This is a genomic window from Actinacidiphila yeochonensis CN732, assembly GCF_000745345.1.
GTDB lineage: Bacteria > Actinomycetota > Actinomycetes > Streptomycetales > Streptomycetaceae > Actinacidiphila > Actinacidiphila yeochonensis.
Window position 1 is genome coordinate 230,687 of the sequence record NZ_JQNR01000004.1, and the last position, 57,671, is coordinate 288,357.

Sequence of the window (57,671 nt, forward strand, 5' to 3'; positions counted from 1 at the left end):
TCGATGCCGGCGAGGTCGAGGCCGAGCCGGGCGGCGAGGGACACGCACCGCTCGGCCAGTTCGTCGGGCAGGTCGAACGGGGTGAACCGGGCTCGGCCGCCGTCGAGCCGTGCGTACCGGTAGTCCACGCGGTCGGTGTCCACACGGGTGGCGAAGGCCTCGCCGGCCACCGTGTGCACCCGGAGGTCGACCCCGGGGACGTAGCGCTGGAACTGCACCGACGAAGCTCTTCTCGCCCGAGCCGGCCAGCCCGTCGACCCGCAGGGAGTCGTCCGGCTTCGTGTACTCCGGCGGGCCGTGGCCCTTGTCGATGTCGCCCTGCTCCTTGTCCTTGACGGGAGAGTGACCCCCGCCTCCTCCCGACGGCGCGTACCTCCTGGCGTAGTCGAGCCGCAGCGTCTTGTTCCGGCGTCCCGCTCGTCGCAGTTCAGTACGTACTCGGTCGTCAGGTCGGCGGAGTTCGTGGCGGCGGGGACGCGAATTCGGGGGGCCCGCGGCGTCCCTCCGAGTGCGGTTCCCCGGTGAGCGGCTCGGGCGGCGGCGACAGCGCGCGGCCCGTCCTCCTCAGGTAGGACTGCTGCTCGGCGGGAACGCAGTCGACCACTTCACCACCGGACTCGACGAACGAGTACACGGATTCGACGCCCGCATAGCGCTCGACAAGGTAGCGCCGCATTTCCTCGAAGGAATCCGGGTCGTCCACCACGGCTCCCGGGCGCGCGCGGAACTCCTCGAAGTCGGCGGTGTGCAGAGAGCCGAAGAAATCGGCGAAGGGCTGAATCGCGAGATGCACAGCCATGGACAACAGATCTTCCGGGCGATCGCGTCCGATCCTGGCGGCCCCGCCTTCCGGAGCCGGCCGAAGCGGGCTTGTCGGAATGCCTTGAGTTTCTCTTCGTACGTCGGCGAGTTTCTCTTTGTACGGCGGTCGCGTTGTACGTCGGCCGCGCGCCTTGGCTTCACTCTACTGCGAGTTGCGGGGGCGTTCATCTCGAAGCGTCGGCCGCCGCCGAACGGTGGGAGCTGCCGCGATCAATTATTCGACATTCAACTCCCTTGTGCGTGCTCCGCTTTTCGCTCGCCGTGCCCGCTGCTCCTGCCCGCTGACCCTGCCCGCCCCGGCCGCGCGGGGCTGTCGTCGCCGTCCGTCCCGGTACACCGACGGGAGTGCGGGGGTGATGTGCAGTGACGGGGCGTCAGAAGGAGTACCAGCGGACCGAGGTGTCGTCCGCCCGTAGGGAGGCCACCCGGCGGCGGAACTCCGTGCGGGCCGCCGGGTTCGCGCGGGCGTGCTGCGCCACCCAGGCGCAGCCGGCGGTCTCCCGGGCGCCGCGCAGCGCCTCGTAGCCGTCCCAGCCGGTGACGTCCCAGCCGTACGCCTCGGCGAAGGTCTCGTACTCGGAGGCGGGCACCCCGTAGCGGTCCCGGCTCAGCACCTGGACGACGAGGTCGTGCTCGCGCAGGTCGGAGGAGAACGTCTCCAGGTCCACCAGGACCGGGCCGTCCGGTCCGATGTGGATGTTGCGCGGCAGGGCGTCGCCGTGGATCGGTCCGCGCGGCAGGTGGGGCGTGAGGGAGGCCGAGGCTCGCGCGAACTCGTCCCGGCGCTGCCGCAGATAGGCGGCGTCGGCCGGGTCGACGGCCTCGCCGCCCGCCCGCAGCCACCGCTCGACGCCGCCCAGCAGGTCCCGGGGCGGCAGCCCGAAGTCCGGTTCCGGCAGCGCGTGCACCAGCTTCAGCAGCGGTGCCGCGTCCACCGTCACCGCGGGCCGCAGCGACTCCGGCAACCGCTGCCAGTAGGTGATCGGGTGCCCCTCGACCAGCCGCACCTCGGACTCCGCCGAACGCACCGCCGGCACGTCGTGCTTGGCCAGCCAGTCGGCGGTCCGCACCTCCCGGCGCGCCCGGTCCAGCAGGTGCGCGCCCCGGCCCACCTTGATCACCAGCCGCCCGGCGCCGAAGACCGCGTTCTCCCCGAAGGAGAGCAGATCCGCCTCCGGGTGGCCGGCCGCGTCCAGCACCTCCCGCGCACGCTCCTGCGTGAACACCGCGTCCGCCATACCCGCCTCTCGCCTCTCCCCGCCTCGCGGCCCACGCCCGGCGCACACCGTGTCGTACGCCGTCGGGTGCCGTCGTTTCCCGCCCTGCTCTGCCCTGCTCGCGGCGCCCGTCCGCCGCACCGCCCGTTCTCGCGCCGCCCGTTCTCGCGCGGCACGCGGTCGTGCGCCGCCCGAGCCGCGGTCGTCGTCAGGCGCCGCCCGCGCCGGCCCGCATCTGCCGCCCGTCGCGACACGCGGGCGGGCCTGTCCGTACGGGCGGCCCGAACCACCGTACGTCCGTGGCCGTCGGCCGCGATCCGCTGCCGACCCGCCGCCGTGCGCTGCCGCGTGCTGCTGTCCCGCCACCATCCTCTGTCGCCGTGGTCCGCCTTTCCACCCGCGTCGCCGCATATGCGCCCGGCACCGGATGCGCGCGCGGACTGGCCCCATAATCCCACCCGAGGGCCACGTCATCCCCCCAGCTTCCCCGGCAAACCGCCGAAACACGCCGTGAACACGCACCTTCGCGGGTGACGGCCCGCGACTCTCGCACGCGTCCTATCACGGACTGGTGCGAAGTGGTGCGCGCCGCACCGTGGCGGGCTGCGGCCGTTGAGGAGAACCCGCCATGATGAGACGTCAGTTCTGTTCCTGCTGCCGCCGGATGCTCGGGACTCGCCGGACGCTCCAGGCACGCCGGGTCCGTTGGACGCCGGGCCCGCGAACGTCGAACTTCTGGACGTCGGGTCGGGCGGGCGGTCGCGCGGGCGCCGGGGGGTCGGAGCGACGCCGCGAGGTGCCCCCGGATACAGCTGGGCGGTGCAGCCGAGTCGGCGTCCCCGAACCGTCGTCGCGGGCGGGGCGGGACCGCCGGGCCAGGGGCTGCTCGCCCGCCCTCGTACGCGGCGGGGCTGGGCGACACCGGGCCCGCCGCGCGCGGGGACGGGCGCCGGCCGCGCGCGCCGGCCGCCGACGCCTCCCGCCGGCCCCGTATCCGCTCCCGGCCGCGCGACCACCGCGCGCGGGGCGGCACGGCCAGCGTGGCGTCCTCGTGGAGCAGGCTGGTCAGCAGGTCGAGGTCGTACCGCTCGAACGCGTCGACGTAGCGGTCCAGCAGCGCCTGCCGCCCTTCGTCCAGCCCGGCGGCGGCCGCGGTCGGGGACCCCTGCCGGGTGCCGGCGGCCGCGCCGGACGCGGCCAGCGTGGCCCGGGCCCGCTGGAGCGCGCTGTTGACCGAGGGGACGGTGGTGCCCAGCAGCTTCGCCGTCTCCGCGGCCCGCCAGGCCAGCACCTCACGCAGGATCAGCACCGCCCGCTGCTTCGGCGGCAGGTGCTGGAGGGCGGCGACGAAGGCCAGGCGGATCGACTCGCGCGCGACCACCACGTCCGCCGGGTCGCCGCCCGACTCCGGCCCGCGTTCGTCCGGCAGCGGCTCCACCCGCCCGGCCCACCCGTCGTCCGCGGGGCGCCCCGGCAGGACGGCATCGGCCCCGGAGGCGGGGGAGAGGTCCATAGGACGGGCCCGGCGGCGCCCCGCGCTCAGGCTGTCCAGGCAGACGTTGGTGGCGATCCGGTAGAGCCACGAGCGCAGCGAGGAGCGGCCCTCGAAGCCCTCGGCGGCCCGCCAGGCGCGCACCATGGTCTCCTGCACGGCGTCCTCGGCCTCGAAGACCGAGCCGAGCATCCGGTGGCAATAGCCGGTCAGTTCGGTCCGATGCGCTTCGAGGTGCTGCTCGATACCCGCAGAGCCGGAGCCGGAGCCGGAGTTGGGTGCGGGGGTGGAGTCGGGTTCGGGGTCACGGGGTTTGGCGTTGGTGGCGGTGGCGGTGGCGGTGGCGGTGGCGGTGGCGGTGCCGGGGGTGCGGGTGCCGGCGCCGCCGTCGGGCTTCCGTCGTGGCCTCGGCGCGCCGGGCCGCCCGCCCGCTCCAGGTGCATGGGCGTGCATGGACTCGACGCACGCCGTTTCGCCGCTTTTGTGCATCTTCGCACTCATGGCGCCCACCGTACTCGGGGGGACTGACAGCGCCCTCGCACCAGAAGGCGCGGGGCGCTGCCGTGTCATGAGCGGGCCGTGGAGGGCCTGGCCGGGGCGGGTTCCGGCACCGGTTCCGAGCGGGCTTTCGGCGCGGGGCACGGCGCGGGCCTTCGGCGTTGAGGAGGCGAGTCCCCTGAGCCTGCCCGGTCCCGGTCCGGGTCCCCGCCTCCGTCCCCGCTCTGCGCCCGGCCCCGGCACCTGCCCCGGACCTCAGACCCGGTCCGGCACCTGCCCCGCCGGGTGCCCCGGCCGGCCCGGGCCCACGGGGCCGAGCGAGCCGTCCGCGAGGGGGTCGGCAGCCGGTGCCGGGGGCAGCATCGTGGTCTGCTCCGAGAGGTCCGGCAGCCGGCGCATCCAGTGCGGCAGGTGCCAGTTCCGCTCGCCCAGCAGGGCCATCACCGCCGGCAGCAGCACCCCGCGGATCAGCGTGGCGTCGATCAGCACCGCGAAGGCGAGCCCCATGCCCATCTGCTTCATGCTCTGCATCGACAGCGTTCCGAAGATCGCGAAGACCGCCACCATGATCACCGCCGCGCTGGTGACGACGCCCGCGGTCGTGGTGACACCCTGTTGGATCGCGGCCCGGGTGGACAGCCCCCGCATGCGGGCCTCACGGATTCGGGAGACCACGAACACGTGGTAGTCCATGCTCAGCCCGAAGAGGATCACGAAGAGGAAGAGCGGCAGCCAGGCCTCCACCGCGCCCGTTCCGGTCGCACCCACCAGCGAGGCGCCGAAGCCGTGCTGGAAGACCAGTGTCAGCACCCCGTAGGCAGCTCCCACCGACAGCAGGTTCAAGACGACCGAGGTGAGGGCGATGGCCGGCGACCGGAACGACAGCAGCATCAGCAGGAAGGCGAAGACCGTCACGAAGGCGAACACCGGTACGACGCTGGAGCTGATCTTGTGCGCGAAGTCCATGGACTCGGCTGTGTCGCCGCTGATCGGAGCGCTCAGGCCGGGGACGGCGCCCAGGGTGGCGGGCCGCACCTCGTCGCGCAGCAGCCGCAGGTCGGCCTCGGCCTTGGCGTGGTCGGAGCCGCCGGCCAGCGGCACGTCGATCCGGGCCACGTTCTGCGCGGCGTGCACCGTCACCGTCACCGGGCCCTTCGAGGCGCCGGAGGAGACCGCCCGGGCGTCGAACTCCTTGATCGCCTGGCTCACCGACGGCGACGTGATCGCGTCGGCCTTCACCACCACCTCGGCAGGCTGCGGGCCGCCCGGGAAGGCCCGGCTGATGTCCTCGTAAGCCCTGATGACCGGCAGCTTCGTGCCCAACTCCTGGTCCAGGGAGAGGTTCGCGGTGTGCATCGAGAACGCCGGGACGGCGAGGGCGGCCAGCACGCCGCCGGCCAGCACCACCGAGGCCAGCGGCCGGGCCAGCACCGGGCGCAGCACCGCCCGCCACACCCGGCTGCCCTCCTGGCGCTGCCTGGACCGGCCGGTACGGGCGGCCCGCTCGGCCCGCCGCCGGGCCCGCCGCGCGGCCAGCGGCAGCCGGCCCTTCTCGACCCGCTCGCCCAGCAGCGACAGCAGTGCCGGCAGCACGGTGACGGAGCCGAACATCGCGATGGCCACCACGATCATGGTGGAGACGCCCATCGCCTTGAAGTCGCCGATGCCGGTGAAGAGCATCGCGGCCATGGCCACGATGACGGTGATACCGGAGATCAGGATGGACCGGCCCGAGGTCGCCGAGGCGATCCGCAACGCGGTCTCCGGGTCATGGCCGGCCGCCCGCTCCTCCCGCTCCCGGCGCAGGTAGAACAGGCAGTAGTCGACACCGACGGCCAGACCCACCAGCAGCATCACGGAGTTGGCGTCGTCGCTCATCGGCACCAGCCGGCTGACCAGCGCCACCACCCCCGAGGCGGCCACGAACGCGGTCATCGCCAGCACCACCGGCAGCAGCGCGGCCACGAGGGCGCCGAACGCCACCAGCAGGATCGCCAGCGCCACCGGCACGGCGGAGAACTCCGCGGTCTTGAAGTCGCTGCCGAAGGCGTTGTCCGAGGCGTGCGCGCCACTGGCGTCGCCGAACTCCTCGATCTTCAACCCGGGGTGGGCGTCCCGCACCTTCGCCACCGCGTCCAGGACGGGGCTGACGCGGTCGCCCGCGTCGTCGGCCGCGCCGCGCATGTCGAACCGCACCAGGGCGGAGCGGTGGTCGGCCGAGACGGCGCCGCTGTCGTAGGGCGAGCGGATCGCCGTGGCCTGGCCGGTGGCGCGGACGGCGGTGACGACGTCGCCGACGGCGGAACGCACGCCCGGGTCGGTCACGGTGCCCTTCGCCGTCTGGACGAGGACCATCTCGGAGGCCGGGTCCTTCAGCCCCGCGTCGTCCAGGATGGTGGCGGCCTGCGTCACCTCTCCCGGCGTCCCCTTGGCCTCGTCGATGTCGTGCCGGCCGGCTGCCTGCCCGGCCACCACGACCAGGACGACGAAGAGCAGCCATCCACCCACGGCCGCCCAGCGGTGCCGTGCGCTCCAGCCGCCCATGGCTGCGGCGATGCCCATTCTGGTGCCGTGTGCGCGAGCGCGACTCACGGTCGGTCCCCCTTGCGGATCGTCGTGGACCCGGCCGCCTCACGCAGCCGTTCCCTGTCGTCCCCGACGCTACGGACGCCCGCCTCCCACCCCCATCCGGCCAACCGGTCACTTCCGCGCGGGCCGCCCCCACCCGTGGGGTAGGGACAACCCCACCCTCCCCGCGCGCCACCAGCACCCCCGTGACCTGCGCAAACGGCCCTGGAACGCCATGCCCGCCGACGGACCACCCGGGCGGGTGCGGGGACGACGCGGCCCGCTTGGCCTGGCCGACTGGTCCAGGCCGTGAGGACTTGGGGCCGGACACTCCATGCGCGTGCGGGACCTCAGCCGTCGACCAGCTCGATGTTGATGGCGAGCACGCCCAGGGCCTCTTTCGCGGGCGGGTAGATGGCCCGGATGTCGGCGAGCTGCTCCTCCCGCGACGCGGTCGGGTTCACGGTGGCCGCGCCTTCGCGGTCGAGCAGGGTCTCGAAGTCGGTGTATTCGCTGACCCGTTGGATCTTCACGACGCAGGTCTCGTCGGTGTCCTTGATGTGGAAGCGGATCTGGTCACCGGGCCGGAGGTCGGCGAGGTGCGGGTACTTCACACGTACCTCCGTCGTCTTACTGCCGGCCGTGACCAGCTCGAAGTATTTGCGGTACAGGTTCAGGTGGTGGACGCGGCCGGTGGTGGTGTCCGTCATGGTGCTGGAACCCTCCTTGAGCTGGTCATGAAGCGGCCGAGTTCGGAGGCCGAGCACGTCCGGAAGAAGTGCCGGGGGCCACTGAGGACCACCTCCGCCAGGCTGAGCAGGTTGTCGGTGTACTCCTTGACGCTCCCGGGTCCGTCCCGGGTGTCGAGCATCCGGAGTTCCGCCTCCGCCCGGCAAGTTGGCGTACGCGGGACGGAGGACCACCCCCGCGGGTGCGGGGACGACGTCCCGTACTTCGAAAACGCGGACGGGACCAGCGGACCACCCCCGCGGGTGCGGGGACGACCTGCGAACGCGGCCAAGCTGACGTCGGCGTGGCGGACCACCCCCGCGGGTGCGGGGACGACACCGCGCGGGACACCGCCATCGAGGCGGACAAGGGACCACCCCCGCGGGTGCGGGGACGACCGGGCGGGGGAGGCAGCCGTCAGACGCGTTCAGGGACCACCCCCGCGGGTGCGGGGACGACGACGACCTGGAGCGCGAGGACGACAGCCGAGGGGGACCACCCCCGCGGGTGCGGGGACGACCCATCTCCATGCCGCCCATCAGTCCTCCGCGCCGGATCACCCCCGCGGGTGCGGGGACGACATCACGTCCCCGGCCGTCAGGCCCAACGCGGCCGGACCACCCCCGCGGGTGCGGGGACGACCCTCCGCCGTCCCCGCCAAGGGCCTTTGCGGCCGGACCACCCCCGCGGGTGCGGGGACGACGTGAGTAAGACCCGAGGGTCAGACGTAGGGGTCGGACCACCCCCGCGGGTGCGGGGACGACACCGCGCGGGACACCGCCATCGAGGCGGACAAGGGACCACCCCCGCGGGTGCGGGGACGACCGGGCGGGGGAGGCAGCCGTCAGACGCGTTCAGGGACCACCCCCGCGGGTGCGGGGACGACGCCTGCGCGACTTCGCCGGTCTCCTCGGTCAGCGGACCACCCCCGCGGGTGCGGGGACGACCAGATCCCGAAAGCGGGACCGTAGTGCGCACACGGACCACCCCCGCGGGTGCGGGGACGACTCCATGGCCTCTGCGTGCGTGTGTGGCGAATACGGACCACCCCCGCGGGTGCGGGGACGACGGCGCGAGAGGCGATACACGGGGCACACAGAGGGGACCACCCCCGCGGGTGCGGGGACGACGGACCGGCGGTCGCGATGGCGTCGGCCGGCGCCGGACCACCCCCGCGGGTGCGGGGACGACACTTCGTGACCTGCGGTGATGTCAGCGAGGGTGCCGGTTTTCGTTTACGTGCTTCGTGGTCGGGCTTCCGCTCCGAGGGCTGTGCCGGTGGTGTGTCCGGGGCCCAACCAGGCCCAGGGCCACTGTATCCGCGTCGGCCCGGGAGTCGGGGAGCGTGGAGGATGCCCGAGCCCGTCCAGGCGCGGTCGGTCGGTCGGTTTCTCGGTCATGGCGGAGCGGTTCAGCGGTTTAGCGGTTCAGTGGATCAGTGCGTCAGCGCGTCAGTGGGTCAGCGGGTCTGGATCTCGACGGACTCGATGACGACGTCGTTGACCGGGCGGTCGTTGCGGGGGTTGGTGTCGGTGGTGGCGATGGCGTCCACGACCTTCTTCCCCGACTCGTCGGCGACCTCGCCGAAGATGGTGTGCTTCCCGGTCAGCCACGTGGTCGGGGAGACCGTGACGAAGAACTGCGAACCGTTCGTGCCGGGGCCCGCGTTGGCCATGGCCAGCAGGTACGGCTTGGTGAAGGCGAGGTCCGGGTGGAACTCGTCGGGGAAGGTGTAGCCCGGGCCGCCGGAGCCGTTGCCGAGCGGGTCGCCGCCCTGGATCATGAAGCCCTCGATCACGCGGTGGAAGATGGTGCCGTCGTACAGCCGCCGCGTGGTCTTCTGGCCCGTGTTCGGATCGGTCCACTCGCGTTCGCCCTGGGCGAGCTCCACGAAGTTCTTCACGGTCTTCGGGGCGTGGTTCGGCAGCAGCCGCACCACGATGTCGCCCCGGTTCGTCTTCAACGTCGCGTACAGCTCTTCGGCCACGCTGCACCCTTCCCTCGTACGGCTGCGGACCACTCCACCCTACGAACCCGGAAGGGCGGAAAGCCCGCGTCCACGCCGGTCGGTCCCGCCCCCGGCCGGAAACGGAAGCGCCGGCGGGTCGTCGGGCGCTACGGGGCGGCCGGCTCCGCGCTGTCGGCGGCGTGCCGGGCGGCGTCGAGGACGGCGCCGAGGAAGAGCATGACGGAGCGGTGGAAGTCCTCGTCCGGGCCGAGGTGGTGGGGCAGGGCGCTGACGTAGGCGGTGAGGGCGGCGCCGAAGGCCGCTTTGCCGACGGCCAGCATGGGGTGGTCCTCGGGGAGTCCGACGTGCTCGGCGATGGCGGTCCTGGCCAGCTCGGCCGCCTCGGCCACATGGGCGCCGCTGATGGCCTTGAGCTCCGGGTTGGCCTGGTACATGGCGTCGGCGAGCGCGAACAGCTCGGGGTCGGCCAGCTCCCGTTCACGGGTGAGCCAGGAGTCGAGGACCGCCATCAGGTCGCCCTGCGGCTCCGCGGTGAAGGTCGCGGTGAGCCGGGCGGCGAGGGAGTCCGCGAAGGACGTGGCGATGTCGAGCTTGGTCGGGAAGTAGCCGGAGACGGTGCGGGGGGCGACCTCCGCAGCCTCGGCGATGTCGGCGATGGTCGTGTTGTCGTACCCGCGTTCGGCGAACAGCCGCATGGCCGTGTGCTGGATCAGCGTGTACCTCTTCGCCTTCGAGCGCTCCCGCAGGCCCTGGCGCTGGGCGGGAGGAGTGGCGGCCGGGCTGCCGGCGGCGGTCGCGTCCATGTGACGATGCTAACACGGGATGCATTTTTGCAGTGGACTGCAAGTACGCCTACGGTGGTGAGGTAAGAGTCGGTAACGGGGGACGGGTGTGTCGCCGACCGCCACCGGGGGCGGAATCCCGCGAGAGCCGAGGAGACCTGTGTCGACTCACCTGTACCGACTTGCGCGCTGGTGCTTCCACCGGCGCAAGCGGGTCCTGGCCGTCTGGCTGCTGCTGGTCGTCGCCGTCATCGGCATCGCCAAGGCGTCCGGCGGCAAGACCAGTGACACCTTCACGGTGCCCGGGACGGAGTCCCAGCACGTGACGTCGGTGCTGGAGAAGAAGCTGCCGGCCGCGTCCGGCGGCTCGACCCAGGTGGTGTTCGCGGCCGGCTCCGACATCACCGCCGCCCACTACAAGGCGGCCGTCGACCAGGCCGTCACGCGCCTGAGCCACCTCCCCCAGGTCGCCGCGGTAGCCAACCCCTACCAGTCCAAGGCCGTCTCGCCGGACAAGCGGATCGCGCTGGCGACCGTCTACTACACGGTGCCGGCCCCCGAGGTGAAGTCCGCCACCGTCGACAAGCTGGAGCCGACCGTGGCGGCGGCCCACTCGGCCGGCGTCGAGGTCGAGTTCAGCGGCACGGTCTATCCGCAGGCCACCAGCGCGGCCAGCCCTGAGCTCGTCGGCGTGGTGGTGGCGCTGGTCATCCTGGTGCTCACCTTCGGATCGCTGGTGGCCGGCGGGCTGCCCATCGTCACGGCCCTGTTCGGCGTGATCATCTCGATGATGGGCATGACCGCCCTCGCCGCCGTCACCGACATCGCCTCCGCCGCCACCTCGGTCGGCGCCATGCTGGGTATCTCCTGCGGCATCGACTACGCCCTCTTCATCCTCTCCCGCTACCGCACCCACCTGCTGGCCGGCCTCACGCCCCGCGAGGCGGCCGGACGGGCGGCAGGTACGGCGGGCAGTTCGGTGGTCTTCGCCGCGCTGTCCGTCGTGATCGCGCTGTGCGGGCTGGCCGTGGTCGGGATTCCGTTCCTGACCACCATGGGCCTGGCCGCCGCCGGATCGGTGCTGGTGGCGCTGCTGATCGCGCTGACGCTGCTGCCGGCCGCCCTCGGCTTCGCCGGCCACCGCGCCGCCCGCTTCTCGCGGCTGCCGATCCTGCGCCGGGCGCTGCCGGCGACCCGCACCGCCGCCGACCACCCGGAGAAGCTGGCCGGCACCCGCTGGGCCGCGTGGGTGGCCCGCCGCCGGGTGCCCGTCCTGGTGGCCGGGGTCATCGCGCTGGGCGTGCTGGCCATACCGGCCGCGTCCATGAACCTCGGCCTGCCCGGCGCCAGCTCCCGGCCGGCGAGCGACACCTCCCGCCGCGCCTACGACCTGACGACCGAGCACCTCGGCGCCGGCTACAACGGCAGCCTCGCCGTGGTCGCCGAGAACGTCACGAAGCCCGCCCAGGCCCAGCAGGACGCGGCCGCCCTGGCCAAGGTGCCCGGCGTGGCCTCGGCGAAGGTCAGCACCGTCACCCACGGCATCGCGCTGATCAGCGTGGTCCCCACCACGGGCCCCAACGACCAGGCCACCACCGACCTCGTCCACCGCATCCGCGACGACCGGACGGCCATCGAGGCGGACACCGGCACGCACCTGCTCGTCGGCGGCGCCACCGCGACCAACATCGACGTCTCCAGCAAGCTCGGCAGCGCGCTGCCCGTCTTCCTGGTCACCGTCGTCGGCCTGGCCTTCATCCTGCTGACCTTCGCGTTCCGGACCATCCTGGTGCCGCTCAAGTCGATCGTCGGCTTCCTGCTGTCGGTCGGCGCGTCCTTCGGCGCGGAGGTCGCCGTCTTCCAGTGGGGCTGGCTGGGGAACGTGCTCGGCGTCGACAAGAGCCAGACGCTCAGCTTCCTGCCGATCATCCTGCTCGCGATCGTCTTCGGGCTGTCCAGCGACTACGAGGTCTTCGTCGTCTCCCGGATCAAGGAGCACTTCACCAAGCACGGTGACGCCCGCCGCGCGGTGGTCCTCGGCACCGGGCAGTCGGCCCGCGTGGTCAGCGCGGCGGCGCTCATCATGGCCGCCGTCTTCGCCTCCTTCCTGTTCACCTCCGACCCGATCATCAAGTCCATCGGCTTCAGCTTCTCCATCGGCGTGCTGATCGACGCCTTCGTCGTGCGCCTGACACTGGTGCCCGCCCTGATGGCCATCGTCGGCGAGAAGATCTGGTACCACCCGCGGTGGTACGGAAAGCACGTCCCCGACCCCGACATCGAGGGCGAGAAGCTGGAGGCGAGCCTCCGGGAGGAGGGCGAGCTCACCTCCGTCTGACCTCGCTCCGAGCGGCCCCCGTCGGCCCCCGTCGGCTCCTCGCGGCCTTCCCGGCCCCGCGCCATCCCGTGCACGCCTACGGTTGGCGCGGGGCCGGCCGTCGTACGGGCCGTCCCGTCCCGAAGGGGACCGGCGGTGAAGGGGGAGGGCGCGATGGGGGAGGGCGCGATGGCGCGGTGGGGACTGCTGGGCATCGGGGGGCGGCAAGCCCCCCACTACGCGATGGACGTGCTGGAGGAGGTCGACGGCACGCGCGAGGAGGCGCTGGCGCGCCTGGAGGTTCTGGTCCGCGAGGAGTTGGCGAGGCGCCCGAAGGGGCTGCGGACGCGCATGTTCCGCACCGCCGACGGCTTCCTGCTGGTGACCGAGAGGATGGTGCACGGCCACGGGGTGCACTTCACCGTCGCCGAACTCGTGCACGACACCGAGGACGACCGGCGGGCGGAGCTGGAGGCCGACGCGGCGAGGCGCCAGGAACGGGCCGAACGCAGGGCGCGCGAACGGGCGGAACGCAGGAACCGGGGCGAGGACGGCCACCGCTGACCTGGCCCGCACGGGGCTGAGCCCTCACCCGGGTTCCCGCGCCGCTGCGCCCTCGCGGCGGCGGGGTTCCCGCGCCGCTGAGCTCCCGTGCTGACCGGGCTCCCGCGCCGCTGAGCCCTCGCGGCGGCGGGGCTTCCGGAGGTCAGGCCGACGTCGCCACGCCGGCGTCGGCGACCATCCGGACCAGCGTGGTGACGAGTTCGTCGGCGGTGGTGTGCCACTTGTCGGCGGTGAGGTGGCGGCTGAGTTCCAGGCCCGCCATGCCGTGGGCGCTGGCGAGCAGCAGGGCTCCGTAGTGCCGGGCCTGTTCCTCGCCGACGAGGGCGGCGACGACCGCCAGGAACTCGTCCTGGGCGTACCCGGCAGCCTGGACGGCCGCGGCCGTGTCGCCCGCGGGCGTGCTGAACATCATCTGGTAGAGGTGGGGCTGGCCGCGGCCGACGTCGATCAGCGCGTGGAGCACCCCGCGCAGCTTCTCGGCCGCGGAGGTGCCCGGGTCCGTGCGCAGGGTGTGCACCTGATGGCCGAAGCGTTCCCAACCTTCGGCCGCGACGGCCGTGAGCAGGCTGTCCTTGTCCGGGAAGTGCCGGTACGGCGCCCCTCGCGACACGCCCGCGCGGGCCCCCACCTCGCGCAGGGTGACCGCGTCGAGCCCTCCGAGGTCGAGGAGTTCGGCGGCGGCGTCGATGAGGGCGCGGCGGGTCGCGGCTGCGGATTCCTCACGGCTGACCATGGCGCCCATCATACAGTTGACGCTGTCACCTCATTGAGTTGACATTGTCATCTCGGGTGCTAGTGTCGTTGAGGTGACAACGTCATCCGAAACCCAGAAACTCGTCGTCGTGACCGGGGCCTCCACGGGCATGGGCGCGGCCACCGCCCGGGAGCTCGCGGGCCGGGGGTTCCACGTCCTGGCCGGGGTGCGGCGCGACAAGGACGCCGACGCCGTCCGGGCGGAGCACGTCGAACCCGTCCTCCTCGACATCACCGAGCCCGAGCGGATCGCGGCGCTCGCCGCACGGGTCGGCGGCGACCACCGCGCCCTGCACGCGCTCGTCAACAACGCCGGCATCTCCGTGAACGCCCCGGTCGAGGCGCTCCCGCTGCCCGAGTGGCGGAGGCAGTTCGAGGTCAACCTCTTCGGCCACATCGCCGTCACCCAGGCGCTCCTGCCGGCGCTGCTGGACAGCCGGGGCCGCGTGGTCAACATCAGCTCGGTCGGCGGGAAGGTCGCCCTGCCGGCCTACGGTGCCTACGCCGGCTCGAAGTTCGCCCTGGAGGCGGTCAGCGACTCGCTCCGCCGGGAACTGGCCCCGCTGGGCGTGAAGGTGGTCGTCATCGAGCCGGGCGGCGTCCGCACGGAGATCACCGGGAACGCCGTCGCCGCCGTCGAGGAACTGGCCGGCCGGATGTCGGCGGAGCTCAACGAGCGCTACGGCAAGCTGCTCCAGGCGGTCGTCGGGCAGGCGAGATCCTTCGACACGGGCGGCCTGTCCGCCGACACGGCCGCCAAGGTCATCGCCGACGCCGTGACGCACCGCAAGCCCCGTACCCGCTACACCGTCGGCCGCGACGGCGCCGTGCTCACCCGCCTGGCCCGGCTGCTGCCCGACCGCGCCCTGGACCGCCTCCTCGCCGCCGGCCTGCGGCGCCACTACCCGGCGCCGACGGGGGCGGCGGCGAGCGCCTCGGCGTAGCGGCGCAGCAGCAGCGCCGCCAGCTCGGGGGCCGCGCCCAGCACCGGCGCGAGGAGGTCGGCGCCGGCCGCGCGGGCGCCCGCGGCGATGCGGTCGGGCAGGAAGCCGGGCGCGACGACGTAGGGCGCCACCGCGATCCGGCGGGCGCCGCGCGCCCGCAGCGCCCGTACCGCGTCCTCGGTACGCGGGCCGGACGCGGAGGCGTGGGCGGCGAGCACCTCGGCCCAGCCCGCCGTCCGCCGCCAGTCCCGTGCCACCCGCTCGACCACCGCGTTCGCCGCCGGGTCGGAGGAGCCGGCCGCGGCCAGTACGACGGACGTGGTGGCCCGGTCGGCCTCGCGCAGCCCCGCCTCCGCCAGCCGCCGCTCCAGCGCGGCGACCAGCAGCGGCGACGGCCCGAGCACACCGGCGGGGCGCAGCCGCACGCCCGGCTGCTCGGCGGCGGCGCGCCGCAGGGCGGCCGGGACGTCGGTCCTGGCGTGGAAGGCCCGGGTCAGCAGCAGCGGCAGCGCCACCGCCTCGCGCACTCCGTCGGCGGCCAGCCGCGCCACCGCCTCCGGCACCGCGGGGCCGCACAGGTCGAGGAACGCGGCCTCCACCCGCAGCCCGGGGCGGGCCGCCGCGGCCGCCGCCGACAGCTCCCGGACGGTCGCCGCGTGCCGCGCGTCCCGCGACCCGTGCGCGATCACCAGCAGCGGCGGCGGCCCGTCGGCGGACCGTACGGCGGACCGGAGGCCGCCTGGCGGCGAGGGCGTTCCGCGCACGTCGTCCACGCGCCCGCCGTTCACGGGCACGTCGTTCACGCGCCCGCCGTTCACGGGCACGCCGTTCCCGCGCACGTCGTTCCTGTTCGCGCCGTTCACGCGCACGCCGTTCACGCTCGCCCCGTTCCGCTCACGACGGTCCGCTCACGAGGTTCCCGAGGTGAGGCCGCGGCTGCGCAGCACCCAGCGCTCCAGCGGACTGAAGACGATCTGGTCGATGGCGATGCCGACGACCAGGATGAGCAGGATGCCGAGGAACACCCCGGCCATGTCGGACGCCTCGCGCATGTTCTCAAGGTAGCGGCCCAGGCCCACGCCGAGGTCGGGGGAGGAGGCGATCAGCTCCGCCGCCATCAGCGAGCGCCAGGAGAACGCCCAGCCCTGCTTGAGGCCCGCGACGTAGCCGGGCAGCGCGGCCGGCAGCAGCACGTGCCAGGCGCTGCTCAGCCCGCTCGCGCCGAGGTTGCGGCCGGCCCGCAGGTACAGCGGCGGCACCTGGTCGATGCCGGAGACCAGGCCGTTGGCGATCGAGGGCACCGCCCCCAGCAGGATCACCGCGTACATCGCCTTGTCCTCGATGCCCAGCCAGATCACGGCGGCCGGCACCCACGCCACCGAGGGCAGCGACTGAAGGCCCGTCAGGATCGGGCCGAAGGCGGCCCGGACGAACCGCACCCGGGCCACCACCAGCCCGAGCGGGGTGCCGATCACCAGCGCCGCGAGGAAGCCCAGCAGGCCGCGCTCGACGCTGGTCCAGATGATCGAGAACAGGTCGCCCGCCTGCCAGCGGTCGGCGAGTTCGGTCCACACCGCGTGCGGGCTGGGCAGCTTCGTCTGGTCGGACACCCCGGCGCTGACGGCGACCTGCCACACCACCAGGACGAGGAGGGCGGCGCTCAGCGGCGGCAGCACCTTGCCGACCAGCGTCCGTCCCAGCGGGGTGCGGCCGACCGCCACGGTCTCCAGGGCGTCCAGGCCCGCCTCCAGCCCGGACAGGTCCCGCTCACGGTCCCGGACCCGGTCCTCGTCCGGAGCGGCGGCCGTGCCGGGCTCCTCGCGCGCCGCGGCGGGGTCCGCCGCCGTGTGCTCCTGCGTCTGCCCGGTCTCAGTGCTGGCCATGACGGCGGATCTCCCCCCGCAGTTCCTCGGTGATCTCGACGGACAGGTCCGCCACCGCCGCGTCCTCGATCCGGCGCGGCTGCGGGATGTCGATGCGCCACTCCCGGTTGATCCGGCCGGGCCGGGAGGAGAGCAGCACCACCCGCTGGGCCAGCCGCACCGCCTCGCGGACGTTGTGGGTGACGAACATGACCGAGAGGCTGGTCTCGGCCCAGATCCGGGACAGCTCGTCGTGCAGCACGTCCCGGGTGATGGCGTCCAGCGCCGCGAACGGCTCGTCCATCAGCAGCAGTTGGCTGTCCTGGGCGAGTGCGCGGGCCAGCGCCACGCGCTGCCGCATACCGCCGGACAGCTCGTGCACCCGCTTGTCGTACGCGCCGCCCAGCCGTACCAGCGACAGCAGCCGCTCGGCCTCCGGGCGGCGTTGCTCGCGCGGCACCCCGCGCAGCCGCAGCGCCAGTTCGACGTTGCGGCCGGCGGTCAGCCACGGGAAGAGCGCGTGCTCCTGGAACATCAGGGCGGGCCGGCCGCCGGGCGTGTCGATCGTGCCGGCGCTCGGGCGGTCAAGCCCGGCCACCAGGTTCAGCAGGGTCGACTTGCCGCACCCCGAGGCACCCAGCAGGCAGACGAACTCGCCCGGTGCGACGTCGAGCGTGATCCCGTCCAGCACGGGCTGTTCGGTGCCGGGCCTGCCGAACACCTTCGACACGCGGTCCAGCCGCGCGGCGTGCCCGGCGGCCGGCGCGGCGGCCGGCGTGGGGCCGGTGAGCGTGTCGGCCATGGCGGTCACCTCCTGGGGTCCTCGTAAGTGGGCGGGTGGCCGGGCGCGGCCGGGCTGCCGGCCGCGCCCCGCCGGGGGTGGCTACTGCTCGCCGAGTCCGGCGGCGGACACCGTCGCGTCGCCCTGCTGCTTGAGCACCTTGTTGAGCAGCCGCAGGTCGTAGATGCCGTCCAGCTCCGGCTGCTTGAGCAGGCCCGCGTCCACCGCGTGCTGGGCCTCCTCCTTCGCGGTCTGCGCCAGCGGGTCGTCCAGCACCGTGATGGACTTCCAGGCCGGGTCGAGCTGAGTGGCCGGCAGCGACTTCTGGGTGAGCGCGGCCAGTTGGGCGTTGGCGTCGGCCTTGGCCTGGTCCGGGTTCGCGTTGATGAAGGCGTTGGTCTTCACCGAGCCGGCCAGCACGGCCTCCACCACGTCCGGGTGGGCGGTCAGGAACTTCTGGGAGACGATCATGTTGGTGATCACGAACTTCTGGTCCGGCCACAGCGTGCTCTCGTCGATCAGCACCTTCGCGCCCTCGTCGACCAGCTTCGACGCGGTGGGCTCGGGCACCCACGCCCCGTCGATGGAGCCGTTCTTGTAGGCCTCGGGGGTGATCGAGTTGTCGGTGCGCACCACCGAGACGTCGCCCTTGCCGCTCTCCGCGTCGACCTTCCAGCCCTGCTGCTTGATCCAGTTGAGCAGCGCCACGTCCTGCGTGTTGCCCAGCTGCGGGGTGGCGATCTTCTTGCCCTTGACGTCGGCGATCGTCTTGATCTTCTTCGGGTTGACGACCAGCTTGACGCCGCCGGAGGCCGAACCGGAGATGATCCGCAGGTCCTTGCCGCCGGACTTGGTGTAGCCGTTGATGGCGGGGGAGGGGCCGAGCCAGCCGATGTCGATGGAGCCGGCGTTCAGCGCCTCGATCTCCGCCGGGCCGGCGTTGAACGTCGACTGCTTGATGGTGGTGGCGCCCAACTCCTTCTGGAACAGGCCCTCCTTGAGGCCGACCAGCGGAGTGGCGTGGGTGAGGTTCGGGAAGAAGCCGATCCGGACCTGGTCGGCGGAGAGCTTCTTGCCGCCGGTGGAGCTGGCGGACGGGGCCGCCGCGGCGTCGTCCTTCTTGTCGGAGCCGTAGCCGCAGCCGGCCAGGACGCCGGCGAGCAGCGGCAGGGTGACGGCCGCGGCGACGAGTCTGCGGCGGTGGTCGGGACGGGCGGAGCGGCGGCTGAACAGGGCGGACACGGGGTTTCCCTTCCTGGGGCCCGGCGTGGCGCGCGCCCTGTCGGGTCAGCGCGCGGCCGGTGATCGGTGGAGGTGGTGCGTACGGTGCGGCGGTGCGGGTACGGCCGGGGCGCACGAGCGCGTGCGGATGCCCCGTGAGGTGGCCCGGGTGGGCACCTCGCAGGTCAGCCCGCACATCGTGAGACCCCGCCGGTGCCGGCCCCGAGTCTGCCGCTGCCGACGCGTCCGCCCTCCTTCGCGAAGCCCGCGAAGGCGTCCCGTATCCGCCCCGTCCGGTCCACCGTCAGAAGTCCCATCCGTCGGTTCCGGCCTCAGGGGTGGCGGTGCCGGGGCCGGACTCGGCGAACGCCTCGCCCACCATGCCGGCCGTGAGCGTGGTGCCGTCGGCCGGGTCGATGAGCAGGAAGGAGCCGGTCTGCCGGGAGTCGGCGTAGGCGTCGACGGGCAGCGGCTCGGCGGTGCGCAGCCGCACCGCGCCGATGTCGTTGACCTCCAGTGCCCACGGCGCGCCGTCGTGGGCCAGCCCGTGCGAGAGGTCGATCCGGTAGGGCAGCTCCTTCACCAGCGCCTTGACGGTGCGGGTGCCGTGCCGCAGCAGTACCCGCTCGCCCACCCGCAGCGGCCGTTCGTGCAGGTGGCAGACGGTGGCCAGGATGTCCTGGGTGACCGGCGGCGCGGCGGAGCTGGGTGCGATCAGGTCGCCGCGGGAGACGTCCAGGTCGTCGGCGAGCCGCAGCGTCACCGACTGCGGAGCCCACGCGGTGTCGACCGGCTCGCCCAGCGCGTCGATGCCGCTGACGGTGGTGGTGCGGCCGGACGGCAGCACCGTGACCTGCTCGCCCACCCGCAGGACCCCGGAGGCTATCTGGCCGGCGTAGCCGCGGTAGTCCGGGTGGTCGGCGCTCTGCGGGCGGATCACGTACTGCACCGGGAAGCGCGCCGGGGCACCTCCCGCCGAAGACAGCGGGAGCGCGGGGTCGTGGCCGACCGGGACGGTCTCCAGGTGCTCCAGCACCGTCGGGCCGCCGTACCAGTCCATGGTGGCCGACGGCTCCACCACGTTGTCGCCGGCCAGCGCGGAGATCGGGATCGCGGTGACCTCGGGCACGCCCAGCGAGGCGGCGTACGCGGTGAACTCCTCGGCTATGGCGGCGAACACCGGTTCGGCGTACTCCACCAGGTCCATCTTGTTGACGGCGAGCACCACGTGCGGCACCCGCAGCAGGGCCGCGACGGCGGCGTGCCGGCGGGTCTGCTCGACGACGCCGTTGCGGGCGTCGACCAGCACCACGGCCAGCTGCGCGGTGGACGCGCCGGTGACCATGTTGCGGGTGTACTGCACGTGCCCGGGGGTGTCGGCGAGGATGAACCGCCGCCGGGGGGTGGCGAAGTAGCGGTAGGCGACGTCGATGGTGATGCCCTGCTCGCGCTCGGCGCGCAGGCCGTCGGTGAGCAGCGCCAGGTCCGGGGCCTCCTGGCCGCGGCTCTGCGAGGCCCGCTCCACCGCCTCCAGCTGGTCGGCGAGGACCGACTTGGAGTCGTGCAGCAGGCGTCCGACCAGCGTGGACTTGCCGTCGTCCACGGAGCCCGCGGTGGCGAACCGCAGCAGGGTGGTGGCCGAGAGCTGCTCGGCGGTGATCGGGCTGGTGGTCGTCATGGCTAGAAGTACCCCTCGCGCTTGCGGTCTTCCATGGCGGCCTCGGAGAGCTTGTCGTCGGCCCGGGTGGCGCCGCGCTCGGTCAGCCGGGACGCGGCGATCTCGGCGATCACGGCGTCGAGGTCGGCCGCGTCGGAGTCCACCGCCCCGGTGCAGGACATGTCGCCGACGGTGCGGTAGCGCACCGTCCTGCTCTGCACCCGCTCGCCCTCGCGGGGACCGCCCCACTCGCCGGCGGTCAGCCACATGCCGCCCCGGTCGAACACCTCGCGCTCGTGGGCGAAGTAGATCTCCGGCAGCGCGATCGCCTCCCGGGCGATGTACTGCCACACGTCCAGCTCGGTCCAGTTGGACAGCGGGAAGACCCGGACGTGCTCGCCCGGCGCGTGCCGGCCGTTGTACAGCGACCACAGCTCGGGGCGCTGGCGGCGCGGGTCCCACTGGGAGAACTCGTCGCGCAGCGAGAAGACCCGCTCCTTGGCCCGGGCCTTCTCCTCGTCGCGCCGGCCGCCGCCGAACACCGCGTCGAAGCCGTGCCGCTGGATCGCGTCGGTGAGCGGGACGGTCTGCAGCGGGTTGCGGGTGCCGTCGGGGCGCTCGCGCAGCCGGCCGTCGTCGATGTAGTCCTGCACGCTGGCCACGTGCAGCCGCAGGGAGTGCTCGGCGACGGTGCGGTCGCGGAAGGCCAGCACCTCCGGGAAGTTGTGGCCGGTGTCCACGTGCAGCAGGGGGAACGGCACCGCGGCGGGCGTGAACGCCTTCAGCGCCAGGTGCAGCATGACGATGGAGTCCTTGCCGCCGGAGAAGAGCAGCACCGGCCGCTCGAACTCCCCGGCGACCTCGCGCATGATGTGGACCGCCTCGGACTCCAGGGCGTCCAGGTGGGTGAGCGCGTACGGGCTGCCGGTGGACCCGGTCTGCTCCACGGTCGCGGTCATGCGGTCAGTCCCCTCTCCGCCAGAAGCGCGTGTACGGCGTCCGCCGACTGCTCGACGGTCCGCCCCTGCGTCTCGATCCGCAGGTCGGGCCGGGCGGGGACCTCGTAGGGGTCGTCCACCCCGGTCAGCCCGGTCAGCTCCCCGGCCGCCTGCCGCGCGTACAGGCCCTTGACGTCGCGGTCCGCGCAGACGTCCAGCGGGGTGGCCACGTGCACCTCCAGGTAGGCGGTGCCCTCGGCCTCGTGCCGCTTGCGCACCGCCTCGCGGCTCTCGGCGTACGGCGCGATGACCGGTACCAGCACCACCACGCCGTGCGAGGCGAGGAGTTCGGCGACGAAGCCGATGCGCCGCACGTTGGTGTCCCGGTCGGCGCGGCTGAAGCCCAGGCCGGCCGAGAGGAACTCCCGCACCTCGTCGCCGTCGAGCACCTCGGCCCGGCGGCCCTGGGCGCGCAGCCGCTCCGTCGCCGCGCGGGCGATGGTGGTCTTGCCGGCGCTCGGCAGGCCGGTGAGCCAGACGGTGGCCCCGGTGCTCATGGTGTCCCCTCCATCGGGTCCGCGGGGAGGACGGCGCCCGGTCGTGGCGGTGTCCTCGGCATGTCCGGCGTGTCCGGCGTGCTCGGCGTCTTCGGTGCCCCCGGCGCCCCGGGCCGCGGTCACAGGTGTATCCCGCATTCGGTCTTCCCCAGTCCGGCCCAGCGGCCGGCCCGCGCGTCCTCGCCCGCCAGCACCCGGCGGGTGCAGGGCGCGCAGCCGACCGAGGCGTAGCCGTCCGTGAGCAGCGGATTGGTGAGGACGCCGTGCTCGGCGACGTACCCTTCCACGTCCTCCTGCGTCCAGCGGGCGATCGGCGCGACCTTCACCTTCCGCCGGCGCTCGTCCCAGCCGACGACGGGCGTGTCGGCCCGGGTGGGCGACTCGTCACGGCGCAGCCCGGTGGCCCAGGCGTCGTAGCCGCGCAGGCCCTCCTCCAGCGGGGCGACCTTGCGCAGCGCGCAGCACCGGTCGGGGTCGCGGGCGTACAGCTCCGGGCCGTACTCGGCGTCCTGCTCGGCGACGCTCTGCCGCGGGGTCAGGGTGATGACGTTCACGTCCATGACGGCGGCCACGGCGTCCCGGGTGCCGATGGTCTCCGGGAAGTGGTAGCCGGTGTCGAGGAAGACCACGTCCACCCCGGGCCGGGCCCGGGAGGCCAGGTGGGCGACGACCGCGTCCTCCATCGAGGAGGTGACGCAGAAGCGCTCACCGAAGGTGTCGGCGGCCCACCGCAGGATCTCCTGGGCCGGCGCCTCCTCCAGCTCGCGCCCGGCCCGCTCGGCCAGGCTCCGCAGGTCCTGCGGGGTGTGCGGTGCGGTGGTCACGGTGTGCCTCCGTCCGGGGATGGGGTCGGTCCGCGGCCCGTCAGGCCCTGGGCGAGCAGGCCGAGGAAACGGAGGCTGAACGCCCTGTTGCAGGAGTGGCATTCCCAACTACCGTGCCCGTGCTCCTCGTTGGGGCGCAGGTCCTCGTCCCCGCAGTAGGGGCAGTGGAACGGCGCGGCGCGCTCGGTCACGACAGCGCCTCCTCGGAGGTGCGGGCCGCCCACTGGGCGAACCGCTCGCCCTCGGACCGCTCGGCCTGGAAGCGGGTGAGCACCCGCTCGACGTAGTCGGGAAGTTCGGCGGCGGTGACCTTCAGCCCGCGGACCTTGCGGCCGAAGGCGGGGTCCAGGCCGAGGCTGCCGCCGAGGTGCACCTGGAAGCCCTCGACCTGCCCGCCGTCCGGACCGGTCACCAGCTGCCCCTTCAGGCCGATGTCGGCAACCTGGATGCGGGCGCAGGAGTTGGGGCAGCCGTTGATGTTGATGCTGATCGGCTCGTCGAACTCCGGCAGCCTGCGCTCCAGTTCGTCGATGAGGGCGGCACCGCGCGCCTTGGTCTCCACGATGGCGAGCTTGCAGAACTCGATGCCCGTGCAGGCCAGGGTGCCGCGGCGGAACGCCGAGGGCCGCACCTGGAGGTCCAGCGACTCCAGGCCCGCCACCAGGGACTCGACCCGGTCGGATTCGACGTCGAGGACCAGCAGCTTCTGGTCGGCGGTGGTGCGCAGCCGGTCCGAGCCGTGCTCGGCGGCGAGTTCGGCGATCTTCACCAGGGTGCCGCCGTCGATCCGGCCGACCCGGGAGGCCAGGCCGACGTAGTTGCGCCCGTCCTTCTGCCGGTGCACGCCGATGTGGTCCCGCCACACCTGCGCGGGCTGCTCGGGGGCCGGGCCGTCCACCAGCTCCCGCTTGAGGTACTCGTCCTGGAGTACCTGGCGGAACCGCTGCGCGCCCCAGTCGGCGAGCAGGAACTTCAGCCGGGCGCGCGAGCGCAGCCGGCGGTAGCCGTAGTCGCGGAACACGCCCGCCACGCCGGCCCACACCTCGGGCACCTCGCCCAGCGGCACCCACGCGCCCAGCCGCTCCCCGAACCGCGGGTTGGTGGACAGGCCGCCGCCGACCCACAGGTCGAAGCCGGGACCGTGCTCCGGGTGCTCGACGCCGACGAACGCGATGTCGTTGATCTCGTGCACCACGTCCAGCAGCGGAGAGCCGGAGATCGCCGTCTTGAACTTGCGCGGCAGGTTGGAGAACTCCTTGCTGCCGATGTAGCGCTCGTGGATCTCGTCGATGGCCGGGGTGCCGTCGATGATCTCGTCCTCGGCGACGCCGGCCACCGGGGAGCCGAGGATGACGCGCGGCACGTCGCCGCACGCCTCGGTGGTCGACAGGCCCACCGCCTCCAGCCGCCGCCAGATCTCCGGGACGTCCTCGATCCGGATCCAGTGGTACTGGATGTTCTGGCGGTCCGTCAGATCTGCGGTGCCGCGGGCGAACTCCTGGGAGATCTCCCCGATGGTGCGCAACTGGGCGACGGTCAGCCGGCCGCCGTCGATCCGCACCCGCATCATGAAGTAGCTGTCGTCCAGCTCCTCCGGCTCAAGTACGGCGGTGCGCCCGCCGTCGATCCCGGGGCGGCGCTGGGTGTACAGCCCCCACCAGCGCATCCGGCCGCGCAGGTCCGCGCCGTCGATGGAGTCGAAGCCCCGGTGCGCGTAGATCGTCTCGATCCGCGTGCGGACGTTGAGGCCGTCGTCGTCCCGCTTGGACTGCTCGTTGGCGTTGAGCGGGGTGAAGTGGCCCTTCGCCCACTGGCCTTCGCCGCGGTGGCGCCCGGTCCTGCGGCGGGCGGCGGCGTTCGGGGCGGTGCCTCCGGCCGGGGACTGGGGAAGGTCAGGGCTGGCAGCCATGGCGGATGCGTCCTTCGGGCAGGCGTGGTCGTCGGGTGTGGTGGGGGTGCCCCGCCGCCCGTCGCCGGGCGCACGCCGACCGGCGTACGCGGCTCGGGCCGTCGGGCGGGGAGGACTCCCGCGCATCCACGACGACGGGGACGGGCGGAGGTGGCGCCGGCGCGCGGGACGGCGGCTCGGCGGCTCGGCGGGACGCGCTCGGTGCGTCAGCCCACCGGACAGATGGCGCTGGACACGCGGCAGAAGTCGACGTGTGGCCGACCTACCAAGGCGATTCCAGTGCGTGACATGACGGAAGCGTGGCACGCGGGTTCGAGGAGCGTCCACCACTATCCATGATGCGGACTACTTCATCTTGATATGCGGACTCGGTTGCAGGGAAGGGGCGTTGACCGGCCGGAATGAACGGATCGTCCGTCCGGCGGCGACGTGTCGCCCCGGTGACACACCGTCCGATGGGCGGACGGCGTGTCACGGCAGGGCGGTGCCGTACGGTTCGGTGCCGGTCGGCCCGGTTCTGTGCGGGTCGGCGCGGGTCGGTCCGGATCTGCTCGGGTCGGCGCGGGTCGGCACGGGCGGCGTCCTCGGCCGGTCAACCTGCCGACGTCGCCGGTGACCCTCAACGGGCCGGCGCCGCCCGGGCGGCCAGGACGGCCGGGGCGTCGGAGAAGGGGAGCAGGTCCGCCGGGCGGGCCGGGCGGAGCAGCTCCACCTCGACCTCCTCCACGAACCGGTACGGCCGGTGCGCCAGCACCGCGGCGAGGGTGCGCCGCAGCCGCGACACCTCCGCGCGTACCGTCACCGCCCGCCCCTCGTCGCCGAACAGGTCCGCGGCCAGCTGCGCCGCGCTGCGCCCCCGGCGGTCCGCGGCCAGCACGTACAGCAGCTCCGCGTGGCGCGGGCTGAGCCGGTGCACCCAGCCGCCGGCCTCGCCCGACACCGCGACCGTCCACGCGCGCGGGCCGGTGAGGTCCAGCACCACCCGGCTCGTCCTCGGCTGCTCGCCGCCCACCCGGACCAGCCAGCCGCCGGGCAGCGGTTCGAGGTCGCACAGGCCCAGCGAGGGCAGCCACACCCGTCCGGCCCGCACCCCGACGGGCAGCGCCACCCGGCCCGGCGGCGCCATCCCGGTGACCGCGGCGGTCCACCCGTCGCGGTCCACCGCCAGCGCCTGGCCGGGCACCCGCGCCAGCAGCGGCGCGGCCAGCGACCGCAGCCGGTCCACCGCCTCCCAGTGCCGCATCCGCAGCTCGCCCTCCGCCACCCGCGCCACGGCGGAGACCAGCGAGAGCGTCGCCGGATGCGCCACGGCGGCCGGCCCGCTGACGTCCACCACGCCCAGCAGCCGCCCGTCGCGCGGGTCGTGCAGCGGCGCGGCGGCGCAGCTCCAGCCGTGGTGGGTGCGCACGAAGTGCTCCGCCGAGTGGACCTGGAGCGGTGAGCGGGTGACCAGCACGGTGCCGATCGCGTTGGTGCCCACCACCTCCTCCGCCCAGCTCGCCCCCTCCGTGAAGCCCAGCCGGTCGGCGCTGCGGCGCACCGCGGCGCTGCCGTCCCGCCACAGCACCCGGCCGTCGGCGTCGGTGACGACCATGATGTGCGAGGTCGCCTCCACCGCCGCCAGCAGGCCGTCGCGCAGCACCGGCAGCACCTGGGCCAGCGGGCTGCGGGTGCGGCGCTGCTCGATCTCCTCGGTGGCCAGCGGTATGGCCCGCCGCCCGCTGTCCGGATCGACCCCGTGGCCGAGCGCGCGCCGCCACGAGGCGCCGATCACCTCGCGCGGGGCCCGCCGCGGCTCGGCGCCGCCCAGCGCCGCGTCCCGCGTCGACGCCGGCTGCCGGCCGGAGGCGCGCTCGGGCGTCCCGCCCTGCCACGTCGAGCCGATCCGAAGGTGTGCCACGCCGTGCCCCCGCTCCGCCGTACCCGCCGCCTCGCCGTGCCGCTGTCCGCGCGCCCGTGACCGTACCGCCCGCGGGCGCCGCGCGCACCAGGGCGGGCCGGGCACTTGCAACGGACTGCAACGTAGTGCAACGGTTGCGAGCCTACGCGACTTCGACGGACAGTGACGGCACGTCACCGTACGGCAGGGCGCCGCAAGCCGGCTTCCGTCGCAGGTGTCCAGTGGTGGCGGGGGTGGTGCCGAGTCGGCGCGGCGCCACCCCCGCTGCCGTGCGCGCACGGGCTCTGCCGGGGTTCCGGGCCCCTTTCGCTCCCTTCCGGGTTGCCGGGATCTCCCGCCCGATCGGGGCGGACACCCGGTCAGGCCACCGGTCAGGCCGCCGGGCGGGCCCGGTCCACGATCGGCGCCAGGTCCAGCGTCGGCGGCAGCGTGCCGAACGACGAGCCCCAGTCGCCGCCCAGCCGCGACGCGCAGAACGCGTCGGCCACCTCCGGCGGCGCGAACCGGACCAGCAGCGAGCCCTGGAAGACCAGCGCCATCCGCTCCGCCACCCGCCGGGCCCGCCCCTCCACACCCTCCAGGTCGGCGAGTTCGCCGAACACGTCCTTGACGGCGCCGTCCAGCCGCCGGTCGGCGCCGCGCGCCCGGCCGATCTCGGTGAGGAAGGCGTCCAGCGCCCGCGGCTCCCGCTGGAGCACCCGCAGCACGTCCAGCGCCTGGACGTTGCCGGAGCCCTCCCACACCGAGTTCAGCGGCGACTCGCGGAAGATCCGCGGCATCCCCGACTCCTCCACGTAGCCGTTGCCGCCCAGGCACTCCAGCGCCTCGACGGCCACCGCCGGGCAGCGCTTGGTCACCCAGAACTTCACCAGCGGCACCGCGAGCCGCAGCAGCGCCCTCTCGTGCTCGTCCGCCGCCCCGGCACCGGTCCCGTCCGCCGCCCCGGCACCGGTCCCGTCCGCCGCCCGGCCCCGTCCGCGTCCGCCGCGCCCCGGACCCGCCGCGCACCGGGTGGGCCGCGTCGTACGCGGCCGCGAGCCGCAGCGCGGCCGTCGTCGCCGCCTCCGACTCCAGCGCGAGGTCGGCCAGTACGTTGCGCATCAGCGGCTTGTCCACCAGCGGGCCGCCGAACGCGCTGCGGTGGACGGCGTGGTGCACCGCCTGCGCCACCGCCTGCCGCATCAGCGCCGCCGAGCCGAGCGCGCAGTCCAGCCGGGTCGCGGCCACCATCCCGATGATCGTGGCGACCCCGCGTCCCTCCTCGCCGACCCGGCGCGCCCACGTCCCGTCGAACTCCACCTCGGCGGAGGCGTTGGAGCGGTTGCCCAGCTTGTCCTTGAGCCGCTGGACGGCGAACGTGTTGCGGGTGCCGTCCGGCAGCATCCGCGGCAGCAGGAAGCAGGTCAGCCCGCCGCCGCCCGCCGAGCCCTCCGGCACCCGCGCCAGCACCAGGAAGCCGTCCGACATCGGCGCCGAGCAGAACCACTTGTGCCCGGTGAGCGCGTAGGCGCCCTCCTCGGCGAGCGGTTCGGCCCGGGTGGTGTTGGCCCGCACGTCCGAGCCGCCCTGCTTCTCCGTCATCCCCATCCCGAACAGCGCCCCCGGCTTGGCCCCCGGCGGCGCCAACTCGGGCTCGTACGCGTGCGAGCCCAGCCGCGGCTCCCACTCGGCGGCCAGCGCCGGATCGGCCCGCAGCGCGGGGACGGCGGCGTGCGTCATCGACACCGGGCAGCCGTGCCCGGCCTCGGCCTGGGTCCACACCAGGAACCCGGCGGCCCGCCGCAGGTGCCCGTCGGGCCGGGACCAGGCGTCGGTCAGGCCGGCCGAGACCGCGTGGCCCAGCAGCCGGTGCCAGGACGGGTGGAACTCGACCTCGTCGATCCGGTTGCCGTAGCGGTCGTGGGTGCGCAGCACCGGAGGGTACGCGTTGGCCTGCTCCCCCCACCGCTGCGCCTGGGCGGAGCCCGCCGCCCGGCCGAGTTCGGAGAGCTCGCCGTCGATCTCCTCCAGCCGCCCGGGGGCCGCGTGCCGGGCCACCGCCTCGGCCAGCACCCGGTCGGTCCGGTAGACGTCGTGGCCCGTCAACGGCGGGGCCTGGTTGGTGACGTTGTGAGTGGGGGGTGTCATGGCAGATAACGTAAGGGGGTGCGAGCAGCGGAAGGAACAGCGGGCGAGAGAAGCCATCGGCGGCCCGGCCGATGGCGCAGGGCCAGAGCCCTGTACCGGAACGTCTCCAAGCGCGAGCTGGCGTGGCTGCTGCTGAAGGACACCGTCGGCTCGTGCATGGAGTACCGGGTCACCGGGCTGGCCGCCGAGGCCGCCTTCTTCGTGCTGCTCTCGCTGCCGCCGCTGCTGCTCGGCCTGGTCGGCGCGCTGGGCTACGTCGACACCGTGATCGGGCTCGACACCATCGACCACATACGCCAGAGCATCCTGACCGCGTCGGCGACCGTCCTGTCCGACAAGGGCGTCAACCAGCTCGTGCGTCCGCTCCTGGACTCGGTCCTCAACGGCCGCCGCCCGGACCTGGTCTCCCTCGGCTTCCTGGTGGCCCTGTGGTCGGGCTCCCGCGCGGTGAACGTCTTCGTCGACACCATCACGATCATGTACGGGCTGGAGGGCCGCCGGGGCATCGTCCGCACCCGCATCATGTCGCTGGAGCTGTACGTGGTCGCGCTGGTGGTGGGCGCGGCGGTGCTGCCGCTGGTGGTGATCGGCCCGGACACCGTCACCCGGGTGCTGCCCGGCGGCGCCATAGCGGTGCACGTCCTGTACTGGCCGTCGGCGCTGCTGGCCTCCGTCGCGTTCCTCACCACGCTCTACCACCTCTCGGTGCCGGTGCGCTCGCCCTGGTACGAGGACGTGCCGGGCGCGCTGGTGGCGCTGTTCATGTGGGTGGTGGGCAGCTTCGTCCTGCGGATCTACCTCACCCACGCGGTGGAGGGCCACACGATCTACGGGTCGCTGGCCGCGCCGGTGGCGGTCCTGCTGTGGATAGGGGTGTCGGCCTTCGCGGTGCTGGTCGGCGCGGCCGTCAACGCGGCCGTGGACCGCGTGTGGCCGTCGGTGGCCACGGCCGCGGCCCGCGAGGAGAACGCGCGGCGACGGGAGGCCGCGGCCGAGGCGGTGGTGGCGCAGGCCCAGGCCCGCCGCCGGGCCCGGCACGCGGGGCTCCCCGACGACGAGGGCGAGCCGCCGGCGGAGTACCCCGAGCGCTGGGCGGACTTCCTGCCGCACCGGGACGTGCGGTCGCGGCTGCGGTCGCGCCTCGGCGTCGTGGAGGAGGCGCCGAAGGCGCCCCGGGTGCCGGGGCCGGCCGCGGAGAGGGTGCCAGGGGACGCGGCGGACACGGGTACGGCGGCGGGGATCGGCGCGGCCCCGGAGGGGCCCGCGCCCGGGGCCGGGCCGGCGGGACGCTGCCCGCCCCGCTCCCCGCCCGTCAGCCCGCCGCCTCGGCGGCGCCGTACCCGGACGGGGCGGGCGTGCCCTCGGTACCGCTGCCGCCCCTGCCGACCCTGCCGCCGGCGCCGCCCGGACCACCGCCGGGTGAGCACCGCCCGCACCGGTAGCCGGGTGAGCACCGCCCGCACCGGTAGCCGGGCGCGCGCCCGAGGGCGGACGCGGCGCGCGGGGCGGGTCGGCGCGGAGAACCGGGGCGTGCACCCGCGAGTGGGCCGATCCGTTGAGCGGCGCCGTGGTGTGGACCCGCGCAGCGGGCGCGGGGAGTGCCGCGGCCCTGGCCGACGGCCGCGTGGCCCTGCTCTGGCACGACGGCGGGCGGCTGCTGGTCCGCGGCCCCGACACCGCCGCCTGCCTCGCCACCGGGTGCCCGGGTGCCCGGGTGCCCGGGCGGCCGCCGCACGGGGCCGCGCTGCCCGCCGGGCGCCGGGCCGCGCCTGCTGGGGCCGCCCGGCGGCGGCCCGGCGCCGCCGCTCAGGCGAAGAGGTCGACCGCGTTGCCGTCCGGGTCGTGGACGACCGCGTACCGCTGGCCCCAGAAGGCGTCGAACGGCACCAGGTGGCCCGTGTGGCCGGCCCCCGTCAGCTCCTCGTAGACGGCGTCGACGCCCTCGGCGGTGCCGCAGTGGAACGCCAGGGCGACGCGGGAGCCGGCAGCCGGCTGCCAGGAGGGGTCGAACGAGCGGACAGTGTCGACGGTGTCCCAGGCGAGTCGCAGCCCGCCCGGCAGGGTGGTCTCCACGTGCGGCTCACCGTCCGCGGAGGCGGGCAGGTCGAGGCCGAGCCGGCGGTAGAAGGCAAGCGACGCGGCCATGTCGGCCACGGTCAGCCCGATCATGTCGAAGCGGGGGGTGATCGATGCGTTCATGCCCCCACGCTAGTGCCGCTCCCGGCAGGGCGTGCCCCGCTCGCCGCCCTGGCACGGCCGTCCGCCGCGTTGCCGTACCGGCCGAGCAAGACCGCTACGAGGCCGGTTCGGCGCCTTGCGGCCGACCGCACCAGGACACCTCGCCACCGGGCGAACCGTGCCGGTCGCGGCACCAGGCGCCGGGACCCCCGCCGTCCTGAACGAAACGGACACCCTCCGCTGTCGCTCCGCCGTCCCTCCGCCCCACCGACGTCCCGGAGCAGCGCGGCGATCCGGCCCCGGTCCTGCCGGCGAGACCTGCCCGGTCACGGCCCGGTCAAGGCCCGGTCCCGGCCCGACCGGGGGCTTTACGTCGGCTGAGCCCCCTCCGGCCCGCGACTCAGGCGGACCCGCGGACGATGAGGCGGCAGGGCACGGTGTGGACCCCCGGTGACGGCTTGGCGTTGATCGCGTCGAGCAGGCGCAGGGCGGCGACCCGGCCGATCTCCGTCAGGTCCATGTCGATCGTGGTCAGCGGCGGGCGGGCGGCCAGCGCCATCGTGTCCCAGTTGTCGAAGCCGACGACGGCGATGTCCTCGGGCACCCGGCGCCCCTCCTCGCGGAGGGTGTCGGTGACGCCCCGGGCGATCTGGTCGTTGCCGCAGAAGACGGCGTCGGTGTCCGGGGCGGTGCGCAGGACCGCCCGCGCGGCGCTGCGCCCCCAGGTCTCGCTCCAGTCCCCGTAGTGCACCCGCCCGGTCGCCAGGGTCAGGCCGGCCTGCTCCAGGTGGCTGACGGCGTGCTCGGCGCGGACCCGTGCCGCCGCGTGGTGCGCGGGTCCGGTGATGTGGGCGACGCGGGAGCGGCCGACGCCGAGGAGGTGGTCGATGGCCAGCCCGGCGCCTCCCCGGTCGTCGGGCACGACGGAGATGTCCTCCGGACGGGTGGACGGCGAGAGGGCGTAGACCGTCGGGATGCGCGCGATGTCGTCCAGGGGCGGGCGGGGGTCGGTGCGGCGGCCGGTGGCGATGATGCCGTCGACCCGGCGGGCGACGAGGTTCTGCAGGTGGTGGCGCTCGCGGATGGTGTCTCCCCGGGTGTCGCACAGCAGCACCGAGATCTTCCCCGCGCCGAGGGCGTCCTCCGCGCCCAGCAGGACCGGGGTGCTGAAACGGCCGATGCCGTCGGTCGTGACCAGGCCCACCGTCCAGCTGCGGCCGCTGTGCAGGCTCTGCGCGTGCTGGTTGGGCCGGAAGTCGAGGCGCTCGACCGCGTCGAGGACACGCTGCCGTGTTTCCGGCCGCATCCTGCCGTTGCCGCTCAGCGCCCTGGAGGCGGTGGCGACGCTCACCCCGGCCAGGGCGGCGACATCGGCCAGCCTGGCATGGGGAGCGGGAACCGGGGCGGGGACGGGGGAGACGGGACGATCGACGGGACGATCGGTATCGGACACGGGTAACCCTTTTCCTGCCGACTGATGTTGGGGACGAGGCCGTGGAGTCCAAGGCGCACGCTGGGACACAACTGCCGAGATTGTGGCTGTCGTTTGCCTTGACGCCCTCCGGGCCCGGCCCTACGTTTCCACGAGGAAAAGGGTTTCGCAAGGATGCTCAATCCCGTCAGAACCCGTACTCCCAGGCCCACTTGGTACACCGTGTCCGCCCTCTGCGGGTGCGCAACCGCACAATCCTTTGCTCAACATGCGAACTTGGGAGACCGATGTCTCACACCACCATCCTTCCGCCGATGACCCCCGGCCCGGTCCGGTTGGGCCCGGAGGCCCTGACCGCGCTGAGACCGGCCGCCGCGACGATCGAGGACGGCTTCTGGCGCGAGCGTCGCGAGGTGAACGCGCGTACCGCCATTCCGCAGGGTCCCGCGCTCCTGGAATCGGCGGGCAACCTGCACAACCTCCGCCTGGTGGCGGGCGCCGCCGAGGGCGGGTTCCGGGGCGACTACCCGTTCATGGACTCCGACGTCTACAAGTGGCTGGAGGCGGCGTCCTGGCAGCTGGCGGGATCGGCGCCCGGGGAGGGGAACCCCGCCTCCCTCCGGCTGGCCGAGGACGTGGACCGGATCGTCGCCCTCGTCGCCGCGGCCCAGCGCGAGGACGGGTACCTCAACACCTGGTTCCAGGCCGGGAAGGGCGACGGGCCCTACTCCGACCTGCGCTGGGGCCACGAGCTGTACTGCGCGGGCCACCTGATACAGGCCGCGGTCGCCCACCACCGCGCCACCGGCAGCGACCGACTGCTCGACGTGGCACGGCGGTTCGCGGACCACGTCGACGCCCTCTTCGGGCTCCCGGGCAGCGGCAAGCCGATCGACGGCTTCGACGGCCACCCCGAGGTGGAGACCGCCCTGGTGGAGCTCTACCGGGAGACCGGCGAGCGCCGCTACCTCGAACTGGCCGGGTACTTCGTGGACCGCCACGGACACGGCCTGATCGGCGGTGAGGCGTACTGCCAGGACCGGGTTCCGCTTCGCGAGGCCGTGAACGTCGAAGGCCACGCAGTACGCCAGTTGTACCTGCTGGCCGGGGCGGCGGACCTGGCGGCGGAGACCGGAGAGCATGAACTGCGCGCCGCTGCCGAGCGGTTGTGGAACGCGATGACCACCACCAAGACCCATCTGACCGGCGGCCTGGGCGCGCACCACGACCAGGAGGAGTTCGGCGACCCGTACGAACTCCCCAACGAGCGCGCGTACTGCGAGACGTGCGCCGCCGTGGCCTCGGTGCACTGGAACTGGCGGATGGCGCTGCTGACCGGCGAGGCTCGGTACAGCGACCTGATCGAACGCACCCTGTACAACGGCTTCCTGGCCGGCATGTCGCAGGACGGCGAGACCTGGCTGTACGTCAACCCGCTCCAGGTGCGCGACGGTTACACCGACGTCGGCGACGACCACTCGGCGCGCCGCACCCGCTGGTTCCGGTGCGCCTGCTGCCCGCCGAACGTGATGCGGCTGCTGGCGAGCCTGGAGCACTACCTGGCCTCCACCGACGGCCAGGGTGTCCAGCTCCACCAGTACGCCACGGGCCGCTACACCGGGCAGGCCGCCGGCGAGGACCTTGTTGTTAGCGTGCACACCTCCTACCCGTGGCAGGGCGGGATCACCGTCACCGTCGAGGAGAGCCCCGCCGGACAGCCCTGGACGCTGTCCCTGCGCGTCCCCCAGTGGTGCGAGCGGTACACCGTGCGGGTCGGCGGCGAACCGGTCGACGCCGCGGGCGCCGTACGGGACGGATGGCTGCGGCTGGAGCGCGCGTGGGCGGCGGGCGAGACGGTCGAGCTGCGGCTGGACGTGGCGCCGCGGCTGACCACCGCGGACGCCCGGGTCGACGCGGTGCGCGGCTGCGTCGCCATGGAACGCGGCCCGCTGGTGTACTGCCTGGAGCAGGCCGACCACGACGGCGGCGGCCTGGACGACATCGTGCTGGACACCGCCCAGCCGCTGGCCGACCGGCCGCGGCCCGACCTGCTCGGCGGGGTCACCACCGTGACGGCCGCCGGCCGCCGGCGCGGCACCGCCGCGCGACAGGCGGGCTGGTGGCCCTACCGGTCCTGCGCGCCGGGCCGCCCGCGGCGGACCCGGCCCGGCCCGGCCTCGGATGCGGCCCCGGCCCCGGCCGCCGCCGCGCACGAGGACGCCGACGCCGACGCCGTCGAGCAGCTCGAACTCACCGCCATCCCGTACTACGCCTGGGCCAACCGGGAGGTCGGCAGCATGCGCGTCTGGCTGCCGACGAGCTGATCCGCACCGGCAGGACCCGCTGCCGCCGCGGCCGGCCCGGCCGGCCCCGGCCGTCGGCCCCCACCCTTCGCTCGCGCTCGTCCATGCTCCGTCAGTGAGGTCACACCGTGAGAAGAACCCGCACCCTCGTCGCCCTGTCCACCGCCGTCAGCGCCCTCGCCGCCCTCGCCGCCTGTTCCGGCGGCAGCTCCGGCGGTTCGGGAAGCAGCTCCTCCGCCTACACCTTCTGGGACCCGTACCCGCAGTTCGACGCGTCCGCCCCGTGGGCGAAGCTGGTCCAGTCCTGCGGCCAGAAGGCGGGCGTCACCCTCAAGCGGACCGCCCTGGACACCACCGAGCTGAACAACAAGGCGCTGCTCGCGGCGCAGCAGGACAACCTTCCCGACGTGATGATGGTGGACAACCCGTTCGTCTCCACCCTGGTCTCGGCCGGCATCCTGACCAAGACCAGCGACCTGCACCTGGACACCTCGGCCATGCAGCCGAACATCATCGGCGCCGGCACCGTCGACAACTCCGCGTACGGCATCCCGATCGGCGCCAACACCCTGGCCCTCTACTACAACACCGACATCCTGGCCGCGGCCAAGGTGGACCCGTCCACGATCAAGGACTGGGCCTCGCTCACCGCCGCCCTCCAGAAGGTCAAGGCCACCGGGAAGAAGGGCATCAGCTTCGGCGCGATCGGCACCGAGGAGGGGACCTTCCAGTTCCTGCCCTGGTTCTGGGGTGCCGGGGGCGACCTGACCAAGGTCGACAGCAGCCAGGGCGTGGCCGCGCTCTCGCTGTGGAAGAACTGGGTCTCCCAGGGGCTGGCCCCCAACGACGTCCTGAACAACACCCAGACGACCAGCTGGCAGGAGTTCGCCACCGGTCAGTACGCCTTCGGCGAGAACGGCACCTGGCAGCTCGCGAACGCCAAGAAGGCCGGGTTCAAGTACGGCATCATCAACATTCCCGGCATCAACGGCGGTTCGGCGCCGGTCCCGACCGGTGGTGAGTTCGTCACCGTGCCGGTGCAGAAGGACAGCAGCCGCTACGCGGTGGACGCCAAGATCGTCAGCTGCCTGACCAGCAACACCAACTCGCTCTCCACCGACACCACCTTGTCGTACATCGCCCCGGTGGCAGCGGTCCAGCAGCAGCAGGTCCAGCAGGACCCCTCGCTGAAGCCGTGGGTGAGCGCTCTCGCCGCCGCCCGGGGCCGCACCAGCAACGGCCTGGGCACCAAGTACCCGGTGATCTCGCAGCAGTTGTGGACGGCCGTGCAGAGCGCGCTGTCCGGTGGGGCGAGCCCGCAGGCGGCGCTCGCCGCGGCGCAGAAGGCCGTGGACAACCACCAGAACTGAGGCCCGGCCTCCGCCTCACTCCCACCCCCGTCCGGGCAGCGGCCCGCACAGCCCTGCCCGGACGCGATCACCGACAAGGAGAGCGCACGCGATGACCATCACCCGTGCAGACCGGCCCCGGCGGCCACCGGCAAGGTCCGGGCCCGACGCCTCCGGCGGGCGGGCCAGGCCCTGGACCTCCCGGCGGGGGCCGGGGAACAGGACGTCCCAACTGGTCGCCTGGGCCTTCGTCCTTCCCCTGCTGGCGTTCCTCGCGGCGTTCTACCTGTACCCGCTCTACCGCAACGTGGACCTGAGCCTGCGCCACTACACCGTCCGGTCGTTCGTCGACAACGACGCGCCGTTCTCCGGGTGGGACAACTTCTCGCAGGTCATCAAGGCGCCGACGTTCTGGCCCGCGATCCGCGACACCCTGGTGTTCACCCTGGTGTCCATCTTCCTGCAGTTCGCCGCCGGCATGGGGCTGGCCGTCTTCTTCACCCGCAGGTTCCGCCTCTCGGCCACCCTGCGGGCGCTGTTCCTCGTCCCGTGGCTGCTGCCGCTGATCGTGTCCGCGTCGACCTGGTCGTGGATGTTCAACAGCGAGTCGGGCGTGGTGAACTACGCGCTCCACCTGGTGGGAGTGGCGCCGGTCGACTGGCTGACGTCGCCGCACTGGGCCCTCACCTCGGTGATCATCGCGAACATCTGGATCGGCATCCCGTTCAACCTGGTGATCCTCTACAGCGGTCTGCAGAACATCCCGGACGAGCTCTACGAGGCCGCCTCGCTGGACGGCGCGACCGGGTGGCAGCAGTTCTGGCGGATCACCTTCCCGCTGCTGCGGCCGGTGTCCGCGATCACGCTGCTGCTGGGCTTCGTCTACACGCTCAAGGTGTTCGACCTGATCTGGATCATGACCAGGGGCGGCCCCGGCGACTCCTCCACCACCCTGGCGACATGGTCCTACCGGCTCGGATTCGGCTCGCTGCTCCCGCAGTTCGGCCCCGGGGCGGCGGTCGGGAACATCCTCATCCTGATCGCCCTCGTCTTCGGGCTGCTCTACATCCGAGTCCAGAGGAGGCAGGAAGCATGACCACCGACGCCGTCCCCGTCCCCGCCCGCGTCCGACCGCGCCGCGTCCCACCGCGCCGCAGGCAGTCGCGCCGCAACACCGTCATCGGCGTCGTGCTGACGCTGGTGATGCTGTTCCCCGTCTACTGGATGTTCAACGTCTCCCTGACCCCGCAGCGGGACATGCGCAAGTCGCCGCCCGACCTCTTCCCCCTCCACCCCACGTTCTCCGGCTACCACGCGGTGCTGCGGGACCAGATGCCCTACCTGGGCGTGAGCCTGATGATCGGCCTCGGGACGGTCGTGCTCACCGTCGCGCTGTCGGCTCCGGCGGCCTTCTCGCTGGCGAAGCTGCGGCCGCGCGGCGGCGGGGTGCTGAGCATGGCGCTGCTGGTCGCGCAGATGATCCCCGGGATCGTGATGGCGATCGGGTTCTACGGCATGTTCCTCAGCTTCGGGCTGCTGGACTCCTGGTGGGGGCTGATCGTCGCGGACTCCACGATCTCCGTCCCCTTCGGGGTCATGATCTTCGCGGCGTTCATGTCCGGCATCCCGGACGAGCTGATCTCCGCCGCCCGCATCGACGGAGCCGGCACCTGGCGCACCTTCTGGTCGGTGGTGCTGCCGGTCAGCCGCAACGCCGTGGTCACCGTCTCCCTGTTCAGCTTCCTGTGGGCCTGGTCGGACTTCGTCTTCGCCAACACCCTCGACAGCGGTGGCGACATGCGGCCGATCACGCTCGGGATCTACCACTACATCGGCAACAACAACCAGGAGTGGAACGCCATCATGGCGACCGCGGTGGTGGCGTCGATACCCACCGCGCTCCTGCTCATTCTCGCCCAGCGCTACGTCGCCGCCGGAGTCAGCGCCGGAGCCCTCAAGGCCTGACGGCGGCCCCACGGATGTCCGACCACCGTGCACCGACAACGAATGGACAGGTGAATGACCGCAAGACCTGGCGCCGGAAGGCGTGGAAGACACAGAATGCCGGCTCTGCTGCTGGCCGGGCTGCTGAGCGCGGGGACGGCGCTTGTGGGCAGCGGGATGGCGGCCGCGGCGGAGCCCCAGGTGAGCCAGGTGGGCTACCCCACCTTCAAGGGCTCGGCCAACCCGGTTCCGGACGTACCCGCCGGCTACACCTCCGACAACCAGATGGAGGCGATCTTCACGGCGGACGTCGCCGCCGGCGCCGGAACCGACACCGACCACGACTTCTGGGTCGACAAGATGCTGACCCGGACCGGCACCGCCGGGGACTCCGACCCCGGCAACAGCGACAACAACCAGTACCTGTTCAGCCGCGGCCGGGCGGTCTTCATGAAGACCCACGACCCGTCGGTTCTCGGGTTCGGCGGCCAGGTCGCCTACTGGGAGGCCATCGACGGGCGCGAGGCGTACGACATCAGCCTCCAGGTGGACGGCACGAAGCTCAAACTGACCGAGGACACCTCGGCGCGGAAGCAGACGCCGAGCTACTGGCGGGAGAAGTTCACCACCAGCGACTCCTCCCTGTCGGTGACCGAGGTCAAGTTCATCACCGCCAACGACGTCGCCGTCACCGAGTTCACCGTGGACAACACGGGATCGGCCGACCGGACCGTCGCGGTCAAGGCGACCTCCCCGTACACCACGGACGTCGACGGGGACGAGCTGACCGGCACGGTCCCGGCCCTGAACAACCTGACGACCATCTACCCGCGGTTCTCCGGGGACGGCCTGACGCCGTCGAGCGGATCGCTGACCGGGAACCTCGCGGTGCCGGCCGGCGGGCACACCACCACGAAGGTGCAGCTCGGCTTCACCACCAAGGAGATCCCGGCCTCCCGGACCGAGTACGACTCCGTCCGCGCCGCGACCCCCGCGGCGGCGTACCGGACCAGCGTCACGGCGTACAACCAGTGGTGGGCGGACAACATCCCCTACCTCGACGTGCCGGACAAGAACATCGAGAAGTCGCTGTACTACCGCTGGTGGCTGATGCGCTTCAACTACCTCGACGCGAACATCCCGGGCAACGACTACCAGTTCCCGACCTCCGTCGAGGGCGCGCTGGGCTACAACAACGCCATCGACCTGACCGTCCCGCTCTTCCTGGACGACCTGAAGTACTTCCGCGACCCGTCGTACTCCTACGGCACCTGGGTGTCCGCGGGCGAGGTGCAGGCGCCGAGCGGCCAGTACATCGACAACCCCGGCGACCCGGCGAACTGGAGTGCGAGCCACGCGCAGTACATCTCCGCGTCGGCACTGCGCTCGTACGAGCTGCACGGCGGGCCGTCGTCGATCGCGGAGCAGCTGGCGGGCTACGCGTCGAAGGACGTCAAGGGCCAGCTCGCGGTGATGGACACCAACAAGGACGGGGTCCTCGACACCAACTGGAACTCCTGGACCGGCAACGACGCCGACGCGGTGTCCTTCGACTACGCGCCGGGCGACAACCTGGACCGGCCCGAGTCGGCGTTCACCTGGGCGGGCGCCGAGGCCGCGGTGCAGGCGTACACCATGAGCGGTGACACCGCCAAGGCGGCGGACATGCAGACCACCGCGGACACCATGCAGACCGCCCTGCTGAACAACCTGTGGGACCCGAGCACCGACAGCCTGCTGTCGAAGGACATCAAGACGGGCAAGCTCGATCCGTGGAAGGAGATCAACAACTACGACCCCTACACGGTCGGGGAGATCCCCAAGCCGGACGGCACGGCCGCCAACGACGCGTACACCCAGGCGCTGCGCTACTTCGCCGACCAGAACGAGTTCCCCATCTTCCCGTTCTACACGGCCGACCAGAAGGACAAGGCGGCCGCCACCGCGGCCGGCCGGCCGGGCTCGAACAACTTCTCGTTCATCAACTCCACGGGCCTGCTGAACCTGTACGCCTCGGCGATCCGCAACTACCCGAGCTCGTACGTCACCGCGGACTCGTACAGCAAGCTGCTCTCCTGGAACGCGTGGGCCAACTACGCCGACAGCGGTGACAACCGCTACCCGGACGCCACCGAGTTCTTCTCGGACGGTTCGGCGGACCCGGGCAGCATCGGCTACCGGTCGTGGATCCACCAGACCATCCTCGGCGCGACCAACCACAACGTCATCGAAGACGTCATGGGCCTGCAGAGCCGCACCGACGACAAGGTCGAGCTCTGGCCGATCGACATCGGCTGGGACCACTTCGACGCCAACAACATCGCCTACCGCAACACCAACCTCTCGATCACCTGGGACAAGCCGGGAGACGGCAAGCGGTACTACGGCGACGACGTCCCCGAGGGCCTGTCGATCTGGGTCAACGGCAAGCGGGTCGCGACCGTGGACTCGCTGACGCACTTCGTGTACGACCCGGCCACGGGCAAGGTCAGCTTCCCGGGCGGTGGTTCGGCGACCGCCACCTACCAGACCACCTCCGACGTGGACGCGCCCACGCAGGTCACCTTCCCCGACGACTCCAGGGTGACCGACATCTTCGCCAAGTCCGGCGACGACATCACCGCGAGCGGCGCCGGCCTGCCGAACCTGGCCAAGGGCGCGACCGCCACGGCCACCTACTCGGCCAGCGGCCACGGGCCGGCCGGCGTGGTCGACGGAAGCACCGCGATCAACCCCTACTGGGGGTCGTCCGGCTCCTCCCACGCACAGGACTCGGTCGAACTGGACCTGCCGAGCACGCAGAAGATCAGCGACCTGAAGGCGTACTTCTACAGCGACAAGAAGATCGGCGGCTACGCGGAGCCGGCCACCTACACCGTCCAGTACGACGACAACGGCACCTGGAAACCGGTGACGAGCCAGGCCCGGACCCCCGTCGACCCGATCGCCAACTACAACGACATCCGGTTCGCCGAGGTGACCACCGGCAAGATCCGGATCACGGTCACCCCGCAGGACGGTTACAGCACCGGGATCAAGGAGCTCCAGCTCTTCGACCCCACCAGCCCCGTCACCGCCCAGCAGAACACCGCGCCGCAGGTCGACGCCTACGTCGACACGTCCAGCTCGCCCGGCGAGGCCCACCTGACGGGCGTGGTCAAGGACGACGGCCAGCCGTCGGGCACGCTCAGCCAGCAGTGGTCCGTCGTGTCGGCACCGGACGGGGGCGTCGCCGTCATCTCGACGCCCACGGACGCCTCGACGCTCGTCCGCTTCACCAAGGCGGGCAGCTACACGCTCCGGCTCACCGCGACGGACGGGACGCTCTCCACGTCCGACGACGTGACCGTCACCCCGACCGCCGCCGCGGGCGGCGCCAACGTGGCGACCTCGGCCACGCCCAGCGCCGACTACACGGCGTCCTGGGACAGCGTCAACGCGGTGAACGACGGCAAGGTCCTCAACTCGGGCGGCGCGTCCACCGACTACTGGGGCACCTGGACCGGCAACGACCCGACGACCCGGACGCTCCAGTACACCTGGAAGTCCCCGGTGCGGATCTCCGGCTCCAACATCACCTTCTGGCACGACAGCCCGGTCGGCAACGGCGGCGGGGTGGTCGTCCCGCACGCCTGGAAGATGCAGTACCTGGCGGGTGACGGCAAGACCTGGACCGACGTGCCCGATCCGAGCGGCTACGGCACCTCGGCCACGGGCAGCAACGCCACCACCTTCTCGCCGGTGACCACCACGGCGGTACGGGCGATCTTCACCGCCGACTCCAACGGCAAGACCAACGCCGCCGTCGGCGTGAGCGAGTGGCAGGTGCTGGCCGACCAGCCCGAGTCGGTGACCGACACGCAGGTGCGCACCACCGTCGGCACCGTCCCGACGCTGCCCGCCACCGTCGACGTGGTGTACAGCGACGGCAGCCGCACGCAGAGCGGCGTCACCTGGCAGGCGATCACGCCGGACCAGGTCGCCGAGGACGGTGCCAGCTTCACGGTCACCGGAATCGTCGGCAACGCCGGTGCGGCGGCCAAGGCCACCGTCTGGGTGCGGTCCGCGCTGGGCGACACCATCACCAACCTGCAACCCGTGACCGCGCACACCGTCGCCGGTACGGCGCCGCAGCTGCCCGGCACGGTCACGGCCACGTACAACGACGGCACGATGGACAGTTCGCTCCCGGTCAGCTGGGGCGCGATCAGCGCCTCCTCCTACGCCAAGGCCGGCACCTTCACCGTCCACGGCACCGTGCCGGGTACCGGCTTCACCGCGACGGCGACCGTGACGGTGAAGGGAGCCGGGGGAGAGACGGCCTCGGCGCCGGAGATCTCCACGGTCTCGGTCGCGGACGGCAACGTGGTCGGCGGCACGGTGTCCTTCGCCGTGGGGCTGGCCGGCAAGGCGTCGGACATCTCGTACACCTACATCGAGCTGAACCGGGGCGGCGTCTGGACGACGGACAACACCGTCAAGGCGGCGATCGCACTGGGCAGCGGCAACTCCGGCCTCGACCCGAAGCTGGTGGTGGACACCACCGCGCTCCCCAACGGCAGCTACGGCCTGAAGATCGACGCCGTCGGGGCGGACGGGCTGACCACCGAGAAGAAGATCTCGTTCACGGTCAACAACCCGCCGGTGGTGACCTTCGCCGCGCCGGCCTCCGACGCGACGGTGAAGGGCACGGTGGCCGTCCGGGTCGGGCTGTCCGGCCAGGGCCTGTCGGCGTACAACCTGCGGGTGGACGGCACCGGACTGCAGTACCTCTACCAGCCGGCGGCGGGCACGGAGACGTTCTCGCTGGACACCACGACGCTCTCGGACGGCGTGCACACGCTGCTGGCGACCGCCACGGACAGCGCCGGGAACAAGACCACGGTCACGGAGAAGATCACCGTCCGGAACACGTAGGGCCCGAAGCCCGCCCTGGCGGCGGACGCGAGGAGGTGCGGTGAGCCCTGGGGCGCCGGCGCGGTCAGCGCCGGCGCCCCCGCGGCGTCGGGCCGCCGGGCGCCGGGGGAGCGGGGGAACGGGCGTGCCGGGGGTGCCGGTGCGCATCGCGCCAAGGGGGCCGGAACCTCGCGGAAAACTGGCCGAGGATGTTCTGCGGAAAGAGTTGACGGGCCATGTGAGCGGTTCTACTTTCTCGTACAGAACGGGAAATCCGACAGGTTCCCGGGGCCGCCTCGCGGCCCCTCTGCCGGCCCGGCGCCACCGTTCCCGAGGCACTCCTCCGGGAAGGCGGCCACGGCGGCGCCACGTCCCGGATCTTCTCCGAGGAGCCGGGAAGCGGTTCGGACACACGAGTTCCAGCAGCTCGGCCCAGGCGAGGCGGACCTCTCGGCGGAGGCGGGCAGCGGCAGCCCCGTCCCGCGCTCCGGCGCGGGGAGCGGCCGCGTCTCCCGCGAGTCACCAGGCTCTCCGACGGGCGGCTGTCCCGGCGCAAGATTGTTAGCGCTCACATTACGCGGGTTCCGACGGCGAGCCGCACCACCGCCGGAACCGGCCGCGTCCGACGGGCCCCGGCGGGCCGCCCGGCCCGTCCGCCGTACGCGCGGCGCGGTCCCACCGTCCGACACTCCTCACCCCACGGGAGGAACCACCGATGACGAACTGCCCGTCACGCCGCTCGACACCGACGAAGCAGGTGACTCCGCGATGACGAACCGCCTCCTTCAGGCGCTGCGCCGCCGCAGGGTCGCCGCCGCGACCGCGGCCCTCCTGGTCGCCTCGGTGCTGCCGTTCCTCGGCACCGGCTCCTCCGCCGCCGCGGCCTCGGGCGCGGCCGCCGGAGAGCGGCAGGCACCGCCGGCCGCCGCCGCGCAGACCGCCTACCAGGGCATTCCGGCGGTCTCCCCCAACTCCTGCAAGAACACGAGCCTGCCGAACGCGTACGGTACCAACTTCCCGACCCCGGCCGACCCCTACGGCCAGGGCTTCTCCAACCAGTCGGCGATCGGGTGGGACGGCAACTACTGGCCGGCGTACTCCTACCTGTCCGGCTCCTACTTCGCCCGCGGCGTGCCCACCACCTACAACTCCGGCGGCACCACCATCTGCGGGGCGATGTACTCGTTCAGCATCTACCACACCGGCGGCAACCGGCCCGCGCAGTCGGTGCAGTGGACCGAGGACAGCGGCTACCTGCCGGCGCTCACCACCAGCTTCACCACCGGCACCACCGCCGTCTCGATCAAGGACTTCGCCGACAAGGCCACGATCGCCGGCAACCCGGTGCTGCTCGTCTACACCCGCGTCTCGGTGACCAACAACGGGACGGCGGCGGTCACCCTCGACCCCGGCGGCACCGGCACCAACCTCGTCAGGCTGACCAGCACCTCGCTGAACACCGTGCAGCCGAAGGCCACCAGCAACCACGACTACGTCGCCGCGATCGACACCTTCGGCTCCGGGGCGGCACTCCCCACCACCGCCCAGATCACCTCCGGCGCCCCCACCCTCGACTCCGCGTACAGCGCGATGAGCTCGTACTGGAACGGCCGGATCGCCGAGACCGCGACCCTCTCGCTCCCCAACACCGCGCTCCCCAACACCGGGAGCCTGGCCAACCCCGGCACCGCCCTCACCAACGCCTACAAGGCGGGCACCATCTACGGCCTGATCATGCAGATCGGCAAGGCCCAGTTCTCCGGCGCCAACAACTACTTCTGGGAGCTCAACCACGACGTGCCCGGCGAACTGGCCTCGCGCTTCGAGACCGGCGACTTCCAGGACGCGCAGAACCTGCTGCTCAACGCCCGGATCTCGGAGGCGACCAACTACAACGAGCAGGGCGCCAACTGGTACTACGACGGCGACTGGAAGACGCCCGCCGTCTGGGCGCTGTACCTGGCCAAGACCGACGACACCGCGTTCGTCAGCCAGTACTTCCACGACGACGCGAGCGGCACCAGCTCCTGGGGTCCGAGCCTCTACACGATCATGCACACCATCTACCAGGGCCAGCTCGCCTCCGACGGAGCCCTCAAGGCGAGTTACGACAACGACTCGTCGGGCCGCTGGCTCTTCGACGACTACTCCGCGCTCCAGGGCCTGGCCGCCTACAAGTACATCGCCACCCGGCTGGGCAACACCACCGAGGCCCAGTACGCCGACACGGCCTACACGTCGCTGCTGAGCCACGTCAACACGCTGCTGACGACCAACCAGTCGGCACACGGCTTCAGTTACCTGCCCTGCACGGTGGACCAGGCCAACTCGGCCAACCGCTGCAACACGTACAACGACGCCAACTGGGCCTCGCCGGTCTGGGTCGGGCAGAACCAGTGGTCCACCATGCTGGAGGGCGGCACGCTGAACGGGATCGCGGGCAGCGCGGCGCAGGCCGACGCGATGTACGCGTGGGGCTTCGCCCGGCTGGCCTCCAACGGCCTGCCCTACCCGACCTTCGGCGCCTTCAACGGGTACTCCACGGCCTACAACACCGCGTACGCCTCCGACGGGCTGTACGGCACCAACTACCGCGACCTGCCGATCACCAGCTACGCCTGGCAGATCTCGACCACCACGGGCGGCCCGAACGCCTGGTGGGAGGCGAACGGCAGCGGGCCCTCCGCCTCCAACCCGTGGATCGGCAACCACGCCGGGCCCGAGTTCGGCGCGATCCCGTACGCCTGGCCCATCTCGGCGCAGCAGCAGGGCCTGGTCGAGTCGATCGTCGCCGAGGGCCGCGCCTCCACCGGCACCGGTCCGTTCACCTTCACCCGTCCGCTCTACATCGGACGCGGCGTCCCCAACAGCTGGATCGCCGCGGGCCAGACCACGTCGGTGGGCAACCTCACCAGCTCCTACAACGTGGACACCGGTACCCGCAGCACCTACGGGGTCTCGCTGGCCGTCACCAAGCCGGGCACGGTCCGGGTGGTCACCGTCACCCTGAGCGGCTCCGTGCCGTCCGGCGCAGTCTCCATCCAGCTGCCGATCTTCAACACCGTCAACGTCACGGCGGTGACCGGCGGCAGCTACAGCTCCAGCACCCACACCGTCACCGCGAACGCCGGCGCCACCACCGTCACCATCACCCTCGCCTCCTGACCCGTGCCGAACCGGCCGGCGGCCCGCCCCCTCCCGGGCGGGCCGCCGGCCCACGGCGTCTCGGGGTGCGCCCCGCACGGATCGCGCCGCCGGCCCCCTCGCCGGGACGAGTTCCAGGCCTCGAACCCGGCGCACGGCTTGTTGGTTCAGCCGGCTGAACCGGGTGTTGTGAGGTGGGTCGTGCCGGCCGGGACGACGTCGGGGTTGTCCGCGTTGGTGAGCGTCTCCCACGCCACGAACAGACTGTTCGTGCCGGCCGGCCGCTGCGACTCGGTCAGCGCCTGCGTGTTGGTCATCGCGACGCCCATCCGGTTGTGCAGCGCGTTGAAGCCGACCTCCGTGACCGGGCCGAGCCCCAGGTTGAGGCTGCCTCCGCACAGCCAGGACGGCGGGGCCGTGCCCAGCTCGTACTTCGACTGGAAGCCCAGCGCCTGCCGCAGCCGCTCGCCGACCTGCGGGTAGAGGTCCTGGCCCTGGATCGCCGCGGTCTCGGCGACGTCCGAGATGGACGCGATGCCGTAGCCGGTGTGGGTGAAGTCGCGACAGGTCTCCTGTGTCAGTCCGGTCACGAAGGTCGACTGGCCCTGCCAGTAGCTGATGATCTTCGCCGAGGTGTCCAGCCCCGACCCCGGCACTGTTTTGGGCAGCGAGCCGTCCGTGGAGAGGTAGACGTACGCCGCGACCCGGTTGAGGTACCGGGCGATCGCCTTGTCGTAGTCGGCGCCGTCGTTGAGGAAGATCGAGATCCCGACCGCCGCCTCCATCATGCTCAGCTCCCAGTTGCCGTTGCTGTTGGAGCCGTTGATCACCTCGGGAAGGTAGACGGTGCGCAGCATCGTGGCGAACCGGTCGATGTCCGAGGACGACCAGCCGGAGTAGGTGTAGCGGATGATCTCCGCCGCACGCGGCCAGACCGAGCCCGCCCAACCGGTCTGCAGCGGGGCATTGGAGTTCGTGTGCTCGGTGATCGTCGACGACCAGGCGTTCATCAGGTCGATCGCCTTCTGCGCGTAGGCGCTGTTGCCCGAGATGTACCAGGTCAGCGCGTCCGTGTACGCGGCGATGGCGTCCTGCCGCTCGTCCGTGCAGCCGTTGTCGGGGTTGGAGTACGACCCGCAGTCGACGTCCGCGCGCGGCTTGGCGGTGCGCGAGAGCGAGGCGTAGGAGCTGGCCGTCATCTGGGCGTAGGCGTCCTTCCACGGTTCCGCGCCCGCCTGCACCTGGCTCTTGGCGTACTGGAGTTGGGGGAGGCTGACCAGCACGCCCGGGTGGGTGAACGTGGTCGGCGCGGCGGCCACGGCGGGGACGCCTGCGGCGGGGGCCGGGGCGGCCGAGGCGCCGCCGGCGGGCAGCACGGCGGCGGCGGTGCCCAGAGCGGCGGCTGCCGCGGCCAGGACCACGGACCGCCGGAACCGTTTCCGGACCGGCGCGGCGGGGAGAGCGGGCTCGGCGCCCGGGACGGCGAGGTGGCCGGCGGGACGGCCGGCGCTGAGGAATCTGCGCATGGGGGGCTCCTGGTGCGGGGGCGGCCTGCGCGCGGTGCGCGGGGGCGCGCGGGCACCCTCGGATGTCGTGGGGGACAAGGCCGGATCGGCAGGAAGCTTTCCTGTCCGTACTGAGGAGCATGGCAATGTGACGGTGTGTTGGTCAAGACACTGAATGCCATTCAGTCCGCTGACCCAGCCGGATGGTTGCTCCATCGAGGTCGGTACTCGCCAGGGTGTGCGCCGGCCGCCGGTGAGTTCGCATGGCTCCGGCTGCCCTGTCGGGAATCCGGGCGGTGTCTCCTCGGGTCCGCGCGTCAGGCCATCGGGCCATCGGGCCTTTTGCGGCCGGGAGCCGGGCGGCGGCGACCCTGTTCCTCGGAGCATCCACACGGCCGCCACGGGCCGCTGCCGCGTCTGTGGCGTGACGGGCGAGAAGTGCGCCCGGCGGCTTCGGTCCTGCCGTCTGGCGGGCTCGAACGAGTGGTGCCGCGAAACCCCCCGGCACGTGGGAAGTTTGACGTGGTGTCGGGAAGAGGCTGCTGGCGACTGCCGCGCGTTCGGGCGTCGATGTCGCGGGAGGGCGTCCGACACCCGTCTGTCCTCGCGTCCGGCGGGTCCATAGGGCGCGCGCCCCTCGATAGCGCAGGAAGGGAGCACAAATTTTGCTCGAAACTGCTCATTGAAGGCCTTGATCAATCAACCATGAGCGTTCTATGGTCGAGCGCCACGAGGTAACGAGTGGTTCAGGGAGTTGCGTGCGGGCCGCCGCGACCGTCCTCCGGCCGGTCGGGGCTCCACCGCTCCCGGTCGTGCCCAGCCGTTCCCGAGCAGCACCGGCGTCCCCAACCCGCCCTCATCTCAAGCGAGATCCACGCGAGCAGGAGTACACATGTCGTTCATCCGGGACGAGATCGACCGCCAGCCCGCCGCCTGGCGCGAGGCCGGGAGTGTCGCCGCGGCGGCGGGCGGACTGCCCGAACCGGGGGAGCGGGTGGCCGTCATCGGCTGCGGCACGTCGTGGTTCATGGCCGAGGCGTACGCCGGCCTGCGGGAGCGGCGCGGCCAGGGGCAGACCGACGCCTTCGCGGCCTCCGAGTTCCCGCACGACCGCGACTACGACCGGCTCGTGGTGATCTCCCGCTCCGGCACCACCACGGAGGTCGCCGAACTGCTGGGGCGGCACGGCAGGCGCAGCCCCACCGTCGCGCTCACCGCCGTCCCGGGGACCCCGGTGCCCGCGGCCGCGGACCGGGTGGTGGACCTGTCCTTCGCCGACGAACGCTCCGTCGTGCAGACCCTCTTCGCGACCACCGCGCTCGCCGCGCTGCGGGCGGCCCTCGGCGAGCCGGTCGCAGCGCTGGCCGACGCCGCCGAGTCGGTGCTGGCGGAGCCGCTGCCGGAGGAGTGGACCGCCGCCGAGCAGATCACCTTCCTCGGCCGCGGCTGGGCCCACGGAGTGGCCCGCGAGGCGGCGTTGAAGATGCGCGAGGCCACCCAGGGCTGGACCGAGTCCTACCCGAGCATGGAGTACCGGCACGGGCCGATCGCCATCGCCGCGCCCGGCCGGCTGGTCTGGCACTTCGGCCCCGACGCCGACGGGCTGCGCGAGGACGTCCGGCCCACCGGGGCGCTGTTCGTCGACAACGCCGAGGACCCGCAGGTCGACCTGATCCGGGTGCAGCGGCTCGCCGCCGCCGTGGCGGAGCTGCGCGGTCTGGACCCCGACCGGCCGCGCCACCTCACCCGGTCGGTGGTGCTGAACGCGTGACGGCCCCGAAGGCCCGGCGGCGCCAGGCGTACCGACGGTGCCGCTGAGGCCGCCACCGTCCCTGCCGCCTCCATCGCCTCTTCCACCTCCGTAGTCCCCGCCGTCTCCGCAGTTTCCGTCAGCACCGCCGCCGGCGAACCGGACGCCGGCCGAACCCCGGACAGGAGCAGATCCCCGTGCTGAGCACCACCGCCGAACTGGTCGGCCAGGCCCGTGCCGCAGGCACCGGCGTCGCCGCGTTCAACGTCATCGCGCTGGAGCACGCCGCGGCGGTGGCCGCGGCGGCGGAGGCCACCGGCCTTCCGGCGATCGTCCAGATCAGCCACAACGCGATCCGCTACCACGGCGGCGACCCGCTGCCGCTGGCCGCCGCCGTCACCCGGATCGCCGCCGCGAGCACCGCGCGCCTGTCGCTCCACCTCGACCACGTCGAGGACCTCGACCTGGCGCGGCGGACCGCCGAGTGCGGCGCCAGCTCGGTGATGTTCGACGGCTCCCGCCTCCCGGACGAGCAGAACGTCGCCGCCACCCGTGCGGCGGCCGACTGGGCGCATGCCCAAGGGCTGTTCGTCGAGGCCGAGCTGGGCGAGATCGGCGGCAAGGGGTCCGCCCACACGCCCGGCGTGCGGACCGACCCGGGCCAGGCGGCCGAGTTCGTCGCGGCGACCGGGGTGGACGCGCTCGCCGTCGCGGTGGGCAGTTCGCACGCCATGCGGACCAGGACCGCCGGGCTCGACCTGGAGCTCATCGCCCGGCTGCGGGACGCGGTGCCGGTGCCGCTGGTGCTGCACGGGTCGTCGGGGGTCCCGAACGCGACCCTCCAGGAGGCCGTCGGCCGCGGCATGACCAAGATCAACATCGGCACCCTGCTCAACCTCGCGTTCACCGAGGCCGTCAGAACGGTCCTGCGCGAGGAGCCCACCGCCGTCGACCCGCGCCGCTACCTCGGTTCGGCGCGACAGGCGGCGACCGCCGTCGTCACCGACTGCCTGACCAGCCTCCAGGGCCGGACCGCCCCGGTCGAGGCACCGCTGGCCTGACGGCCAGTCAAGATTGGGTTATTCGCTCGCCCGTTCGTCGTGTCGGTGCCCCTTGTTACAGTGCGTCGGTGGCCACCTCATCGCGTGAATCGCCGGCCGGTGCCGGCTGGCAGGACCAGGAACCGGGCCGTTACCGGGAGTTGATGCCCGAGCGCGTCGTCAACGTCTCCTGGCTCGACCCGAGGACCCTGTGGCGGGCCCGCAACGGGCCGCTGGCCTCCCTGTTCGGCGACCCGACCGGTGCCGACCGGCAGCGCTGGGTCCGCTCCCAGGTCGAACGAGGCGAGGCCGGGCCGGAGTTGCTGATCGAGCGGGACGACCCCGAGGCGTTCTCGTTCCTCGTCATGGGCGACACCGGCGAAGGTGACGGCCCTCAGTACGCCGTGGTGCCCGGCCTGCTCAAGGCCGGCGCCGGCACCCGCTTCGCGGTCGTGTGCAGCGACGTGCTCTACCCGGTGGGCACCGGCAACGAGTACCCGGAGAAGTTCTTCCGCCCCTACCAGGACTACGACGCGCCGATCTACGCGATACCGGGCAACCACGACTGGTACGACGGGCTCACCGGCTTCATGCGGGTCTTCTGCCGCGCCCGCGCACTGCCGCCCCGTCCGAAGCCCCGCCCGCTGTCGGCCGCCTGGTGGCGCGACCTGCTGTGGGCGGCACCGGACACACCCGACGACGCGCTCATCGACCGGGCCCGGCAGCTGCGGTCGAAGCCCTCCCAGGCAGCCTGTCAGCCCGGCCCGTACTGGGCGATGGACACCGGGCCGCTGCGCCTGATCGGTATCGACACCGGCCTGCTCGGCACCATCGACGCCGAACAGGGCGCGTGGCTGCGCCGGGTGGCCCAGGGGCCCCGCCCCAAGATCCTGCTCACCGGCTCCCCGATCTACGTGGACGGTGAGCACCACCCGTGCGCCATCGAGGGCGGCGGCACCGTGGACGACGTCGTCCGCGACCCCGCCAACCACTTCGTCGCCGCGATCGGCGGCGACATCCACAACTACCAGCACTACCCGGTGGACGTGGACGGCCGGCGGATCGAGTACGTGGTGTCCGGCGGCGGGGGCGCCTTCATGCACGCCACCCACACGATCCCGCGGGTGGACATCGGCGGCGTCAGCGAAGCGGACTTCCGCTGCTATCCGATGCGCGGTGACTCGCTCGCCTTCTACAGCCGCTTCTACGGCGGCCGGCTGCGGCTGCGCCGCCTCCTCGGCCTCACCCCCGAGCAGGCGACGGCGGCGGTCGCCGAACGCGTCGGGGTCGAGCCGGTGCGGGCCACGACGGAGCGGACCACCCGGCGCACCCGGTTCGTGGCCTCGCTGCTCGGGGTCGCGCCCCGCCCGGGGCGCGGCGCGCGGCTCCGGCCCCGGCTGCCGGTGCACACCGCGCTGACCAAGGTCGTCTCCCCGGCGGGTGCGACGTACAGCCCGCCGTTCTTCAAGAACTTCCTGCGTCTGGACGTCACCGCCGAGGCGGTCCGGATCAGGTGCTTCGCCGCCACCGGGATGCGCGCCCAGGAGCTCGACCCGCCCGTCGAGGACGAGTTCACCGTCCCGCTGCGGTCTCCCGTCCCGCCGCCCCGCCAGGGCGCGGAGGACGGCGCGGCCGGTCCGGCAGCGGCGCCGGGCGGTCCGGGCGCGGCCGGTGGCGCGGGGGAGGGGGCGTAGGCCGCGCCGGGCTCAGGCCGGGTACGTGTGGACCAGGGCGGCGTCGACGGCCGCCCACACCGCGACCCCCTCGTACAGGCCGAGCTCGGCGACCGCCGGGGCACTGAGGTCGGCCGCCAGGGGCAGCCCGCCGTCCCGGACGGCCAGCGTGACCCTGATCCGGTGGCCGTGCGACTCCATCCCGGTGACGGCGGCCGCCCAGACGTTGGCCGCGCCGTCAGCGCCGGTGCCGGTGCTGACGCCAGTCCCGGTATCGCCGTCGGCGGGGCGGGTGCGGTGCAGGGTCACCGCGCCGGGCGGGAAGGCCGCGAACGCCGGGCCGGACACCTCCTCGGCGCCGGCCAGGACGAGCCCGGGGGCGATCCGTACGGTGTGCCCGGCCGCCTCGCCCCGGTAGAGGTTCAGCCCGACCAGCCGAGCCACGTAGTCGGTGCGCGGGCGGCGCGCGATCTCGGCGGGGGTGCCCGTCTGGGCCACCCGGCCGTCCTCGACGACGACCAGCCGGTCGGCGAGCACCATCGCGTCCAGCGGGTCGTGCGTGACGAGCACCGCCACCGCCTCGAACGCGGCCAGGTGGCGGCGCAGTTCGGCCCGCACGTCCAGCCGGGCGCCGGCGTCCAGCGCGGCCAGCGGCTCGTCCAGCAGCAGCAGCCGGGGCGCGGTGGCCAGCGCCCGGGCCAGCGCCACCCGTTGTGCCTGGCCGCCCGACAGCCGCCGCGGCTTGGCGTGCCCGTACTCCGCCAGGTCCATCCGCTCCAGCAGCCCGGCCGCCGCGGCCCGTGCGCGGGCCCGGGGGACGCCCTGGCAGCGCGGGCCGAACGCCACGTTCTCCGCCGCGCTCAGGTGCGGGAAGAGCAGGTAGTCCTGGAAGATCACGCCGACCGGGCGGTCCTCGGGCGCCACCCGGACCCGCCGCGCCGGCTCCTCCAGTACCCGGCCGTCCAGCCGCAGCCCGCCGCCGGTCAGCGGGTCCAGCCCGGCCAGCGCCCGCAGCGAGGTCGTCTTGCCCGCGCCGTTCGGGCCGAGCAGCGCCAGCACCTCGCCGGGCCCGGCCGCCAGTTCCACGTCCAGCCGGAAGGCCCCGCGGTCGACGACGAGGCGCGCGCGCAGCCCCGCGTCGCGGGGCGGGACCGCCGCGGCGTCGGCCGCCAGGGCGACCGGCACCGCCTCCCGGCGCCGGTCCGCCCGGCCGGTGAGCCGCGCGAGCGCTCGGCCCGCCGGGCCGGTGAGCCGCGTGAGCGCTCCGCCCGCCCCGGCCGCCAGCGCCGCGGCCCGCCGCCGCACCGGCCCCGGGGCGGCGCCGCAGCCGTGCCCGCCCGGGCTCCGGCGGCGCCGGAGCGGTCCGGGACGCCCATGCCGGTCCACCGCTCGCGCAGCGCCAGCAGCACCGTCACCGACACCGCGAGCAGCACCAGGCTGAGCGCGACCGCGGTGTCCGGGTCGTCCTGGAGGGCGAGGTACACCGACAGCGGCATCGTCTGGGTACGGCCCGGGAAGCTCCCCGCGAAGGTGATGGTGGCCCCGAACTCGCCCAGCGCGCGGGCCCAGGCGAGCACCGCCCCGGCCGCCACCCCCGGCGCCACCAGCGGCAGCGTCACCCGGCGGAAGGCCGTGAAACGGGAGGCGCCCAGTGTGGCCGCGGCCTCCTCGTACCGGGCGTCGGCGGCCCGCAGCGTGCCCTCGACGCTGATCACCAGGAACGGCATCGCCACGAACGCCTCGGCGACGACCACCCCGGCGGTGGTGAAGGGCAGGGTGACGCCGAACCACGAGTCGAGCCACTTCCCGAGCACCCCGTTGCGCCCCAGCGCCAGCAGCAGCGCCACGCCGCCGACCACCGGCGGCAGCACCAGCGGCAGCGTCACCAGGGCGCGCACCAGGCGCCGTCCGGGGAAGCGGGCCCGCGCCAGCAGCCAGGCCAGCGGCACCCCGAGCACCAGCGCCACGGCGGTTGCGAGGGTGGCCGTCTCCAGCGACAGCCGCAGCGCCTGCCAGACGGCCGCGCTGGTCAGCAGGGACGGCATCCCCCGCCACGGGGCGCGCACCAGCAGCGCGAGCAGCGGCAGCAGCAGGAAGGCCATGCCGACCAGCGCGGGCAGCAGCAGCGGCAGCGGTGCCGCGCCCGCGCCTCCGCGGGCACCCGCCCGCGCGCTCCGGCCGGCGTTCCCGCCCGCGAACCGCCGGCCGGTGCCGGTGCCGGTGCCGGCGCTGCCGTCCGCCTCGAAGTCCGCGCCGGAACCCGCGCCGGAACCCGCGCCCGCCTCGCGACCCGGGGCCTCGCCGGGGCCCGCCGACCGGGTCACGGGTTGAGGAAGCCCGCCTGGCTGAGCACCTTCTGGCCCTCGGTCGACCGCACCAGGGCGATGAACGCCTGGGCGCCCGTCGGGTTCGGCGCGTTCTTGAGGGCGTCGATCGGGTAGGCGTTGACCGCCTTCGCCGACTCGGGGAAGTCCACACCCTGCACCTTGCTGCCGCCGGCCTTGACGTCGGTCTGGTAGACGACCGCCGCGTCGACCTCCTTCAGCTCCACCTTGGTGAGCGCCGACTTGACGTCCTGCTCGTAGGAGACCGGGGTGAGCTTCAGGCCGCTGGCGGTGAGCGCGGTCTGCGCGGCCGCCCCGCACGGCACCGTCTTCGCGCACAGCGCGACCTTCAGCTTGGAGCTGGTCAGGTCCTTCAGCGTGCTGATGTGCTCGGGGTTGCCCGGGAGGGTGGCGATCTCCAGCTGGTTGCGCACGAACGTCTGCGGGGTGCCGGCGCCGTCGCCCTTGTCGGTGACCGTCTTCATCGTGGCCGGGCTGGCCGCCGCGAAGACGTCCGCCGGGGCGCCGTTGGTGATGCTGGCGGCGAGCTGGTCGCTGCCGCCGAAGCTGAAGACCACGTTGGTGCCGGGGTAGGCCGTCTGGAAGTCCTTGCCCAGGGTGGTGAAGCTCTCCTTGAGCGAGGCGGCGGCGAACACCACCACCGTCCCGGAGACCTTCGGGCCGGCGGCCGCCGTGCCGCCCGAGGCGCCGGCGGACGGCGTGGACGTGCCCGACGTGCCCGAGGAGGACGACGCGTCCGAGGAGGACGAGGAGGAGCAGGCGGCCAGCGCGAGCGAGGCGGCGGCACAGACCGCCGCCAGGGCCGCGAGGCCGGGCCGCGGGTAACGGGTCGTCACAGGAACTCTCCCTCTCTCCGCGCCTGCTCGGGCGCGGGACCCTGCTGATGATAGTTGCGCATCTGCGAGGGGAAAGACCGCGATGGGATCGCACACGCCAGACGATCACAGCGTACGGCCTGGTTCGTGCGATCCCCTGTGACGGCGGACGGGCGGTCCGGCGGCCCGGTTCCGAGGTCCGGCCCGGCGGTCCGGCGGCACAACCCCCCCGTCCTGAGGGCCCGGGACCCCGAGGCACCGCGGCCCGGTCCGGCGGCTCAGAGCTCCAGCCGGTACCCCATCCCGGGTTCGGTGACGAAGTGCCGCGGCCGGGCAGGGTCCGGCTCCAGCTTCCGCCGCAACTGCGCCATGTAGACGCGCAGGTAGTTGGTCTCGGTGCCGTAGCCGGGGCCCCACACGTCCTGGAGCAGCTGCCGCTGCGTGATCAGCCGGCCGGGGCTGCGCGCCAGCGCCTCCAGCAGGTGCCACTCGGTGGGGGTCAGCCGCACGTCGGAGCCGTCCCGGCTGACCTTCTTCGCCGCCATGTCGACGGTGAACGACGCGGTGGTCAGCAGCGAGTTCTCCGGTCCGGGCGCCGGCTCGGCGCGGCGGCGTACGGCGGCCCGCATCCGGGCCAGCAGCTCGTCCATCGCGAACGGCTTGGTGACGTAGTCGTCGGCGCCGGCGTCCAGCGCCAGCACCTTCTCGTCGGAGGCGTGCCGGGCGGACAGCACGATGATCGGCACGCGGGTCCAGCCGCGGATGCCGGTGATCACGTCGACGCCGTCCATGTCCGGCAGCCCGAGGTCCAGCAGCACCACGTCCGGGTGCCGGTCGGCGGCCATCCGCAGGGCGCTCGCCCCGTCGCCGGCCGCGTCGACCTCGTAGTGCCGGGCCCGCAGGTTGATGGCCAGGGCCCGGACGATCTGCGGTTCGTCGTCGACCACGAGGACTCGGCTCACACCGGCTCCTTTCCCAGTAGTTGCCTCGGTAGTTCACCGGACGGCGGTCCCGGCCGCTCCGCCGCTGTCCGCCGTCCGGTGCGCGCACACCGGTCGGCGGCGCGGCGGGATTCCCCGCCGCGCCGCCGACCGCCGGTCACTTGATCTTGGCCAGATCCAGGTTGAGCGTCACCACGTCCACGTAGGAGTTCCCCAGGAACCCGGCCGCGCGGCCGTGGGTGTTGTCGGAGACGAGTCCCCGGACCCGCGCGGTGGTGAGCCCCCGGGCCTGGGCGACCCGGGCGACCTGCTCGGCCGCGTAGGCGGTGGAGATGTCCGGGTCCAGGCCGGAGCCGGAGGCGGTGACCGCGTCGGCCGGCACGTCGGCCGGGGCCACGTGGTCGAACGCCGCGACGGCGGTCCGCCGTTCCTTGATCGCCTTCACCAGGCCCGGGTCGTTCGGGCCGAGGTTGGACGCGCCGCTCGCCAGCATGTCGTAGTCGCTCGCCGAGGGGCGCGGCTGGAAGAACCTCGGGTCCGGCCGGGCCGCCTCGTTCGGGTCGTCGGGGTTCTTCTTCGGCAGGTCGAAGCTCTGGCCGATGAGGCTGGAGCCGACGGTCCGGCCGTTCTCCTTGAGCAGTGAGCCGTTGGCCTGGCCGGAGAAGGCGGTCTGGGCGATGCCGGTGATGACCAGGGGGTAGGCCAGCCCGCAGATCACGGTGAACACCAGCAGCATCCGCAGAGCCGCCAGGTGGTTGCGCAGCAGGGTGAGCATGACGTGGCCTTCCTTACCTGATCCCGGGGATGAACTGGACGATCAGGTCGATGAGTTTGATGCCGACGAACGGCAGCACCAGGCCGCCCAGGCCGTACACCCAGATGTTGCGGCTGAGGAGCTTGGCGGCGGACGACGGCTTGTAGCGCACGCCGCGCAGCGCCAGCGGGATGAGGGCGACGATGATCAGCGCGTTGAAGATGATCGCCGAGGTGATGGCCGAGGTCGGGCTGTGCAGGCCCATGACGTTGAGGTGGCGCAGTCCGGGGTAGACCCCGGCGAACATCGCGGGGATGATCGCGAAGTACTTCGCCACGTCGTTGGCGATGGAGAAGGTGGTCAGCGCGCCCCGGGTGATGAGGAGCTGCTTGCCGATCTCCACGATCTCGATGAGCTTGGTCGGGTTGGAGTCCAGGTCCACCATGTTCCCGGCCTCCTTGGCGGCCGAGGTGCCGGTGTTCATGGCCACGCCGACGTCGGCCTGGGCCAGCGCGGGCGCGTCGTTGGTGCCGTCGCCGGTCATCGCGACGAGCCGGCCGCCCTCCTGCTCCTTCTTGATCAGCGCCATCTTGTCCTCGGGCGTGGCCTCGGCGAGGAAGTCGTCCACGCCGGCCTCGTCCGCGATGGCCTTGGCGGTCATCGGGTTGTCACCGGTGATCATCACCGTGCGGATGCCCATCCGGCGCAGCTCGTCGAACCGCTCCCGCATGCCCGCCTTGACGACGTCCTTGAGGTTGATGACGCCCAGCACCGTCGCGGTGTCGGTGCCGCCGCGGCTGACCACCTCGCCGACGACCAGCGGCGTGCCGCCGCTGCCGGCGATCGCGTCCACCATCGGGCCGACCTCGGCGGTGGGGTGGCCGCCGTTCTCGCGGATCCACTGCATGACGGCGGTGGCGGCGCCCTTGCGCAGGCTGCGCCGGCTGCCCTCGCCGGCCGCCTCCCCGACGAGGTCCACGCCGCTCATCCGGGTCTGCGCGGTGAACGGCACGAACTCCGCGCCGTGCAGCTCGCCCTCGGCCCGGCCGCGCAGGCCGTACCGCTCCTTGGCCAGCACCACGATGGAGCGGCCCTCGGGGGTCTCGTCGGCCAGCGAGGACAGCTGCGCCGCGTCGGCCAGCTTCTCCAGGGAGACGCCCGGCGCCGGCAG

42 protein-coding genes, 3 pseudogenes and 1 CRISPR repeat array (2 of these 46 running past the window's edge) are annotated in these 57,671 nt (G+C 73.1%); of the genes and pseudogenes, 13 read left to right on the forward strand and 32 right to left on the reverse strand.

Annotation, left to right across the window (positions count from 1 at the left end; translation table 11 throughout):
• The 9 genes from BS72_RS37880 to BS72_RS32075 form a co-directional block, all read right to left on the reverse strand.
• On the reverse strand, positions 1–218 hold the 5' portion of the coding sequence (locus tag BS72_RS37880) for an ATP-grasp domain-containing protein (protein ID WP_051950800.1). 157 nt of this gene lie to the left of the window's left edge; 218 of the gene's 375 nt are visible here — the first part of the coding sequence; it begins with the start codon at positions 216–218; its stop codon lies beyond the left edge, outside the window.
• Between the two features lie 227 nt (positions 219–445).
• Entirely contained in the window at positions 446–799 is a 354-nt protein-coding gene (locus BS72_RS37885) for a hypothetical protein (protein ID WP_037908266.1), read from the reverse strand.
• A 397-nt stretch (positions 800–1,196) separates the two neighbouring features.
• Complete coding sequence (locus tag BS72_RS07895; RefSeq protein ID WP_037908268.1) at positions 1,197–2,060, reverse strand: aminoglycoside phosphotransferase family protein; 864 nt, start codon at positions 2,058–2,060, stop codon at positions 1,197–1,199.
• 187 nt (positions 2,061–2,247) lie between these two features.
• Positions 2,248–4,032, reverse strand: coding sequence for an RNA polymerase subunit sigma-70 (locus tag BS72_RS32070; protein WP_407638944.1), 1,785 nt, complete (start codon positions 4,030–4,032; stop codon positions 2,248–2,250).
• Between the two features lie 252 nt (positions 4,033–4,284).
• Positions 4,285–6,591 (reverse strand): MMPL family transporter, encoded by a 2,307-nt coding sequence (locus BS72_RS07905; protein WP_051950802.1) that lies wholly within the window; start codon positions 6,589–6,591, stop codon positions 4,285–4,287.
• Between the two features lie 356 nt (positions 6,592–6,947).
• Positions 6,948–7,307 (reverse strand): ASCH domain-containing protein, encoded by a 360-nt coding sequence (locus tag BS72_RS07910; protein ID WP_037908270.1) that lies wholly within the window; start codon positions 7,305–7,307, stop codon positions 6,948–6,950.
• Positions 7,304–7,468 (reverse strand): hypothetical protein, encoded by a 165-nt coding sequence (locus BS72_RS36365; protein WP_157856175.1) that lies wholly within the window; start codon positions 7,466–7,468, stop codon positions 7,304–7,306. The genes BS72_RS07910 and BS72_RS36365 overlap by 4 nt, the downstream gene beginning before the upstream one ends.
• A gap of 45 nt (positions 7,469–7,513) precedes the next feature.
• Positions 7,514–8,517: direct repeats of the CRISPR family, unit length 28 nt; unit sequence GGACCACCCCCGCGGGTGCGGGGACGAC.
• 268 nt (positions 8,518–8,785) lie between these two features.
• Positions 8,786–9,313 carry a peptidylprolyl isomerase gene (locus tag BS72_RS07915; protein ID WP_037908273.1) on the reverse strand — a complete coding sequence of 176 codons (528 nt, stop codon included), beginning with the start codon at positions 9,311–9,313 and terminating at the stop codon, positions 8,786–8,788.
• A gap of 128 nt (positions 9,314–9,441) precedes the next feature.
• Positions 9,442–10,098, reverse strand: a complete 657-nt coding sequence (locus tag BS72_RS32075; protein WP_107498707.1) for a TetR/AcrR family transcriptional regulator — start codon at positions 10,096–10,098, stop codon at positions 9,442–9,444.
• Positions 10,099–10,237: 139 nt separating this feature from the next.
• On the opposite strand from BS72_RS32075, the gene BS72_RS07925 reads away from it, so the two are divergent.
• Together BS72_RS07925 and BS72_RS07930 are read left to right on the forward strand one after the other, a co-directional pair.
• Positions 10,238–12,415 (forward strand): MMPL family transporter, encoded by a 2,178-nt coding sequence (locus BS72_RS07925; protein ID WP_037908275.1) that lies wholly within the window; start codon positions 10,238–10,240, stop codon positions 12,413–12,415.
• Positions 12,416–12,550: 135 nt separating this feature from the next.
• Complete coding sequence (locus BS72_RS07930) at positions 12,551–12,958, forward strand: hypothetical protein (RefSeq protein WP_157856176.1); 408 nt, start codon at positions 12,551–12,553, stop codon at positions 12,956–12,958.
• 142 nt (positions 12,959–13,100) lie between these two features.
• Here BS72_RS07930 and BS72_RS07935 read toward each other — a convergent pair whose 3' ends face one another.
• On the reverse strand, positions 13,101–13,691 hold the full coding sequence (locus tag BS72_RS07935) for a TetR/AcrR family transcriptional regulator (protein ID WP_037909488.1): 591 nt from the start codon (positions 13,689–13,691) through the stop codon (positions 13,101–13,103).
• Between the two features lie 73 nt (positions 13,692–13,764).
• Between BS72_RS07935 and BS72_RS07940 the strand changes: the two genes are divergently transcribed.
• On the forward strand, positions 13,765–14,655 hold the full coding sequence (locus BS72_RS07940) for an SDR family oxidoreductase (RefSeq protein ID WP_078901140.1): 891 nt from the start codon (positions 13,765–13,767) through the stop codon (positions 14,653–14,655).
• Here BS72_RS07940 and BS72_RS07945 read toward each other — a convergent pair.
• The 13 genes and pseudogenes from BS72_RS07945 to BS72_RS33745 form a co-directional block, all read right to left on the reverse strand.
• Positions 14,613–15,350: a sirohydrochlorin chelatase gene (locus BS72_RS07945; RefSeq protein WP_037909490.1), complete on the reverse strand. Its 738-nt coding sequence runs from the start codon at positions 15,348–15,350 to the stop codon at positions 14,613–14,615. The two genes, BS72_RS07940 and BS72_RS07945, sit on opposite strands and share 43 nt — an antisense overlap.
• Before the next feature lie 213 nt (positions 15,351–15,563).
• Positions 15,564–16,538 (reverse strand): ABC transporter permease, encoded by a 975-nt coding sequence (locus tag BS72_RS07950; protein WP_037908279.1) that lies wholly within the window; start codon positions 16,536–16,538, stop codon positions 15,564–15,566.
• Positions 16,525–17,319: an ABC transporter ATP-binding protein gene (locus BS72_RS07955; RefSeq protein WP_037909493.1), complete on the reverse strand. Its 795-nt coding sequence runs from the start codon at positions 17,317–17,319 to the stop codon at positions 16,525–16,527. The genes BS72_RS07950 and BS72_RS07955 overlap by 14 nt, the downstream gene beginning before the upstream one ends.
• A gap of 81 nt (positions 17,320–17,400) precedes the next feature.
• The gene (locus BS72_RS07960) at positions 17,401–18,540 is read right to left on the reverse strand and encodes an aliphatic sulfonate ABC transporter substrate-binding protein (protein WP_232792272.1); all 1,140 of its coding nucleotides are present in this window, start codon (positions 18,538–18,540) and stop codon (positions 17,401–17,403) included.
• Positions 18,541–18,823: 283 nt separating this feature from the next.
• Positions 18,824–20,197: a sulfate adenylyltransferase subunit 1 gene (locus tag BS72_RS07965; protein WP_037908280.1), complete on the reverse strand. Its 1,374-nt coding sequence runs from the start codon at positions 20,195–20,197 to the stop codon at positions 18,824–18,826.
• Positions 20,198–20,199: 2 nt separating this feature from the next.
• Positions 20,200–21,135, reverse strand: a complete 936-nt coding sequence (gene cysD / locus BS72_RS07970; RefSeq protein WP_037908281.1) for a sulfate adenylyltransferase subunit CysD — start codon at positions 21,133–21,135, stop codon at positions 20,200–20,202.
• On the reverse strand, positions 21,132–21,671 hold the full coding sequence (gene cysC, locus BS72_RS07975; RefSeq protein ID WP_037908283.1) for an adenylyl-sulfate kinase: 540 nt from the start codon (positions 21,669–21,671) through the stop codon (positions 21,132–21,134). Before cysC ends, cysD begins: the two co-directional genes overlap by 4 nt.
• 119 nt (positions 21,672–21,790) lie before the next feature.
• On the reverse strand, positions 21,791–22,495 hold the full coding sequence (locus BS72_RS07980) for a phosphoadenylyl-sulfate reductase (protein ID WP_037908285.1): 705 nt from the start codon (positions 22,493–22,495) through the stop codon (positions 21,791–21,793).
• Positions 22,492–22,686 carry a hypothetical protein gene (locus tag BS72_RS07985; protein WP_037908287.1) on the reverse strand — a complete coding sequence of 65 codons (195 nt, stop codon included), beginning with the start codon at positions 22,684–22,686 and terminating at the stop codon, positions 22,492–22,494. Before BS72_RS07985 ends, BS72_RS07980 begins: the two co-directional genes overlap by 4 nt.
• Positions 22,683–24,404 (reverse strand): nitrite/sulfite reductase, encoded by a 1,722-nt coding sequence (locus BS72_RS07990; protein ID WP_037908290.1) that lies wholly within the window; start codon positions 24,402–24,404, stop codon positions 22,683–22,685. The genes BS72_RS07985 and BS72_RS07990 overlap by 4 nt, the downstream gene beginning before the upstream one ends.
• 206 nt (positions 24,405–24,610) lie before the next feature.
• The gene (locus tag BS72_RS39475; protein WP_322942211.1) at positions 24,611–24,694 is read right to left on the reverse strand and encodes a putative leader peptide; all 84 of its coding nucleotides are present in this window, start codon (positions 24,692–24,694) and stop codon (positions 24,611–24,613) included.
• A gap of 329 nt (positions 24,695–25,023) precedes the next feature.
• The gene (locus BS72_RS07995) at positions 25,024–26,304 is read right to left on the reverse strand and encodes a GAF domain-containing protein (protein WP_078901143.1); all 1,281 of its coding nucleotides are present in this window, start codon (positions 26,302–26,304) and stop codon (positions 25,024–25,026) included.
• A 371-nt stretch (positions 26,305–26,675) separates the two neighbouring features.
• Positions 26,676–28,431 (reverse strand): annotated as a pseudogene (locus tag BS72_RS33745) (acyl-CoA dehydrogenase family protein).
• Positions 28,432–28,587: 156 nt separating this feature from the next.
• On the opposite strand from BS72_RS33745, the pseudogene BS72_RS39795 reads away from it, so the two are divergent.
• Positions 28,588–29,295, forward strand: a pseudogene (locus BS72_RS39795) (YihY/virulence factor BrkB family protein); the annotation flags it as partial.
• Positions 29,296–30,237: 942 nt separating this feature from the next.
• Here the strand turns inward: BS72_RS39795 and BS72_RS08015 are convergent.
• Both BS72_RS08015 and BS72_RS08020 read right to left on the reverse strand, forming a co-directional pair.
• Positions 30,238–30,618, reverse strand: coding sequence for a VOC family protein (locus BS72_RS08015; RefSeq protein WP_037909502.1), 381 nt, complete (start codon positions 30,616–30,618; stop codon positions 30,238–30,240).
• Between the two features lie 391 nt (positions 30,619–31,009).
• Positions 31,010–31,987 carry a LacI family DNA-binding transcriptional regulator gene (locus tag BS72_RS08020; RefSeq protein WP_265736792.1) on the reverse strand — a complete coding sequence of 326 codons (978 nt, stop codon included), beginning with the start codon at positions 31,985–31,987 and terminating at the stop codon, positions 31,010–31,012.
• 341 nt (positions 31,988–32,328) lie between these two features.
• On the opposite strand from BS72_RS08020, the gene BS72_RS08025 reads away from it, so the two are divergent.
• The 6 genes from BS72_RS08025 (at position 32,329) to BS72_RS08050 (ending at position 45,698) form a co-directional block, all read left to right on the forward strand.
• A complete protein-coding gene (locus BS72_RS08025) occupies positions 32,329–34,365 on the forward strand; it encodes a glycoside hydrolase family 127 protein (protein WP_232792273.1) in 2,037 nt (678 codons plus the stop codon).
• Positions 34,366–34,472: 107 nt separating this feature from the next.
• A complete protein-coding gene (locus BS72_RS08030; protein ID WP_037908298.1) occupies positions 34,473–35,714 on the forward strand; it encodes a sugar ABC transporter substrate-binding protein in 1,242 nt (413 codons plus the stop codon).
• Positions 35,715–35,805: 91 nt separating this feature from the next.
• Positions 35,806–36,789 (forward strand): carbohydrate ABC transporter permease, encoded by a 984-nt coding sequence (locus BS72_RS08035; protein WP_037908300.1) that lies wholly within the window; start codon positions 35,806–35,808, stop codon positions 36,787–36,789.
• Positions 36,790–36,896: 107 nt separating this feature from the next.
• Positions 36,897–37,658: a carbohydrate ABC transporter permease gene (locus tag BS72_RS08040; RefSeq protein ID WP_051950993.1), complete on the forward strand. Its 762-nt coding sequence runs from the start codon at positions 36,897–36,899 to the stop codon at positions 37,656–37,658.
• 96 nt (positions 37,659–37,754) lie between these two features.
• Positions 37,755–42,554 (forward strand): Ig-like domain-containing protein, encoded by a 4,800-nt coding sequence (locus BS72_RS08045; protein ID WP_051950805.1) that lies wholly within the window; start codon positions 37,755–37,757, stop codon positions 42,552–42,554.
• A gap of 747 nt (positions 42,555–43,301) precedes the next feature.
• Entirely contained in the window at positions 43,302–45,698 is a 2,397-nt protein-coding gene (locus BS72_RS08050) for a hypothetical protein (protein WP_198545820.1), read from the forward strand.
• Positions 45,699–45,844: 146 nt separating this feature from the next.
• Here BS72_RS08050 and BS72_RS08055 read toward each other — a convergent pair whose 3' ends face one another.
• On the reverse strand, positions 45,845–47,203 hold the full coding sequence (locus BS72_RS08055) for an alginate lyase family protein (RefSeq protein ID WP_078901146.1): 1,359 nt from the start codon (positions 47,201–47,203) through the stop codon (positions 45,845–45,847).
• A gap of 871 nt (positions 47,204–48,074) precedes the next feature.
• Between BS72_RS08055 and BS72_RS08060 the strand changes: the two genes are divergently transcribed.
• The 3 genes from BS72_RS08060 to BS72_RS08070 all read left to right on the forward strand — a co-directional run bounded on the left by BS72_RS08060 (position 48,075) and on the right by BS72_RS08070 (position 51,666).
• Positions 48,075–48,953 carry an SIS domain-containing protein gene (locus BS72_RS08060; RefSeq protein WP_037908302.1) on the forward strand — a complete coding sequence of 293 codons (879 nt, stop codon included), beginning with the start codon at positions 48,075–48,077 and terminating at the stop codon, positions 48,951–48,953.
• Positions 48,954–49,123: 170 nt separating this feature from the next.
• Entirely contained in the window at positions 49,124–49,993 is an 870-nt protein-coding gene (locus BS72_RS08065; protein WP_037908305.1) for a class II fructose-bisphosphate aldolase, read from the forward strand.
• Between the two features lie 68 nt (positions 49,994–50,061).
• Positions 50,062–51,666 carry a metallophosphoesterase family protein gene (locus BS72_RS08070; RefSeq protein ID WP_232792274.1) on the forward strand — a complete coding sequence of 535 codons (1,605 nt, stop codon included), beginning with the start codon at positions 50,062–50,064 and terminating at the stop codon, positions 51,664–51,666.
• A gap of 12 nt (positions 51,667–51,678) precedes the next feature.
• Here the strand turns inward: BS72_RS08070 and BS72_RS08075 are convergent, their stop codons facing one another.
• The 6 genes and pseudogenes from BS72_RS08075 to kdpB form a co-directional block, all read right to left on the reverse strand.
• Positions 51,679–52,818: an ABC transporter ATP-binding protein gene (locus BS72_RS08075; RefSeq protein WP_037909513.1), complete on the reverse strand. Its 1,140-nt coding sequence runs from the start codon at positions 52,816–52,818 to the stop codon at positions 51,679–51,681.
• A 209-nt stretch (positions 52,819–53,027) separates the two neighbouring features.
• Positions 53,028–53,777: pseudogene (locus BS72_RS08080) on the reverse strand (ABC transporter permease); the annotation flags it as partial.
• A gap of 188 nt (positions 53,778–53,965) precedes the next feature.
• Positions 53,966–54,826, reverse strand: coding sequence for a molybdate ABC transporter substrate-binding protein (gene modA, locus BS72_RS08085; RefSeq protein WP_051950806.1), 861 nt, complete (start codon positions 54,824–54,826; stop codon positions 53,966–53,968).
• 257 nt (positions 54,827–55,083) lie between these two features.
• Entirely contained in the window at positions 55,084–55,767 is a 684-nt protein-coding gene (locus BS72_RS08090) for a response regulator (protein ID WP_037908309.1), read from the reverse strand.
• A gap of 136 nt (positions 55,768–55,903) precedes the next feature.
• The gene (gene kdpC, locus BS72_RS08095; RefSeq protein ID WP_037908311.1) at positions 55,904–56,521 is read right to left on the reverse strand and encodes a potassium-transporting ATPase subunit KdpC; all 618 of its coding nucleotides are present in this window, start codon (positions 56,519–56,521) and stop codon (positions 55,904–55,906) included.
• Positions 56,522–56,534: 13 nt separating this feature from the next.
• Positions 56,535–57,671: the 3' portion of a potassium-transporting ATPase subunit KdpB gene (gene kdpB / locus BS72_RS08100; RefSeq protein ID WP_037908314.1), read on the reverse strand. Its footprint extends 1,017 nt past the window's final position; only the last 1,137 of its 2,154 coding nucleotides appear in the window; its start codon lies off the right edge, out of view; the stop codon is at positions 56,535–56,537.

Excerpts from the sequence above, each read along its gene's own strand:
- BS72_RS08055 (WP_078901146.1), bottom strand. The coding sequence starts at position 47,203 with ATGCGCAGATTCCTCAGCGCCGGCCGTCCCGCCGGCCACCTCGCCGTC.
- BS72_RS07910 (WP_037908270.1), bottom strand. The coding sequence starts at position 7,307 with ATGACGGACACCACCACCGGCCGCGTCCACCACCTGAACCTGTACCGC.
- BS72_RS36365 (WP_157856175.1), bottom strand. The coding sequence starts at position 7,468 with ATGCTCGACACCCGGGACGGACCCGGGAGCGTCAAGGAGTACACCGAC.
- BS72_RS07965 (WP_037908280.1), bottom strand. The coding sequence starts at position 20,197 with ATGACGACCACCAGCCCGATCACCGCCGAGCAGCTCTCGGCCACCACC.
- kdpC (WP_037908311.1), bottom strand. The coding sequence starts at position 56,521 with ATGCTCACCCTGCTGCGCAACCACCTGGCGGCTCTGCGGATGCTGCTG.
- BS72_RS07955 (WP_037909493.1), bottom strand. The coding sequence starts at position 17,319 with ATGGCCGACACGCTCACCGGCCCCACGCCGGCCGCCGCGCCGGCCGCC.
- cysD (WP_037908281.1), bottom strand. The coding sequence starts at position 21,135 with ATGACCGCGACCGTGGAGCAGACCGGGTCCACCGGCAGCCCGTACGCG.
- BS72_RS07905 (WP_051950802.1), bottom strand. The coding sequence starts at position 6,591 with ATGGGCATCGCCGCAGCCATGGGCGGCTGGAGCGCACGGCACCGCTGG.
- BS72_RS07990 (WP_037908290.1), bottom strand. The coding sequence starts at position 24,404 with ATGGCTGCCAGCCCTGACCTTCCCCAGTCCCCGGCCGGAGGCACCGCC.
- BS72_RS39475 (WP_322942211.1), bottom strand. The coding sequence starts at position 24,694 with ATGTCACGCACTGGAATCGCCTTGGTAGGTCGGCCACACGTCGACTTC.
- BS72_RS07895 (WP_037908268.1), bottom strand. The coding sequence starts at position 2,060 with ATGGCGGACGCGGTGTTCACGCAGGAGCGTGCGCGGGAGGTGCTGGAC.
- BS72_RS08035 (WP_037908300.1), top strand. The coding sequence starts at position 35,806 with ATGACCATCACCCGTGCAGACCGGCCCCGGCGGCCACCGGCAAGGTCC.
- BS72_RS08045 (WP_051950805.1), top strand. The coding sequence starts at position 37,755 with ATGCCGGCTCTGCTGCTGGCCGGGCTGCTGAGCGCGGGGACGGCGCTT.
- BS72_RS08050 (WP_198545820.1), top strand. The coding sequence starts at position 43,302 with ATGACGAACCGCCTCCTTCAGGCGCTGCGCCGCCGCAGGGTCGCCGCC.
- BS72_RS37885 (WP_037908266.1), bottom strand. The coding sequence starts at position 799 with ATGGCTGTGCATCTCGCGATTCAGCCCTTCGCCGATTTCTTCGGCTCT.
- BS72_RS07935 (WP_037909488.1), bottom strand. The coding sequence starts at position 13,691 with ATGGTCAGCCGTGAGGAATCCGCAGCCGCGACCCGCCGCGCCCTCATC.
- BS72_RS08040 (WP_051950993.1), top strand. The coding sequence starts at position 36,897 with ATGCTGTTCCCCGTCTACTGGATGTTCAACGTCTCCCTGACCCCGCAG.
- BS72_RS32075 (WP_107498707.1), bottom strand. The coding sequence starts at position 10,098 with ATGGACGCGACCGCCGCCGGCAGCCCGGCCGCCACTCCTCCCGCCCAG.
- BS72_RS07950 (WP_037908279.1), bottom strand. The coding sequence starts at position 16,538 with ATGGCCAGCACTGAGACCGGGCAGACGCAGGAGCACACGGCGGCGGAC.
- BS72_RS32070 (WP_407638944.1), bottom strand. The coding sequence starts at position 4,032 with ATGAGTGCGAAGATGCACAAAAGCGGCGAAACGGCGTGCGTCGAGTCC.
- BS72_RS08060 (WP_037908302.1), top strand. The coding sequence starts at position 48,075 with ATGTCGTTCATCCGGGACGAGATCGACCGCCAGCCCGCCGCCTGGCGC.
- BS72_RS08025 (WP_232792273.1), top strand. The coding sequence starts at position 32,329 with ATGTCTCACACCACCATCCTTCCGCCGATGACCCCCGGCCCGGTCCGG.
- cysC (WP_037908283.1), bottom strand. The coding sequence starts at position 21,671 with ATGAGCACCGGGGCCACCGTCTGGCTCACCGGCCTGCCGAGCGCCGGC.